This is a genomic window from Arthrobacter sp. 7Tela_A1, assembly GCF_049311065.1.
Classification (GTDB): Bacteria; Actinomycetota; Actinomycetes; order Actinomycetales; family Micrococcaceae; genus Arthrobacter_B.
On sequence record NZ_JAXIOO010000017.1, the window covers coordinates 1 to 56,771 of the forward strand.

The 56,771-nt window shown below is 64.8% G+C and carries 55 protein-coding genes; 22 read left to right on the forward strand and 33 right to left on the reverse strand.

The genetic code is table 11. The annotated features are described in order from the left end of the window. Positions 1–127 precede the first annotated feature (127 nt). From TVB01_RS08965 to TVB01_RS08980, 4 genes are all read right to left on the reverse strand, one after another. Positions 128–475, reverse strand: a complete 348-nt coding sequence (locus tag TVB01_RS08965; protein ID WP_091604785.1) for an RNA polymerase-binding protein RbpA — start codon at positions 473–475, stop codon at positions 128–130. A 215-nt stretch (positions 476–690) separates the two neighbouring features. Beyond that, the gene (locus TVB01_RS08970; RefSeq protein ID WP_422455554.1) at positions 691–1,668 is read right to left on the reverse strand and encodes an SPFH domain-containing protein; all 978 of its coding nucleotides are present in this window, start codon (positions 1,666–1,668) and stop codon (positions 691–693) included. 116 nt (positions 1,669–1,784) lie between these two features. Continuing rightward, positions 1,785–2,297, reverse strand: a complete 513-nt coding sequence (locus tag TVB01_RS08975; protein WP_422455555.1) for an NfeD family protein — start codon at positions 2,295–2,297, stop codon at positions 1,785–1,787. 153 nt (positions 2,298–2,450) lie between these two features. Continuing rightward, positions 2,451–3,290: a methyltransferase domain-containing protein gene (locus TVB01_RS08980; RefSeq protein ID WP_422455556.1), complete on the reverse strand. Its 840-nt coding sequence runs from the start codon at positions 3,288–3,290 to the stop codon at positions 2,451–2,453. Between the two features lie 79 nt (positions 3,291–3,369). On the opposite strand from TVB01_RS08980, the gene TVB01_RS08985 reads away from it, so the two are divergent. Beyond that, positions 3,370–5,451, forward strand: coding sequence for a S9 family peptidase (locus TVB01_RS08985; RefSeq protein ID WP_422455557.1), 2,082 nt, complete (start codon positions 3,370–3,372; stop codon positions 5,449–5,451). A 40-nt stretch (positions 5,452–5,491) separates the two neighbouring features. On the opposite strand, the gene TVB01_RS08990 is transcribed toward TVB01_RS08985, so the two are convergent. Then, the gene (locus TVB01_RS08990; RefSeq protein WP_422455558.1) at positions 5,492–6,133 is read right to left on the reverse strand and encodes a peptide deformylase; all 642 of its coding nucleotides are present in this window, start codon (positions 6,131–6,133) and stop codon (positions 5,492–5,494) included. Positions 6,134–6,282: 149 nt separating this feature from the next. Next, a complete protein-coding gene (locus TVB01_RS08995) occupies positions 6,283–6,585 on the reverse strand; it encodes a DUF4193 domain-containing protein (protein WP_066297758.1) in 303 nt (100 codons plus the stop codon). 1,164 nt (positions 6,586–7,749) lie between these two features. Here TVB01_RS08995 and TVB01_RS09000 point away from each other — a divergent pair. Continuing rightward, positions 7,750–8,535, forward strand: coding sequence for an SDR family oxidoreductase (locus TVB01_RS09000; RefSeq protein WP_422455559.1), 786 nt, complete (start codon positions 7,750–7,752; stop codon positions 8,533–8,535). Positions 8,536–8,631: 96 nt separating this feature from the next. Here TVB01_RS09000 and TVB01_RS09005 read toward each other — a convergent pair whose 3' ends face one another. Further along, on the reverse strand, positions 8,632–9,687 hold the full coding sequence (locus TVB01_RS09005; RefSeq protein ID WP_422455560.1) for an alpha/beta hydrolase: 1,056 nt from the start codon (positions 9,685–9,687) through the stop codon (positions 8,632–8,634). 262 nt (positions 9,688–9,949) lie between these two features. On the opposite strand from TVB01_RS09005, the gene TVB01_RS09010 reads away from it, so the two are divergent. Both TVB01_RS09010 and TVB01_RS09015 read left to right on the forward strand, forming a co-directional pair. Then, complete coding sequence (locus TVB01_RS09010) at positions 9,950–10,096, forward strand: hypothetical protein (RefSeq protein WP_422455561.1); 147 nt, start codon at positions 9,950–9,952, stop codon at positions 10,094–10,096. A gap of 109 nt (positions 10,097–10,205) precedes the next feature. After that, positions 10,206–10,553 (forward strand): UBP-type zinc finger domain-containing protein, encoded by a 348-nt coding sequence (locus TVB01_RS09015; protein WP_422455562.1) that lies wholly within the window; start codon positions 10,206–10,208, stop codon positions 10,551–10,553. Between the two features lie 2 nt (positions 10,554–10,555). Here the strand turns inward: TVB01_RS09015 and TVB01_RS09020 are convergent, their stop codons facing one another. Further along, positions 10,556–11,632, reverse strand: coding sequence for a lysylphosphatidylglycerol synthase transmembrane domain-containing protein (locus TVB01_RS09020; RefSeq protein WP_422455563.1), 1,077 nt, complete (start codon positions 11,630–11,632; stop codon positions 10,556–10,558). 220 nt (positions 11,633–11,852) lie between these two features. Between TVB01_RS09020 and TVB01_RS09025 the strand changes: the two genes are divergently transcribed. From TVB01_RS09025 to TVB01_RS09045, 5 genes are read left to right on the forward strand one after another with little or no spacing between them, the layout of a single operon-like run. After that, positions 11,853–12,947, forward strand: coding sequence for an ABC transporter permease (locus tag TVB01_RS09025; protein ID WP_422455564.1), 1,095 nt, complete (start codon positions 11,853–11,855; stop codon positions 12,945–12,947). Beyond that, entirely contained in the window at positions 12,944–13,645 is a 702-nt protein-coding gene (locus TVB01_RS09030) for an ABC transporter ATP-binding protein (RefSeq protein ID WP_422455565.1), read from the forward strand. The genes TVB01_RS09025 and TVB01_RS09030 overlap by 4 nt, the downstream gene beginning before the upstream one ends. A 24-nt stretch (positions 13,646–13,669) precedes the next feature. Continuing rightward, complete coding sequence (locus TVB01_RS09035) at positions 13,670–14,272, forward strand: TetR/AcrR family transcriptional regulator (RefSeq protein WP_422455566.1); 603 nt, start codon at positions 13,670–13,672, stop codon at positions 14,270–14,272. After that, positions 14,269–14,667, forward strand: a complete 399-nt coding sequence (locus tag TVB01_RS09040; RefSeq protein WP_422455567.1) for a DUF3054 domain-containing protein — start codon at positions 14,269–14,271, stop codon at positions 14,665–14,667. Before TVB01_RS09035 ends, TVB01_RS09040 begins: the two co-directional genes overlap by 4 nt. A gap of 38 nt (positions 14,668–14,705) precedes the next feature. Then, positions 14,706–14,987 (forward strand): Lrp/AsnC family transcriptional regulator, encoded by a 282-nt coding sequence (locus TVB01_RS09045; protein WP_422455568.1) that lies wholly within the window; start codon positions 14,706–14,708, stop codon positions 14,985–14,987. Positions 14,988–15,192: 205 nt separating this feature from the next. Here TVB01_RS09045 and trpD read toward each other — a convergent pair whose 3' ends face one another. Further along, positions 15,193–16,239 (reverse strand): anthranilate phosphoribosyltransferase, encoded by a 1,047-nt coding sequence (trpD, locus tag TVB01_RS09050; RefSeq protein WP_422455569.1) that lies wholly within the window; start codon positions 16,237–16,239, stop codon positions 15,193–15,195. 159 nt (positions 16,240–16,398) lie between these two features. Between trpD and TVB01_RS09055 the strand changes: the two genes are divergently transcribed. The 4 genes from TVB01_RS09055 to TVB01_RS09070 all read left to right on the forward strand — a co-directional run bounded on the left by TVB01_RS09055 (position 16,399) and on the right by TVB01_RS09070 (position 20,713). Further along, positions 16,399–17,037: a cytochrome c oxidase subunit 3 gene (locus TVB01_RS09055; protein WP_422455570.1), complete on the forward strand. Its 639-nt coding sequence runs from the start codon at positions 16,399–16,401 to the stop codon at positions 17,035–17,037. 78 nt (positions 17,038–17,115) lie between these two features. Continuing rightward, a complete protein-coding gene (locus TVB01_RS09060) occupies positions 17,116–17,901 on the forward strand; it encodes a c-type cytochrome (protein WP_227895800.1) in 786 nt (261 codons plus the stop codon). An 89-nt stretch (positions 17,902–17,990) separates the two neighbouring features. After that, positions 17,991–19,016, forward strand: a complete 1,026-nt coding sequence (locus TVB01_RS09065; protein ID WP_422455571.1) for a Rieske 2Fe-2S domain-containing protein — start codon at positions 17,991–17,993, stop codon at positions 19,014–19,016. A gap of 2 nt (positions 19,017–19,018) precedes the next feature. Beyond that, on the forward strand, positions 19,019–20,713 hold the full coding sequence (locus TVB01_RS09070) for a cytochrome b (protein ID WP_422455572.1): 1,695 nt from the start codon (positions 19,019–19,021) through the stop codon (positions 20,711–20,713). Between the two features lie 101 nt (positions 20,714–20,814). On the opposite strand, the gene TVB01_RS09075 is transcribed toward TVB01_RS09070, so the two are convergent. The 7 genes from TVB01_RS09075 to TVB01_RS09105 all read right to left on the reverse strand — a co-directional run bounded on the left by TVB01_RS09075 (position 20,815) and on the right by TVB01_RS09105 (position 27,494). Then, positions 20,815–21,372 carry a hypothetical protein gene (locus tag TVB01_RS09075; protein WP_422455573.1) on the reverse strand — a complete coding sequence of 186 codons (558 nt, stop codon included), beginning with the start codon at positions 21,370–21,372 and terminating at the stop codon, positions 20,815–20,817. A gap of 23 nt (positions 21,373–21,395) precedes the next feature. Then, on the reverse strand, positions 21,396–22,190 hold the full coding sequence (locus tag TVB01_RS09080) for a GntR family transcriptional regulator (RefSeq protein ID WP_422455606.1): 795 nt from the start codon (positions 22,188–22,190) through the stop codon (positions 21,396–21,398). 223 nt (positions 22,191–22,413) lie between these two features. Beyond that, the gene (locus tag TVB01_RS09085) at positions 22,414–22,815 is read right to left on the reverse strand and encodes a cytochrome c oxidase subunit 4 (protein ID WP_422455574.1); all 402 of its coding nucleotides are present in this window, start codon (positions 22,813–22,815) and stop codon (positions 22,414–22,416) included. Continuing rightward, a complete protein-coding gene (ctaD, locus tag TVB01_RS09090; RefSeq protein ID WP_422455575.1) occupies positions 22,812–24,539 on the reverse strand; it encodes a cytochrome c oxidase subunit I in 1,728 nt (575 codons plus the stop codon). The genes TVB01_RS09085 and ctaD overlap by 4 nt, the downstream gene beginning before the upstream one ends. Positions 24,540–24,557: 18 nt before the next feature. Next, positions 24,558–25,403 (reverse strand): cytochrome c oxidase subunit II, encoded by an 846-nt coding sequence (gene coxB, locus TVB01_RS09095; protein WP_227895794.1) that lies wholly within the window; start codon positions 25,401–25,403, stop codon positions 24,558–24,560. A gap of 184 nt (positions 25,404–25,587) precedes the next feature. Beyond that, positions 25,588–25,980: a HesB/IscA family protein gene (locus TVB01_RS09100; RefSeq protein WP_422455576.1), complete on the reverse strand. Its 393-nt coding sequence runs from the start codon at positions 25,978–25,980 to the stop codon at positions 25,588–25,590. Positions 25,981–26,087: 107 nt separating this feature from the next. Then, entirely contained in the window at positions 26,088–27,494 is a 1,407-nt protein-coding gene (locus TVB01_RS09105; RefSeq protein ID WP_422455577.1) for a dipeptidase, read from the reverse strand. A 137-nt stretch (positions 27,495–27,631) separates the two neighbouring features. Here TVB01_RS09105 and TVB01_RS09110 point away from each other — a divergent pair, with 137 nt between their 5' ends. Beyond that, positions 27,632–28,234 carry a DUF3043 domain-containing protein gene (locus TVB01_RS09110; RefSeq protein WP_422455578.1) on the forward strand — a complete coding sequence of 201 codons (603 nt, stop codon included), beginning with the start codon at positions 27,632–27,634 and terminating at the stop codon, positions 28,232–28,234. Between the two features lie 86 nt (positions 28,235–28,320). Here the strand turns inward: TVB01_RS09110 and TVB01_RS09115 are convergent, their stop codons facing one another. Then, on the reverse strand, positions 28,321–29,394 hold the full coding sequence (locus TVB01_RS09115) for a quinone-dependent dihydroorotate dehydrogenase (protein WP_422455579.1): 1,074 nt from the start codon (positions 29,392–29,394) through the stop codon (positions 28,321–28,323). Positions 29,395–29,472: 78 nt separating this feature from the next. Here TVB01_RS09115 and TVB01_RS09120 point away from each other — a divergent pair, with 78 nt between their 5' ends. Further along, on the forward strand, positions 29,473–30,525 hold the full coding sequence (locus TVB01_RS09120) for an alpha/beta hydrolase (RefSeq protein ID WP_422455580.1): 1,053 nt from the start codon (positions 29,473–29,475) through the stop codon (positions 30,523–30,525). Here TVB01_RS09120 and TVB01_RS09125 read toward each other — a convergent pair. The 8 genes from TVB01_RS09125 to TVB01_RS09160 form a co-directional block, all read right to left on the reverse strand. Continuing rightward, entirely contained in the window at positions 30,522–31,322 is an 801-nt protein-coding gene (locus TVB01_RS09125) for an isoprenyl transferase (protein WP_422455581.1), read from the reverse strand. The genes TVB01_RS09120 and TVB01_RS09125 overlap by 4 nt on opposite strands. Positions 31,323–31,324: 2 nt before the next feature. Continuing rightward, entirely contained in the window at positions 31,325–32,077 is a 753-nt protein-coding gene (gene recO / locus TVB01_RS09130) for a DNA repair protein RecO (RefSeq protein WP_422455582.1), read from the reverse strand. Positions 32,078–32,160: 83 nt separating this feature from the next. Further along, entirely contained in the window at positions 32,161–33,912 is a 1,752-nt protein-coding gene (leuA, locus tag TVB01_RS09135) for a 2-isopropylmalate synthase (protein WP_422455583.1), read from the reverse strand. A gap of 179 nt (positions 33,913–34,091) precedes the next feature. Continuing rightward, positions 34,092–35,618 carry an LCP family protein gene (locus TVB01_RS09140; protein ID WP_422455584.1) on the reverse strand — a complete coding sequence of 509 codons (1,527 nt, stop codon included), beginning with the start codon at positions 35,616–35,618 and terminating at the stop codon, positions 34,092–34,094. Between the two features lie 96 nt (positions 35,619–35,714). Further along, on the reverse strand, positions 35,715–36,644 hold the full coding sequence (gene era, locus TVB01_RS09145) for a GTPase Era (protein WP_422455585.1): 930 nt from the start codon (positions 36,642–36,644) through the stop codon (positions 35,715–35,717). After that, positions 36,637–37,947 (reverse strand): hemolysin family protein, encoded by a 1,311-nt coding sequence (locus TVB01_RS09150; protein ID WP_422455607.1) that lies wholly within the window; start codon positions 37,945–37,947, stop codon positions 36,637–36,639. Before TVB01_RS09150 ends, era begins: the two co-directional genes overlap by 8 nt. Before the next feature lie 20 nt (positions 37,948–37,967). After that, positions 37,968–38,441: an rRNA maturation RNase YbeY gene (gene ybeY / locus TVB01_RS09155; protein WP_422455586.1), complete on the reverse strand. Its 474-nt coding sequence runs from the start codon at positions 38,439–38,441 to the stop codon at positions 37,968–37,970. Next, on the reverse strand, positions 38,438–39,475 hold the full coding sequence (locus TVB01_RS09160; protein ID WP_422455587.1) for a PhoH family protein: 1,038 nt from the start codon (positions 39,473–39,475) through the stop codon (positions 38,438–38,440). Before TVB01_RS09160 ends, ybeY begins: the two co-directional genes overlap by 4 nt. 407 nt (positions 39,476–39,882) lie before the next feature. On the opposite strand from TVB01_RS09160, the gene TVB01_RS09165 reads away from it, so the two are divergent. Continuing rightward, positions 39,883–40,794: a GerMN domain-containing protein gene (locus tag TVB01_RS09165; RefSeq protein ID WP_422455588.1), complete on the forward strand. Its 912-nt coding sequence runs from the start codon at positions 39,883–39,885 to the stop codon at positions 40,792–40,794. Positions 40,795–40,825: 31 nt separating this feature from the next. On the opposite strand, the gene TVB01_RS09170 is transcribed toward TVB01_RS09165, so the two are convergent. The 3 genes from TVB01_RS09170 to hrcA form a co-directional block, all read right to left on the reverse strand. Beyond that, a complete protein-coding gene (locus tag TVB01_RS09170) occupies positions 40,826–41,605 on the reverse strand; it encodes a 16S rRNA (uracil(1498)-N(3))-methyltransferase (RefSeq protein WP_422455589.1) in 780 nt (259 codons plus the stop codon). Between the two features lie 17 nt (positions 41,606–41,622). Then, positions 41,623–42,765, reverse strand: a complete 1,143-nt coding sequence (gene dnaJ, locus TVB01_RS09175) for a molecular chaperone DnaJ (protein WP_422455590.1) — start codon at positions 42,763–42,765, stop codon at positions 41,623–41,625. An 87-nt stretch (positions 42,766–42,852) separates the two neighbouring features. Beyond that, a complete protein-coding gene (hrcA, locus tag TVB01_RS09180; protein WP_422455591.1) occupies positions 42,853–43,866 on the reverse strand; it encodes a heat-inducible transcriptional repressor HrcA in 1,014 nt (337 codons plus the stop codon). A gap of 166 nt (positions 43,867–44,032) precedes the next feature. Here hrcA and TVB01_RS09185 point away from each other — a divergent pair, with 166 nt between their 5' ends. Both TVB01_RS09185 and TVB01_RS09190 read left to right on the forward strand, forming a co-directional pair. After that, on the forward strand, positions 44,033–44,875 hold the full coding sequence (locus TVB01_RS09185) for a DUF3097 domain-containing protein (RefSeq protein WP_422455592.1): 843 nt from the start codon (positions 44,033–44,035) through the stop codon (positions 44,873–44,875). A gap of 152 nt (positions 44,876–45,027) precedes the next feature. Continuing rightward, on the forward strand, positions 45,028–45,456 hold the full coding sequence (locus tag TVB01_RS09190; RefSeq protein WP_227895775.1) for a DUF4870 domain-containing protein: 429 nt from the start codon (positions 45,028–45,030) through the stop codon (positions 45,454–45,456). Positions 45,457–45,572: 116 nt separating this feature from the next. Here TVB01_RS09190 and hemW read toward each other — a convergent pair whose 3' ends face one another. Both hemW and lepA read right to left on the reverse strand, forming a co-directional pair. Further along, complete coding sequence (gene hemW, locus TVB01_RS09195; RefSeq protein ID WP_422455593.1) at positions 45,573–46,802, reverse strand: radical SAM family heme chaperone HemW; 1,230 nt, start codon at positions 46,800–46,802, stop codon at positions 45,573–45,575. Next, positions 46,799–48,652, reverse strand: coding sequence for a translation elongation factor 4 (gene lepA / locus TVB01_RS09200; RefSeq protein ID WP_422455594.1), 1,854 nt, complete (start codon positions 48,650–48,652; stop codon positions 46,799–46,801). Before lepA ends, hemW begins: the two co-directional genes overlap by 4 nt. Before the next feature lie 460 nt (positions 48,653–49,112). On the opposite strand from lepA, the gene TVB01_RS09205 reads away from it, so the two are divergent. From TVB01_RS09205 to TVB01_RS09215, 3 genes are all read left to right on the forward strand, one after another. Further along, positions 49,113–49,427, forward strand: coding sequence for a type II toxin-antitoxin system PemK/MazF family toxin (locus TVB01_RS09205; RefSeq protein ID WP_422455595.1), 315 nt, complete (start codon positions 49,113–49,115; stop codon positions 49,425–49,427). A gap of 199 nt (positions 49,428–49,626) precedes the next feature. Continuing rightward, complete coding sequence (gene rpsT / locus TVB01_RS09210) at positions 49,627–49,887, forward strand: 30S ribosomal protein S20 (protein ID WP_227895771.1); 261 nt, start codon at positions 49,627–49,629, stop codon at positions 49,885–49,887. Positions 49,888–50,007: 120 nt separating this feature from the next. Then, positions 50,008–50,991 carry an NAD-dependent epimerase/dehydratase family protein gene (locus TVB01_RS09215; protein ID WP_422455596.1) on the forward strand — a complete coding sequence of 328 codons (984 nt, stop codon included), beginning with the start codon at positions 50,008–50,010 and terminating at the stop codon, positions 50,989–50,991. Positions 50,992–51,028: 37 nt separating this feature from the next. On the opposite strand, the gene TVB01_RS09220 is transcribed toward TVB01_RS09215, so the two are convergent. Both TVB01_RS09220 and holA read right to left on the reverse strand, forming a co-directional pair. Continuing rightward, positions 51,029–51,688 carry a pentapeptide repeat-containing protein gene (locus TVB01_RS09220; protein WP_422455597.1) on the reverse strand — a complete coding sequence of 220 codons (660 nt, stop codon included), beginning with the start codon at positions 51,686–51,688 and terminating at the stop codon, positions 51,029–51,031. A 20-nt stretch (positions 51,689–51,708) separates the two neighbouring features. Beyond that, entirely contained in the window at positions 51,709–52,728 is a 1,020-nt protein-coding gene (gene holA / locus TVB01_RS09225) for a DNA polymerase III subunit delta (RefSeq protein ID WP_422455598.1), read from the reverse strand. Positions 52,729–52,962: 234 nt separating this feature from the next. Between holA and TVB01_RS09230 the strand changes: the two genes are divergently transcribed. After that, on the forward strand, positions 52,963–54,273 hold the full coding sequence (locus tag TVB01_RS09230; protein WP_422455599.1) for a TetR family transcriptional regulator: 1,311 nt from the start codon (positions 52,963–52,965) through the stop codon (positions 54,271–54,273). A gap of 42 nt (positions 54,274–54,315) precedes the next feature. On the opposite strand, the gene TVB01_RS09235 is transcribed toward TVB01_RS09230, so the two are convergent. Beyond that, positions 54,316–56,607 carry a ComEC/Rec2 family competence protein gene (locus tag TVB01_RS09235; protein WP_422455608.1) on the reverse strand — a complete coding sequence of 764 codons (2,292 nt, stop codon included), beginning with the start codon at positions 56,605–56,607 and terminating at the stop codon, positions 54,316–54,318. Positions 56,608–56,771: the final 164 nt, after the last annotated feature.

Consider the following 56,771-nt stretch of genomic DNA (forward strand, 5'->3'; position numbering starts at 1 on the left):
GGGGGGGGGGCGGGGGGGGGGGCCCGGGGGGGCCCCCCCCGGGGGGGGGGCCGCCCCGCCCCCCCGGCCTTTGTACGCCCGGAGCTGGTCCTGCCCGCGTCAATCGGCAGGCAGGGACTCAGGACTGCTAGGAAGCAGCACGCTCCCCGCGGCGTTCGCGCAGCTTGTCCAGACGATCCTGGAGGATGACCTCAAGCTCTTCGATGCTGCGGCGTTCGAGCAGCATGTCCCAGTGCGTACGGACAGGCTTGTCGTTGCTGGTGTCCGGCTTCTCACCGTCGACCAGAAGTGCTTCCTTGCCGGTCTTGGAAACCCAGACCGGAGGAACCTCGGCTTCCGCGGCAAAGGTCACGAACACCCGTTCGCCGTCCTCGCACCGGTATTCGACGCGCTGGCGGGGAGCCGGCTCGACACCGGATTCCGTCTCCATGCTCTGCGCACCCAGTCGCATACCCCGCAGGCTACGATCGCTCATTATCTCTCCCTCAATCAGTTTCGAAGGACCGCTGGGGTCCATCTTTAGTGCTCGCTGCGCCGAAGGGGCAGCCCCCCGTGCTCCGTGCAGCACCAAACGGTTCGTCTGGTAGAACGCCGCAGCCGCAAATCCTGTTCCCGGTAGAGCTGGCTGGCAGCCCGTACCCCGGCAAACAACCAATTATACCGGCAGCCGGGCGGCGGCACGTACCGGCTCTAAGGAGCCTGTTCCCCGGAGCCAACCGGCACGCCGGTACCGGTGCCCGAGGCAGGGCCGGGCGCAGCTACGGGGGAGGAGGGACCGGGCTTCACATCGGGAAGGAAATCTCCCAGTGCCGAACCGACACCCCGCAGTGCTTCGCCCAGCTCGCTCGGAATGATCCACAGCTTGTTGGAGCTTCCCTCTGCCAGCTTCGGCAGGGTCTGCAGGTACTGGTAGGCGAGCAGCTTCTGGTCCGGGTTGCCCTTGTGGATCGCGTCGAAGACCTTCTGGATGGCCTGTGCTTCGCCGTCTGCCCGGAGGATCGCTGCCTTGGCATCGCCCTCAGCCGCCAGGATCGCTGCCTGCCGGCGGCCTTCGGCGGTAAGGATCTGGGACTGCTTGGTACCTTCGGCAGTCAGGATGGTTGCGCGGCGTTCGCGCTCGGCACGCATCTGCTTTTCCATCGAGTCCTGGATGGACAGGGGCGGCTCAATGGCCTTGAGCTCCACCCGGGAGACCCGGATGCCCCAGCGGCCCGTCGCTTCGTCGAGGACGCCGCGCAGCTGGCCGTTGATCCTGTCGCGGGAGGTGAGCGCCTCTTCGAGGTTCAGTCCGCCGACGACGTTTCGCAGCGTGGTGGTGGTGAGCTGCTCGACGGCGTGGATATAGTTCGCGATTTCATACGTTGCTGCCCGGGCGTCCGTGACCTGGAAGTACACGACTGTATCGATGGACACCACGAGGCTGTCCTCGGTGATCACCTGCTGCGGCGGGAAGGAAACGACCTGCTCGCGCAGGTCAAGCAGCGGCAGGAGCCGGTCGACGAACGGAATGAGGATGTTCAGTCCCGGGTTCAGCGTCCTCAGGTACTTGCCGAGCCTTTCCACCACGCCGGCACGTGCCTGGGGGACAATCCGCACGGATTTGACCAGGACAACCAGGACAAAGATGACCAGGACGGCCAAAACGATAAGCACTACGGTGGTTTCCATATTCCCCCTTGAAAGGTGGCCGGCGCCTTGGTGGTCCGGCCTCTGTCTGCCCCCGTTCCAGCGGAGGACTGCGGCCTGCCGGCGGGTGCCGTCGGGCCAAGGATTCAGTTCGGGTGCTACCGGCCGGAAAGACCGTCGCCGCTGCCCGGCTCCACGCTCCTGCCGCGGCCAGGCTTCAGCGGTTCGACCACCGCCGTCGCGCCCTCGATGCGGGTGACGGACACTTCTTCGCCCGCGGGAAGCAGGGATCCATTACCGGACCGAGCGGTCCAGGTGTCACCGGCGAGCTTCACCGTACCGGTGCGTGAGCCCACGGGTTCCAGGGTGACCGCAGCTTCGCCGATCAGGCGTTCAATATTGGACCGGTGCTCCTTGGTGCCCATCTTCAGGTGCTTGAGGCCGATGGGCCGGACGACCACGATCATCAGCAGGGCCACAACGCAGAACAGGACTACCTGAAGGAACAGCGGAGCGGCAAGGACAGCGGCAAGCATCGCGGCGAGTGCGCCGGCGGACAGCATGGCAAAGAAGAGGTCCAGTGTCAGTGTCTCTATGGCGGCAAAACCGAGGAAGAGCACCAGCCAGACAACCCAGCTGTAATTGACGAGCCAATCGAACAGTTCCTGCATGATGCTTCCCTCCAGCTCAGTCCGGTCGGTGTTTGGGCCCCGGGCTGAGAAAGTTTGCTGGTCCTTGGGCACATTCTGCCTGATTTTCCATGCTTAGCCTAGGCGTGCGCGGAGCCCGGGCGCGCCCCGCGGGCGGCGGCCCGCGCCCCCAGGCTAGACGGCGGTGAAACGGGAAACGGAAAAAGCCGCGCTCACGGACAGGGGAAATGACGCTGAATCCAGCGCGTGCTCCAGGCTTGCCCGGTCCAGATGGTGGGCAGAGGGACCCATCAGTGCGGCGTTCAGCGTGTCCGTCCGGCTCAGGTCCATGCTGTACTCGACGCGGCGGGAGGCTTCCGGCGTGAAACCCGGGCCAAGTGCCTGAGCGATGTGCTCGTCTTTCCCTGCGCCGATGTCCAGCAGCCCGGCCACCGCACGGAGTTCACGCAGATGGGACGGCAGGGGAGTGACCACTACCAGCGCCCCGCCGGGGACAAGGACGCGGCGGAACTCCTGCGGGTTCCGGGGTGAAAAGACATTCAGCACAAGATCTGCCGCTCCGTCAGCCAGCGGCAGCGGCCGCCAGACATCCCAGACGAGCGCAAAGCCGGTTGGCAGCGCCCGGGCTGCGCGGCGGAGGGCGTACTTGGAAATATCAAGGGCAACCGTCTCGGAGGCATCCAGTGCCTTTGAGACTTCGGCGAGGTAATACCCGGTGCCGGCACCGGCATCCAGGATGACCGGATTCGCAGCTGCCGTTGCGCCCAGATCTGTCAGCGCCCGAGCCAGGGGGGCGTAGTGTCCGGCGCCCAGGAAATCGACCCTGGCCTGAACCATGCCGGCTGTATCCGCCTGGAACTTGGTTCCGGCCCCTGTCAGGAGATTGAAATACCCCTGCTTCGCGGCGTCGAACCCGTGTCCCTGCGGACAGCCCAGCCGTCGGCGCCCGGCGGCGGCCAGCAGTTCCTCCCCGCAGGAGGGGCAGGCCAGCAGGGGCCTGGATTCGATGGGCATACCTTCCATCCTAGGCGGCCGCGCCTTGCCGGCAGCTCCCGCCAGGAGTGAGCCGGGACACCTTGCTAAGCTCGGGTCCGTGAAACCCAGCGACCTTCCTCTCCTGAATTCCGTATCCGAACCCACCCTCCACCCGGACGCCAGCCGTGCCGTCGTCTCCGTGCAGCGCCCAGACTTTACGGCCGATGCCTACGTGGGCCAGCTGTGGAATATTCCGCTGGACGGCGGAGCACCCTCCCGTCTGACCCGCGGTTTCAGCGACACCGCTCCTCAGTTCTCGCCGGACGGCAGCACACTGGTTTTCCTCCGGTCCCAGGCCGGCGGCCGCCCGCAGCTGTTTGCCATGCCGGCTGCCGGCGGCGAACCCGTGCAGCTGACTGACCGGCTGCTCGGCGTGTCCTGGTTCCGGTTCGCGCCCGATTCCAAGCGCCTGGTCTTCTCTTCCCGGGAACCCGAGCAGGGACGGTACGGAACGGTCGACGGCGTCAGCCCCGGTGCCGAGGACCCGCGCCTGATCACAACCCTGAAGTACCGGATGAACGGGCTGGGATATTCCGGCGACAAACACGCCCAGGCTTTTGTCCTTGATCTTCCCGATCTCGGCGCCGAACCCTTCATCCGTCCGGTGGGGCGGGCCGCAGCGGACAACGCCAGCGCCGCGGACGGGCTTCCCGAGGCGCGGCAGCTCACCCGATACGGGACGGATGTGCAGAACCCTGTCTTCAGCGCGGACGGAACCCGGATCCTCTTCACCGCTGCGCTGCATGAAGGTGCCGATTCGGACCTGGTAACCGACGTCTACGAGGTCAGCGTTGACGGATCAGGGGAGGAGCCGCGCAGGCTTACCAACCTGGCCGGCGGTTCCCGCCTTGGTGCCGGTTACCCGGTTGAAAGCCCGGACGGAGCCTGGCTGTACTACCTGGCGCAGGACCTTTCGGACACCGGACGGGACTTCGTGGCACGGAACACCGCCCTGTACGCCGCCCCGGCCGGCAACGCCGCCGGCGCGGTCCGCCTCACCGATCCCGAAACCGTTGACCTGGCCGGGGGAGCAATCGTTCCTGAGCATGGTTCTGTCCTGGTTTTCAACCTCCACCGCGGGTCAGCCCAGCTGCTTCGTGTTGATGCCGCAGGAACCATCGACACTCTCGTCGCGGGGCCGCACGTCGTCACGGGTGCGGCGTCCGCAGCCGGAACCGTCGTCGTCTCCTTCACGGATCCCGGCACTGCGGGAGACGTAGCGGCCGTGGACAGCGGAGCTCCGGAGAGCATCCGGCTGCTGAGCGACTTCTCTGCCGATTTCCGGGCCTGCGCCGGCGTGCTCGAACTGCGGGAAGAAACGCATCCCTCTGCCGACGGCTATCCGGTCCATGGCTGGGTTGTCCTGCCGGAGGGCGAAGGGCCGCACCCTGTCCTGCTGAATATCCACGGCGGACCGTTCTCGCAGTATGGCTGGGGTCTCTTCGACGAGGCGCAGGCGTACGCTGCGGCGGGGTATGCCGTGGTGATGTGCAACCCGCGCGGTTCCTCAGGATACGGACAGCAGCATGGCCGTTCCATCCGGGCCGCGATGGGCACCCTGGACCTGCAGGACGTGCTGGGATTCCTGGAAGGTGTCCTGGCCGCACACCCGGGCCTCGACGCCGGGCGGCTGGGCGTGATGGGCGGTTCCTACGGCGGGTACCTGACGGCGTGGACCATTGCGCAGGACCACAGGTTCACTTCCGCCATTGTGGAGCGCGGGTTCCTGGATCCGCTGTCCTTCATTGGATCGTCGGACATCGGATGGTTCTTCGCGGAGGCCTACACGGGCTCTGATCCCGAACACGTCCTCACGCAGAGTCCCTTTGCCCAGGTGGACAAGGTCCGCACACCGGTATTGGTCATCCACTCCGAGGAGGACCTGCGCTGCCCGGTGGAACAGGCACAGCGCTACTACACGGCCCTGAAGCTGCGGAATGTCCCCACCGAACTGCTGCTGTTCCCGGGCGAGAACCATGAGCTGTCGCGGACAGGAACACCCTGGCACCGCCGCCAGCGCTTTGAGCACATCCTGCGGTGGTGGGCCAGGTGGCTGCCGACAAGCCAGAACCCGGCGACGGAAGAAGCCGGCGAAGCCGAGAGAGCCGCGGAACGGGTACCGGCACCCCAGGCGCCGTAGGGGAGTCCGCGCGGACTGCTGACGCCCGGCGTACCGGGGGTTAGAACCCCAGGATGCGCCGGGCGTCGTCGATTCCGGGGGCAGCCCACCGCATGAATTCGGAGTTCGAACTCAGTGAGCGGGTCAGGGCCTTGTCCACGTAGACAATGCCGTTGAGGTGGTCTGTTTCGTGCTGGACGATCCGTGCGGACCAGCCATGGAACTCCCGGCGGCGTGCGGTGCCTGCCTCGTCGTCGTAATCCAGCCCCACGGAACGGTGGCGGACGACGACGCCCTGGTAGCCCTCGAAGGAGAGGCAGCCTTCGTAGAAGGCTGCGGTCTGGTCATCCAGGGGCTCGTAGCGCGGATTCATGATCGTAAAGAAGGGCAGCGGTGAGCGTTCGCGCAGCTCCGCCGCCTCGGGTTCGGGGACGTAGTTGTCCTCCAGGACGGCGATGCGCAGCGGAATGCCGATCTGCGGCGCAGCCAGTCCCACCCCGGGCGCATCGTGCATGACACGCCGCATGAGGGCAATCAGTGCAGCCAGTTCATCGTCATTGAGCTGGCCGTCAAACGGCACGGCCGGGCGGCGGAGGGCGGGATGGCCCAACTGGACGATCGGCACCAGCTCGGATTCGAGCATGGGCAGGACAAGTTCGCGGATGGCCGCGGACGACTCCGCTGCGGAAGGTTCGTAGATCACGCGTTAATCCTAGTGGGCGGCCGATGCCGGTGACGGATCCAGCCGTTGTCTGCTCTTGTGCCGCCGGGCATGCTCCGGGCATAAGAAAGGCCTGAGGCATCGCTGCCTCAGGCCGGACTTCTTTGCACGCGGGTGCAGGGGAGCGGCTGCTAGCCTTCGCAGTCCACGCAGTACTTCTCGCCGTTCTTCTCCCGCGCAACCTGTGAACGGTGGCGGACGAGGAAGCAGGACATGCAGGTGAACTCATCAGCCTGGGCGGGAACAACCTTGATCAGCAGTTCCTCACCGGAGAGATCCGCACCCGGCAGGTCGAACCCGTCGATGGCGTCGGACTCCTCGACATCGATAACCGCTGTCATCGCTCCGCCGCGCTGCTGAGCCTTCAGGCCCTCCAGCGAGTCGGTGGGCTGGTCTTCTTCCTTGACGCGCGGGGCATCGTAATCGGTAGCCATGTGTAGTGCTGTACTCCTGAATTTGTGGGGGGTTCGAGCGTAGATCATATAGCTGAAGCAGCCGATCACACCAAACGGCCGCCTGCCGGGTCGAAATGAGGCATCCGGGGAATCCGAAAGGTCAGCGCCCTTCCTGACGAAGGATGCGCCGGCCCTGCGGTCCGGAGGCCCTGGTGGGTCTGCCTGCGGACATTTCCTTGCATTTGCAGGTCGACGCCCGTACAACGACGCTTCCCCCGGAAATGTTCCCGGACGATCAGCGCTGCATTATGTCAACCCGAGCCGGGTGCCGGCGAGGCTCCATGGGGGATTATGTCAACCAAAAATGGAGTGCTCTGCGGGAGCCGGCATGACAAGAAACACGCGAGGACCTTTTACCGTGCGGGACTGCCGGGCCCAGTGTTACGGGGGGCGGGACGGGAGTCCGGCCAACCCGGGCCCAATCGGAGGCCGGAATGGGGCCAGGATGCTGCTTGGTACAAACGACGGCCACCATGTGAGCAAAGCCACTTTCAGGGCCTGTTCCGTAACGCCGATAATCTACATTATGTCAACTAGCGTTGAGACAGGCATCCCCCGCGCTGAGGGAATGCAAGGTCGAGGGACGCACCGGCTGTTCCGTAACTCCCCACCAGCGACCTGCAGCCCTTTCCGCTGCGCTAGTGTCTGGACATGACGCGGACCTCGGAACCCACAGGCAGCAGACGCTGGCTTGCAGCGGCCATCGTTTCCTTGGTGGCGGTCCCCGGCCTGGCCTTCGGGGTCCAGACCGGCACATGCGTTGACTACGTTGCCGAAGCCGCGGCGGAGAGTTTTTGCACGGCCGGGCCCGCCGTCGGCCTAACAGGCGCATGGGCGCTAAGTGCCGCAGCGGTTCTCCTCGCCGCTTATGCTCTTCACCGCGTGTTTCCTCGGAAGCGCTGAGAGGCCCTGCCCGGTGCCACCGTCACTGGCGGCCCTGCAGCGCCGGAACAGTGGCCGTGAAGTCGAAGGATTCCCCTGTCGGAGCCTGCTGCACCGCCGCAGAATCCTGAAGACCTGGATTCCACTTCTGCAGAATCCCCCAAGGTCCGCATCCAGTGCCTCGGCCATATTCAGTGCCGCGTGTATTGCCCGGCCGGAAGACTGTGCGCGGGCCCGCCCGGCGGGCGTAAATTAATAAACATGACACGTACATACATCGTTACGGGATCCGCCTCCGGCATCGGCGCAGCAACCACAGAACTCCTGAAGGAACGCGGCAACACAGTGATCGGCGTCGACCTTCGCAACGCCGACGTCGAGGCGGATCTGAGCACACCCGAGGGCCGGCAGATCGCCGCAGACCGGGCCGTGGAGCTCGCCGGCGGTTCGGTAGACGCCGTGATCGCCTGCGCCGGCATTTCCGCACCCATCCCGCTCACCGTCTCGGTCAACTTCTTCGGCGTCACGGAGTTCCTGGACCGCCTCGCACCGGTAATGGCCGGAAGCGAAGCACCGCGCGCCGTCGTCGTCAGTTCCATGGCGTCCCTGCAGCCCAACTCCCCCGAGCTCGTTGATGCGATGCTTGCCGGGGACGAGGCGCTGGCCCGCCAGATCGGCCAGAAACTCGCTGACCAGGGCCCGCAGATCGGCTACCTGAACTACCCCTCCAGCAAGCGTGCGCTGAGCCGCTGGGTACGCCGGGAGTCGGTCAGCGACCGCTACGCCGGGAACGGCATCCCGCTCAACGCTGTTGCCCCGGGAACAGTCCTCACGGCGATGACGAAGGAACTCCTGGCAACGCCGGAGGGCGTAAAGATGGTGGACGAGAACGTTCCCATGCCCCTGAACGGCCACTCGGAGCCGGTAGTGATTGCGCGGCTGCTGGCCTGGCTCGCCAGCGAAGAAAACTCACACCTGGCCGGACAGACGATCTACTGCGACGGCGGAGCAGACGCGACCCTGCGCGGCGACGACATCTGGGGCTAGGAACACCCGGTCCGGCAGGAACGCCAGCCATAAGGCCGCATTCCTGCCGGACTGGCCGCTGCCTGAGACAACGGCCAGGCAGCGGCCAGGCAACGGCTAGGCCGTAGCCTCCAGGTCGGAGCGGACCGGGACCGAGTGTGCTCCCGTGACGGCATCCAGGAAGTTGAGCGTCTCCGCCAGCGCCATCCGGGCGTCCTTGTACTGGAGCTTGAACTGGTATTCGTGGCCCAGTGCCGGTCTGTGGCCCCGGTCCCAGAATCGCCGCACCACCGGGACGCCGAGTTCTTCCAGCTTCGCCGCCAGCGGCTTGGACTGGTGCTCCGTGAGGTAGTCCGCGTTACCTCCGGAAATGAAGGACGGCGGAAAGTTCTCCCCCACGTGTTCCAGAATGGACATGTGTTCCGCTGCCGGCGTGCTGGCCCAGTCTTTGGAGCCGGTGTAGGCCCACAGGGCCGTCCGGAATCCCCAGCCGAGCGGACCGGTGAGCCGGGACATGGTCTTCAGGTCGTAGACGCCGCAGAACAGCAGCATGCCTCGGAGGTGCTCGGGTGCCGCAGCAGGCTCCAGCCCGGTACGCCGGGCATAGTCCGGGTCGGTGATGATCAGCGCGAGCTGGGCCGCCAGCTGGGCGCCGGCAGAATCTCCGGCAAGCACAATGCGTTCCGGATCCAGGTTGTACTCCGCAGCGTGTTCGCGCAGATAGGCCAGGGCACTGTTAAGTTCAGTGACGGCCTGGGGATAGTTTGCCTCGGGTGAGATCGTGTAGCCGGCACCGACGACGGCGAAGCCGTTCGAGGCGAGAATCTCCAGGTAGGGCGCGATGTTCTCCTTGCATCCGGAGATCCATGCCCCTCCATGAACCCATACAACGACGGGCAGCGGGCCTTCTCCGGCATCTTCCGGCAGGAAGACGTCCAGCGCCGGCCCCCTGGGAGCGCCAATATAAGGAAGGCTCCTGTGCGCCCTCACTGCCCCAGCCGGTACGTGCTTGCGGAGTTTGCGGAGCTGGACTTTGCCTCCGCTGGAGAAAACACCCCGAATGAACAGGGCTGATGGCCGCGGATCTTTTTGGATGACGGTGGCGGCAAGCGTGCCGGCTGTTGCTGCGGCTCCAGCCATGAACCCCGCTGCCGCAAGGGGCAGGATCTTCATTTTTTAAGGTTAGGACCGGCATATGGAGCAGCTCGGGGGTACTCCCCCGCATTGCAGCGGCGCAACGGTTTTCCGGGTGCTGGATTTCATACCGTTCTGTGCCGGGGAGAACAGCTGGATGTGAGCGTCCGGGACTCAAGTGTTCCCTCGGCCACCTGCCCAGGTCGGCAAGCTCATAGCGCCGCAGGTAGCGGCCCGGAGCGGGTCTGGAACAAACTGAAAGCACCATGTCAAGACCCTTGGGGACTAAGGATTCTGAACCATGCGAAAAATCAATGCGGGAAGAAACTGGCTCATCCACCGGGTTCCGGCCGGCCACTTCGGACAGGCCGCGCGCCTGGCACGTCCGGTCCAGTACCTGCTGTTGACCCTGCTGGCCGGTGCTGCCGCCGTGCTGGAGCTTCTCTGACGGGATACGGCCGAACCAAACCGCGGGTACCCTTCTTGCGGCTTCCGGAAGTGGCTAGCGTAGGCACGAGGAACGCAGCCACAGACGTCCCGGCCCAAGGAGCGTAATCATGGAACCCATCCCCGGCATCGCCCCCGGCGTTCCGCCCAGCGGCACCGGATGCGTGGAATGCCTCCAGCAGCAAGGGTGGTGGGTGCATCTGCGCCGCTGCGCCGAGTGCGGGCACATTGGCTGCTGCGACACGTCCCCCGGACAGCATGCGACAGCCCACGCGAGGTCCGCAGGGCATCCGGTCATCCGCAGCTTCGAACCGGGCGAGGACTGGTTCTACAGCTATCTTGACGAGGCAACTTTTCAAGGCCCGGCGCTTGCTCCGCCGCAGGCGCATCCCGCGGGACAGCCGGTTCCAGGTCCTGCAGGCCGGGTGCCTCCGGACTGGCAGAACCTTCTCCACTAGCTTTACCCGGGGAACCGGGGGCGGGCTGTGCCCCGAGGTTCCGTACGATGTGGGGCGCCCGAATGCCGCCGGAGCACACCCACCCGGAGGGACAGCCACGCCAGTCCGCCCACCGGGATGGGCAGCCAGAAGTTGGCGATCCGCCAGGAAAGAACCCCCAGGACGGCGGCCGAGTTGGCGGCGCCGAACCCTACGAGGGTGGGGACGAGAACTCCCTCCACGAGCCCCAGCCCGCCCGGCGTGAGGGGAGCAAGCGCCACGAGATTGGCCAGGCCATAAGCAATAAGCAGCTCCCCCGGATTCAGGGGATGTCCAAAGGCAGCAACGAGTACCCACAGGCAAGCAGCGTCGAAGAGCCAGTAGCAGACTGACAGGAGCAGCGCCTGAACCAGCCGGGCCGGTTCCTGGCGGAACATCCCGGTCTCGGCAGCCATGGTGCGGACGAAGCGTTCCGCCGACTCCGGTTTGACCACCCGTACCCAGGACGCGATCCGCCGGGCGGCACTCACTGCCCCCTCCAGATGCCGGTCCAGTACAGAGAGTGCGGCGCCGCTCAGCAGGAGAAGGACCAGCACGACGGCGCCGGCCGTCACGAAATAATGGTTTGCCCGCACCTGTCCGAGGGAGACCAGCAAGCCCACCGCGAACAGGACGCCCAGGATGAGGTTGGCGCCAACAACCTGGACCATGGCGGCGCTCAGTGCGTCCTGCGGCCGGACGCCGGCCCGGGTGAGCAGCTTGTAGCGCACGGCCGCCGACGTCGTGCCCCCTCCCGGGACAACGTGGTTCACGGCCAGGTCGGCCAGGTCGATCCGGAGCAGAGTGAAATACCCCGGACGGCGGCTCCCGGGCAGGACGGCCCGGGTCAGTGCGCTGTAACAGCACAGGGACGCCGTTTCCAGAGCCGCGGCGGCAGCAAGCAAGACGGGTGAAAGTCCGCTCAGCGCCCGCAGCACGTTGTCCGAGCCGACGAGCTGCGGCAACACAATGTACTCAAAGATCAGCAACAGGACCGCCAGCGCGAAAATCCAGCGCACCGCCCGTGAGCCGCGCAGATATGCGAATACCCTCCGGAGCACGTGCATGTTCCCAGCACAGCAGAGCAGCTATCCGGTAACTAGGGACTCCCCCGGATCACGGGCGGCAGGCATGCAGGAATTGGCATGCGGCTTCTTTCCTGACATGATGTTGGCATGTTACTGACGGCTTGTCAGTAACAAGAATACCCAGACACCCGAGGGGTACCAGATGTTCCTAGCGCTGCGCGAACTGCGTTTTGCACGGTCCAGATTCGGATTAATGGGTGGCGTTATCGCCCTCATCGCCATCCTGATGGTCCTGCTGTCCGGCCTTTCCTCCGGCCTCGTCAATGACGGCGTTTCCGGACTGAAAGGCATGCCGGCGACCCATATTGCGTTCAACCAAGGCACCAAAACCGACAATGCGTTCTCACGCAGCGTTGTCGATCCGTCCCAGGCAGAGGCCTGGAGCACCCAGCCCGGCGTCGAGGAAGTCACCCTGATGGGCTCGGCCATGATGAACGCGGTAACGGATGACGGCACCCAGATAGACCTCTCCCTCTTCGGCATCGACACCGGATCATTCCTGGCGCCTGCAGTCGGCGAAGGCCGCGGGATTGAGGCCGTGAACGAGATTGTCGTCTCCCCCACCACCCAAGACGAAGGAGTCAAGATCGGGTCCGTCGTCACGCTGGACCGGCTCGACGTCGCCCTCACAGTGGTCGGTTACACCGAGGACCAGGCAACTTTCGGCCACGTCGGTATGGCCTACCTTCCACTGGACACCTGGCAGCTGATCGCCAGCGGCCAGTCACAGCCGGGCGAACCGACGGAAGCCGCCATCGCAGCGGTGGACTTCGACACGGCCAGCTCCATCGCCATTAAGGCTGAGAACGGCATGTCGCTGGACCTCGCCGCCGGCGATGAAGCTGCCGGAACGGTCACCTCCACCTTGGAGGGTTCCTTCGACGCCTCCCCGGGTTACACGGCCGAGACACTCACGCTGGAAATGATCCAGGTCTTCCTTTATGCGATCTGTGCCCTCGTCGTCGGCGCGTTCTTCACCGTGTGGACGATCCAGCGCAAGCACGAACTAGCCGTCCTGCGGGCAGTCGGCGCGTCCACCGGCTACCTGCTGCGCGACGGCATTTTCCAGGCTGTCGTTATTCTGGCCCTCTCCACCGCCACTGGGCTGGCGGCAGGCCTCGGAATGGGTGCCTGGATGTCCGGTACCGCGATGCCGTTCGCACTGGAAGCCGGACCCATTTCGATCGCGGCGGCGCTGACCATTCTGATGGGTGTGCTGGGCGCCGCCGCAGCCATCGTCCGCATTTCGAGGGTTGATCCCCTGACTGCCCTTGGAGGACAGCGATGAGTACGCAAACCAGCAATACAGCCCAGACCGTAACCACGCGCGGACTGTGCATCCAGAATGCCAGCCTTGCACTGGGAGACGGTTCCAGCACCGTGCAGGCTCTGGACAACGTCAGCCTCAGCGTCGAACCCGGCGAACTCGTCGCCGTCGTTGGTCCGTCCGGCGCCGGCAAGTCATCACTCCTGGCTGTGGCCGGCGCCCTGGCGACTCCCGACTCCGGCCTCGTCACCGTCAACGGCACCGACCTCAGCAGCCTCAGTAAGGCAGCCAGGGCAACGTTCCGGTTGAAGAACATCGGCTTTGTCTTCCAGTCAGGGAACCTGATTCCGGCACTGAATGCTGCCGAACAGCTGGAGCTGGTGCACCGCATGGCCAAGATGGGCGGCACGTTCAATCCGCACGACCTGCTCGACGCCGTCGGCATGGGCCACAAGCTCAAGAGCCGTCCCGACCAGCTATCCGGCGGTGAGCGCCAGCGCGTGGGAATCGCCCGCGCCCTGGTTTCACAGCCGACGCTGCTGCTCGTGGACGAACCGACTGCGGCGCTGGATCGGAAACGGAGCCAGGATGTAGTGGCGCTGCTGGCGAAGGAAACCCACGAACAGGGCGTTGCTACAGTTATGGTGACCCATGATCACGATGTCCTTCATCACTGCGACCGGGTCGTGGAGATGGTGGACGGCCGGCTGGCCGGCTAAAGAAACCGAGAACAGGAGGGCTCTTTGCCCCGCATTACCGCCCCCACGGTCGCAGAGCACCGTGCGGCACAGCAGAGGGCCCTCCTGGACGCCGCCAAGACGCTTCTCGCGAAAACCGGTGAGGCTCCCAGCATGGCCGAAGTAGCCGCCCTTGCCGGCCTTGCCCGCCCCAGCGCCTACCAGTACTACAAGTCCCGCACGGATCTCCTGAACGCCTTGGTTCTTGATGTCTTTCCCCGGTGGGCGCGCAGGGTCGAAGAAGCCATGGCTGCAGAGGAACTCCCGGCTGACCGGATCCTGGCCTACGTCAAGACCAACATCGCACTGGTCGCCGAGGGCGAGCACGCAGTGGGCAGTGCCCTGGCAGCCGTCGCACCGAGCGAGGAACTGGATACCCAGAGCAACCGCATGCATCAGGCGCTGCTTGATCCCCTGGTCGGTGCCCTGAAGGAAATGGGATCGGCGGACCCGCCAAGCACGGCCGAACTCATTAATGCCATCGTGCACAGCGGGACCAGGCTCCTCGAGTCCGGTAAGTCCCTGCAGGAGGTCCACGAGCTGGTCCGTGAGCTCCTCGGTCCCTTCGTCCGCGAACACGGCGGCAAGGCCGGAGCAGGCGCTCAGTGAGTACCCACCGCTTCTGGCACGCCTTCCTGGCCGCCGACGTCGTCCTCATCGTTGCTTTCGCGGCGCTTGGCCGCGACACACATGCCCATGGGCTGGACCCGGCCGGCGTCGCCGTTACGGCGTCCCCGTTCATCGCGGCCTGCCTGGCGGGCTGGCTGCTGCTGCGGGCGTGGCACCGCCCGTACACCCTGTGGCCCACCGGAATCCTCCTCTGGCTGATCACGGCGGGGGCTGGCCTGGCCATCCGCGCAGTGGCCGGCGGCGGAACGGCACTCAGCTTCCAGCTGGTGACGTTCGGCGTGCTCGGGGCCTTCCTCCTTGTTCCACGGTTCGCTGCGGCGGTCATGCACGGGCGTGCCGGGCGCAATTCCACTAGGCTCGAAGACAGGGCCTGACCCGGCCCGAGCCCTCAGCAGGACACGAAAGGCATGCCATGATCACCGCTTTTGTACTCATCCAGACCGACTCGGCCCGGATCCCCGAGTGCGCAGAGGAAATCTCCGAGCTTGAGGGCATCAGCGAGGTCTACTCCGTGACCGGCGAATGGGACCTCATCGCCGTGGCCCGGGTGCGACGCCACGAGGATCTCGCTGACACCATCGCGAACCGGCTCTCCAAGGTCCAGGGCGTGATTGGGACCACCACCCAGATAGCCTTCCGGGCTTACTCCCAGCACGACCTTGACGCCGCTTTTTCCCTGGGCTTCGACAGCTAGTTAGGCCGGCAAAACAAGCGATTTGCTGCCCCCGGTGGGCCGACGTCGAACTTTTGGGCACCGAACTACAGTGTGATGCGCACCAAAAGACGGGCAGCTGGTGCGATAAAACTAACAAAAGCCAACACAACGGGAGGCGGACCAGCACTGGTCCGCCTCCCGTTTTTTCCGTGATATTTGTGCACTCACCGCGAACACATTTTGACTATTGCGTGACTTCAACCCAGCGATCCAGTGCCCGGCGCGCGCTGCCGGTGTCCACCGACGCTTCAGCACGCTTCAAGCCAGCCGCCAGCCGTTCCATGAGTGTGCCCTCTGCTTTGGTGTCCAGCGCCACCAGCGCAGCAGCGGCGTTGAGCAGCACTGCGTCCCTGACGGGCCCCTTGTCGCCCGCGAGGACACTCCGGACCACGGCAGCGTTGGCCGCAGCGTCCCCGCCGCGCAGGGCGTCAAGGGTCGCCCGGGGGATGCCCAGGTCCATTGGGTCCACTGCTGAGCGCTCCACGGTGCCGTTACGGACCTCCCACACCGTAGAGACACCCGTGGTGGTCAGTTCATCGAGGCCGTCGCCGCCGCGGAAGACCAGTGCCCGGACTCCCCTTGCCGCCAGCACTCCCGCGATCAGGGGTGCCAGCCGTTCATCGGCAACGCCGATCGCCGAGGCGGACGGGCGGGCAGGATTCGTCAGCGGGCCCATGAAGTTGAAGGCCGTGGCCACCCCCATATCGCGGCGGGCGACGGCGGCAAACCGCATCGACGGGTGGAACACCTGCGCGAAGCAAAAGGTGATGCCCGCCTGCACTGCAGCATCCGCGACCCTTTCAACGGGAAGATCGAGCCGGACACCCAGGGCCTCAATCACGTCCGCCGAGCCCGAGGCGGAGGAAGCGGCCCGGTTGCCGTGCTTGACCACCCTCGCTCCGGCACCTGCGCAGACCAGTGCGGCCATCGACGAAATGTTTACGGTGTTATGCCTGTCACCGCCTGTGCCCACGATGTCCAGTGTTTCTCCCGGGATGGCGATAGGCCGGGCGTTTTCGAGCATGGCCTCAACCAGGCCTGTCAGCTCCTGGACGCTCTCCCCCTTTGCCCGCAGCGCCACCAGGAAGCCGGCAATCTGGGCATCTGAGGCGTCTCCGGCCATGATGGTGTTCATGGCCCACCGGGTCTGTTGGGTACTCAGGTCCTCCCCCGCAATGAGTGCGGTAATCAGCGACGGCCAGGTGTGCTCGGAACTCGGAAACGTACTCACACGCCCTAGGTTATCTACGAATCGTAGAAAATGCTGATTTGTTTCCGGAGAGCAACTTCCGCGCCGTTGCTGGGAAGTGAGCGGTTTGGGAACGATCCAGACGCGCCGTTCGTGCAGTTCTGTTGGTGAAAGGGAGAGTTTTACCGCCATAATGTCTATGTGACAACAGCGACCCATGCCCCCAGTACCCCGGCTCACCCCACGCTGAACCGCCCCAATATGGTCTCCGTAGGGACCGTGGTGTGGCTCTCCAGCGAACTCATGTTCTTTGCTGCGCTCTTCGCGATGTACTTCACTCTCCGCTCCACCTCGGGCGAGATGTGGGAGATCGAGACGGCCAAGCTGAACGTGCCTTTCGCGTTTGTGAACACGGTGATCCTTGTTTCCAGCTCCTTTAGCTGCCAGTTCGGTGTCTTTGCCGCCGAGCGGCTCCAGCCCCGCCGTACCGGCGGCTTCTTCCAGATTGCACGATGGGGAATGGTCGAGTGGTTCTTCCTGACCTTCATCCTCGGCGCCATCTTTGTTGCCGTTCAGGCCTACGAATACGCAGAACTCGTGTCCCACGGGATCTCGCTGTCTTCCAACGCGTACGGCTCCTCGTTCTACCTCACCACCGGCTTCCACGGCCTGCACGTTGCCGGCGGCCTGATTGCATTCCTGTTCATCATCGGACGCGCCTACGCCGCGAAGCGGTTCGGCCACTTCGAGGCGACCTCCGCGATCGTGACGTCGTACTACTGGCACTTCGTTGACGTGGTCTGGATTGCCCTCTTCGTCATCATCTACTTCCTGAAGTAGTCCTGCCCTCCACGGGCACCCCAGCAATATCCACGTGGCACGAGCAACCAAAAGACCACATAAGTTAGGAACCACTAAGTGAAGGCACTATCGCAAAGGCGACGTCATCCCCTGGCAGCAGTAGTACTGCTGCTTCTGGGCCTCATCGTTACCGGCGGCATCTACGCAGCTGCTTCCGGGGCGAATGAAGCACAGGCCGCCACCACCTACACTGCAGATGATGTGCAGCAGGGCGAGAAGCTCTTCATTGCCAACTGCGCCACCTGCCACGGCATGGAAGCCAGCGGCACCGAGAACGGTCCCTCCCTCGTAGGCGTTGGCGCAGCCTCCGTCGACTTCCAGGTAGGAACCGGCCGCATGCCCATGGCGATGCAGGGCCCGCAGGCCCAGCAGAAGCCGGCCCAGTTCAACGAAGAACAGACCGCTCAGATGGCCGCCTACGTGGCGTCCCTGGGAGCCGGCCCCGCACTGCCGGAGGAAGAGTACCTCGAGACCACCGGCGACGCTGCTGCCGGCGGCGAACTGTTCCGCGTCAACTGCGCAATGTGCCACAACGCGGCCGGTGCCGGCGGCGCACTGACCCGCGGAAAGTTCGCTCCTGCCCTTGAAGGCGTTTCCGAGAAGCACATCTACGAAGCCATGGTCACAGGCCCGCAGAACATGCCCGTCTTCTCCGACGCCAACCTCTCCCCCGAGGAGAAGCAGGACGTCATCACCTTCCTGAAGAACATCGAAGCCAATGGTTCCCCCGGCGGAGCCGAGCTCGGTTCGCTGGGCCCGGTTTCCGAAGGTCTGTTCATCTGGACCGCAGGCCTTGGCCTCATCATCGCTTTCACCATTTGGTTGACCTCCCGGTCTTCCTAGTCAGTCATCACCGCGCTCACCCCCCGGGGTGACATCACAGTTACACATAGGTCTACTAATGCAGTTTCAAGAGAAGGATGAGGGGGATCATGGGCGACCATAGTCACGGCAGTCCGAACACCTCGGGCACCGTCGCTACGGCTGGCCAGGGCGAAGAAGGGGAATTCCAGAATCCTGGACTTCCCCCGCACCGTCCTCGCCTGGCCGATACGGATCCCCGGGCTGAGAAGCGCTCCGAGAAGCAGGTGGCGATCCTGTTCGCCATCTCGGTACTCGGTACGCTCCTCTTTTTCTACGGGTATTTCTTTGTCCGCCTGGACGAGAGCATCGGCACCCTTCGGGTGCAGAACCTCTTCCTGGGCCTGGGCACCGCATTTGCGATGCTCGGCATCGGCGTCGGAATCGTTCACTGGGCCAAGACGCTCATGCCCGACCACGAGGTCATCGAAGAGCGTCACGAGATCCGTCCCGAAGAGGATCGCGTCATCGCCGAAAAGATGATCGGCGACATCATCGAGGAAACCGGCATCAAGCGCCGTCCGCTGATCCGCAACACCCTCCTGGGTGCTGTGGCACTGGCTCCGCTGCCGGCAATCGTCATGTTCCGCGACCTGGGTCCGCTTCCCGGCAACGTCCTGCGCCACACCATGTGGGACAACGGCGTCCGCCTGACCCGCGACCCCAGCGGCACCCCGATCAAGGCATCCGACGTTACCCTCGGTTCCGCGTTCCACGTGATTCCCGAAGGCCTGAACGACGCCGAGCACAAGCTCGAAGAGAAGGCCAAGGCAGTCGTTCTGCTGATGCGCCTTGATCCTTCCGAGCTGAACCCCTCCCCCGGGCGTGAAGACTGGTCGGTAGACGGCATTGTCGCCTACTCCAAGATCTGCACCCACGTTGGCTGCCCCGTTGCACTCTACGAACAGCACACGCACCACCTGCTGTGCCCGTGCCACCAGTCCACGTTCGACCTGACGCAGGAATGCGCAGTCATCTTCGGACCGGCCGTTCGTCCGCTGCCTCAGCTGCCGATCGCCGTCGACGACGAGGGTTACCTCATCGCCACCAGCGACTTCACTGAACCCGTTGGACCGAGCTACTGGGAGCGTGGCTAACCATGAGTGCTACCTCTGCATCCGGAGCCTACGAGCCGAAGACCAAGCTCGGGCGCATCACCAACTTCGTCGACACCCGCGTCAGCGGATCGATGATGGTCAAGGAGTTCGGCCGCAAGGTCTTTCCTGACCACTGGTCCTTCATGTTCGGTGAAGTGGCGCTCTACAGCTTTGTCATCCTGCTGCTCTCCGGAACGTTCCTGACGTTCTTCTTCGATCCGTCCATGGCGGAGACGCACTATGAGGGCAGCTATGTGCCGCTCAAGGGTGTCGAAATGTCCGTTGCCTACGCGTCGTCGCTGGATATCTCCTTCGACATCCGCGGCGGTCTGTTCATGCGCCAGGTACACCACTGGTCCGCCCTGCTGTTCGTGGCCTCGGTCTCCGTTCACATGCTGCGCGTCTTCTTCACGGGCGCGTTCCGCAAGCCCCGTGAACTGAACTGGGTTGTCGGCGGCGTCCTGCTGATCCTGGCCCTGGCTGCCGGCTTCACCGGTTACTCCCTCCCCGATGACCTGCTCTCCGGCAACGGCCTGCGAATTATCGACGGCGTTATCAAGGCCGTTCCGGTTGTTGGTACCTACATCAGCTTCTTCCTGTTCGGCGGCGAGTTCCCCGGAACTGCCGTGATCGGCCGGCTGTATGTACTGCACATCCTGCTGGTCCCTGCCCTGATCCTGCTGATGATCGCCATCCACCTGTTCATGGTGGTCATCCACAAGCACACCCAGTGGCGCGGCCCGGGACGCACCAACACCAACGTTGTCGGCTTCCCGGTCGGCCCGGTCTACGCTGCCAAGGCCGGCGGATTCTTCTTCATCGTCTTCGGCATCGTCGCGTTCATCTCAGCGGTATTCACGATCAACCCGATCTGGAACTACGGCCCGTATGATCCCTCCCCTGTGTCCGCAGGCACCCAGCCTGACTGGTACATCGGCTGGGTCGACGGCGCACTGCGCCTGATGCCGGGCTGGCTGTTCGGCATGCCGTTCGAGTGGAACATCCCGTTCCCCTGGGGCGTCAACACGCTGTCCCTGAACGTTCTCCTGCCGGCCCTGGTTCCCGCTGGAATCGTCTTCGGCATGCTCTTCGCATGGCCGTGGATCGAAGCCTGGGTCACCAAGGACAAGCGCATCCACAACCTGCTGGACCGTCCCCGCAACGCTCCGACCCGCACCGCCATCGGTGTTGCCGGCGTCATCTTCTACTGCGTTATGTGGGCTGCTGCCAGCTCCGACCTCATCGCCACGCACTTCATGGTGTCGCTGAACGACGTAACCTACTGGCTGCGCTTCCTGTTCTTCTTCGGTCCGGTCATCGGCTTCATCGTGACCCGACGCATCGCCCTGGCGCTGCAGCGCAAGGATCGCGAGATTGTCCTCCACGGTGTGGAAAGCGGCCGAATTGTCCGCCTGCCGCACGGCGAGTACATCGAGGTCCACGAACCGGTGGACGAGTACAAGCGCTACAAGCTCGTTGCGTTCGATTCCCCCGAGGTTATTCCGGCTCAGCCGGATGCCAAGGGCAAGATCAGCCGCAGCGAAAAGCGACGCGGCGCCCTGTCACGGTTCTTCTTCGAAGACCGCGTTGCTCCGGTAACGCCGGCCGAACTCGAGGCAGCTCACCACCATGAGTCGCCTGCCGAGGTTGAGGCACGCGAAGAGGACAGGGCTCCCGAGTCCATCGAGAAGCACTAGCTCCCAGCTGCAAGAAAACCCCCCCGCCCCCCTTGCGCGGGCGGGGGGTTTTCTGTATCCGCCTCAGGTGGGCCGGGCAGCACCAGCCGCCGGCGGTGGCGTCACAGTTCGAAGGGAACCTTGGAGGGCAGCGGATACTTCCTGACGGGATGCTCCAGATCAGCGAACGGAGCTGAGCCAATGCTCAGCTTGGTGAAGTCCAGACGGGATTCCCGGATAACCACCTGGATTCCCCGGACCGCGAGCTTCACGTCGGGGACCAGGCAGAGGATGTTCAGCTTGTAGGGGCCGAATCCGGTCTCTTCGACAGAACCGAGACCGCGCCAGGCGAAATATGTACCGATGGCGATAGATGCCTTGTGCTCCAGGTAGCGGTCGCGTTCCGTTCCGTCCTTGGTTTTCAAGGCATACTGTGCGATGACCCAGTGCTGCTCCTCCTCCGGGATCTCAGCGAAGCCCTCCCCCTCGGCGGCAGCCGCGAAATCCTCGAGCAGCTGCACAGCTTTGCCGGCGTCCACGTTCTCACGAACGGAAACCTTGCCCTCATTCCCGACCCGTCCCTTGGTCACCATGAGCGTACGGTCTTCGGGCTCGTAGACGGCTTCCTTGAAGAGCATCCCGCGGGGCGGGTCCTGCTTGTACATCCTCAGGATCTCCATTCGGCGATCCCTCCATTCTTGGTTTAGGTCGCCTGGTGGCGTCCGGGGTGATAGGTACGTGGAGTCCTGATGCCGGGCCGCTGAAGCGGCACCCAGAGCTTGTAGCGGTCAGCGCGGTAGTAGGACACGGAATAGTCGACCATGGACCGCGAAACATAGGCATGGCGCTGGATCTTCAGCAGCGGCGCACCCAGCTCGACGTTGAGCAGGCGCGCCGTGGACGCTGTCGCGGCAGTAGCTTCAATGGTGTCCTCGCCCCACTCGATGACCATGCCGTACCGCTCACTGAGCACCCGGTAGAGCGATGTGGGAGGCTCCTCCTCGAGCATCCCGGGCACATGCCAGGCGGGAATAAAGTTTTCGTCGACGCTCATCGGTTCGCCGTCTGCCAGCAGCTGCCGCCGGAAGCGCACCACAGGCTGACCGGGTTCGATCTGCAGCTCCCTGGCCACCAAATGCGAGGCGCCAACCTGTTCGAAGGTCAGCACACGGGCATCGGGGACCATACCGCGGCGGTGCATTTCTTCGCTGTAGGAGGTGAGCTTGATCTGCAGGTCCAGCTTCGGCCGGGCCACAAAGGTGCCGACTCCGACGACGCGCTCAAGGACTTCGTCGGCTACGAGGGTATCGATGGCCTGGCGGACCGTCATGCGGGCTACGCCGAAATGCTCCGCCAGCTCGCGCTCCGAGGGCACAGCTGCTCCGGGCGGCGCGTGCTGCTCCACGAAACGGCGGAGGATCTCCTCCAGCTGCCTGTGCTTGGAAACTCCCGACGCCGGATCGATGTTCTCCGGGAAGTCGCGCAGGGCTCGCTCAATCACGGCGGGCCGGGGCAGGCGGAGGTAACGGGCATACGAATGGAACCCTTCAAAAGGAGTGCGGCAGTATCTCTAGGATACCGGCCTCCGCGCCTCCCCCGGGGCCAGTTACGCCTGCCGGCGGGGGTGACCGCTTCCACGGCAGAAGGGGCGGCAACGCACAAAAGGAAGGACCCGCAGTTCCCTGCGGGTCCTTCCTTATGCTTGCGTTCAGGCGGTTAGCCTAGTGCGCGTGGTTACCGCGGCTGTATTCGAAGACCCAGCCAATGAGGGCGACGACGGCGAGGCCGGCACTGATGTACAGCACCCACCAGCCCACTGCCAGGCCGAGGAAACCTCCGGCGCAGGCAGTTGCCAACACCAGGGGCCACCAGCTCCAGGGGCTGAAGAAGCCCTGTTCGCCGGATCCTTCATGGATTTCCGCGTCGAGACGGTCCTCCGGGCGCATGCCAATCCGGCGTGCGGTGAAGGCCAGGTAGTAGCCGATCATGAGGGACATGCCGGCCGTCAGGAAGAGGGCCAGGAATCCTACCGGTTCCATCCAGTCCACAAGGTAGCCGTAGACAACGCCAACCACTGCGAAGAACGGCGCCATCAGCAGGAAGAGATTGGACTCGATTTTCACTTGGCGGCCTCCTTGCGGTCAGCGGAACCGTACACCTTGCCCGGTGCAGACTCGTTGGTCACGGTCTGCTGGAGTTCGGGGTGGTGCAGGTCCAGAGCCGGACGCTCCGAGCGGATGCGCGGCAGCGAGGTGAAGTTGTGGCGCGGCGGCGGGCAGGACGTAGCCCACTCGAGCGAGGCACCGAAGCCCCAGGGGTCATCAACTTCGACCTTCTTGCCATGGCGCCAGGTCACGTACACGTTCCAGAAGAACGGGATCAGTGAAGCACCCAGGACGAAGGAGGCGATCGTGGAGAACTGGTTCATCACGGTGAAGTTGTCTTCCACCAGGTAGTCCGCGTAACGGCGGGGCATGCCGATGACGCCCAGCCAGTGCTGGATCATGAACGTGCCGTGGAAGCCCAGGAACAGCAGCCAGAAGTGGATTTTGCCGAGGCGCTCGTTGAGCATCTTGCCGGTCCACTTGGGCCACCAGAAGTAGAATCCGGCGAACATTGCGAACACGACGGTTCCGAAGACCACGTAGTGGAAGTGCGCAACCACGAAGTAGGTGTCCGAGACGTGGAAGTCCAGCGGCGGGGCGGACAGGATGATGCCGGTCAGGCCGCCGAAGAGGAAGGTGATCAGGAAGCCGATGCTCCAGAGCATCGGGGTTTCAAAGGTGATCGATCCGCGCCACATGGTGCCGATCCAGTTGAAGAACTTCACACCGGTTGGAACTGCGATCAGCATGGTCATGAAGGCGAAGAACGGCAGCATGACAGCGCCGGTCACGTACATGTGGTGTGCCCACACGGTGACGGACAGGGCAGCAATGGCGATCGTTGCGTAGACCAGGCCCTTGTAGCCGAAGATCGGCTTGCGGCTGAAGACCGGGAAGATCTCCGAGACGATACCGAAGAACGGCAGGGCGATGATGTACACCTCGGGATGGCCGAAGAACCAGAACAGGTGCTGCCAGAGGACGGCACCGCCGTTCTCCGGATCGAAGATGTGGGCACCGAAGCGGCGGTCTGCACCGAGCGCAAAGAGAGCTGCTGCCAGCGGCGGGAAGGCCATCAGGACCAGGATGCCGGTAACCAGCGTGTTCCAGGTGAAGATCGGCATGCGCCACATGGTCATGCCCGGGGCACGCATGCAGATGATCGTCGTAATGAAGTTCACGGCGCCGAGAATGGTGCCGAAGCCCGAGAGTGCAAGGCCGAAGACCCAGAGGTCACCGCCGACACCTGGCGAGAACGTTGTGTTCGACAACGGCGCATAAGCGAACCAGCCAAAGGACGCGGCGCCCTGCGGGGTGATGAAGCCGGAGACGGCAATGATGCTGCCGAACAGGAAGAACCAGAAGGCCAGTGCGTTCAGCCGCGGGAAGGCGACGTCGGGCGCACCGATCTGGAGGGGCATGATCACGTTCGCGAAGCCCGAGAAGAGCGGCGTGGCGAACATCAGGAGCATCACAGTGCCGTGCATGGTGAACAGCTGGTTGTACTGTTCCTTGGTCTGCAGGATCTGCATACCGGGTTCAAACAGCTCGGCCCGGATGACCAGGGCCATCACGCCGCCAAGGCAGAAGAAAATGAATGACGCAATCAGGTACATGTACCCGATGGTCTTGTGGTCAGTGGAGGTGATCCAATTGACGACGATGCGTCCCTTGGAGACGGGCACGACGCGCGGGGCGACCCGTGTGCCTGATTCCTCCGAAGTGTATTCCAGGGTAGTCATAGCTTTCCTCCTACCTCCTTACTTCGTCGGATTCAGGTTGGTGTTGCGGTCGTATTCCGCGCCCAGCTGGCCATCGTTGAGCGTTGCAACGTAGGCCTCGTACTCGGCCTCGGAGACGACCTTCACGTTGAAGAGCATTTCGGAGTGGTACTCGCCGCAGAGTTCAGCGCACTTACCTTCGAAGGTGCCTTCCTGCTGCGGGGTGAGGGTGATGTAGTTGGTGCGGCCGGGGATCATGTCCCGCTTCTGCAGGAACGCAGGCACCCAGAACGAGTGGATGACGTCGCGGGCGTTCAACTGCAGTTCAACAGACTTGTTGACCGGAAGGTACAGGGTCGGGAACTCGTCCTGGGACTTTTCCTCGCCGTCCAGGTTCACCTGGACACCGCTGTAGTACTTGTCTTCCTTGACATAGTTGAAGTCCCACGCCCACTGCTTGCCCCGGACGTCGACAATGACATCGGGATCATCTACACGGGCGTCAAGGGCGCGGATATCGCGGTCGGTGAAGAAGAAGAGCACCAGAACCATGAACAGCGGAATAGCCGTGTAGAAGATTTCCAGCGGCAGGTTGTAGCTGAGCTGGCGCGGGTAGCCGGTCTCATTCTTGCGCCGGCGGTAAGCGATGATGCACCAGAGGATCAGACCCCAGGTGAGGATGCCCACTGCCAGCGCTGCGATCCATGAATTGACCCAGAGGTCCATGATGCGGCCGGTGTGATTGGTCGTGTCGCGTTCCGTGGGCAACCAGCCCTTTTGGACATCTGACGAACAACCCGATAAAAACAACGCGCCGGCCGACGTTACGGCTGAGATCTTTAAGATCCTGGCGCGTCGGCTGCTGGTTCGGTCCTGCGAACTCACAGACGGCCCTTCCTCTTGTTACGTGCAAGTGCGGCACAGCGGACAGAAAAATCCCCCAGCTGCGCACGATAGTTTTACTACTACGTGTAGAGCTTACCCTGCACGCGGTGCTGTCCAGTGACAGACCGCACCGCGTGCCGGTCAAAAAGCGCTCTGTTACGGCCCGGAAGCCGTGCCTTTCAACCTAGTGGAATGAGTCTCCACAGGCACAGGAGCCGCCGGCATTTGGATTGTCGATGGTGAAACCCTGCTTGGAAATCGTGTCTTCGAAGTCGATGGAAGCTCCCGCGAGATACGGAACGCTCATCTTGTCGACGATGACCTCGACGCCGTCGAAGTCGCGTACTGCGTCCCCCTCCAGCACGCGCTCATCGAAGTAGAGCTGGTAGATCAGGCCCGAGCAGCCTCCGGGCTGGACGGCGACGCGCAGTCTGAGGTCCGTGCGTCCCTCCTGCTCGAGGAGGGAGCGGACCTTACCGGCAGCTACATCCGACAGCATCACGTCGTGGGTGGGCAGTTCTTCGGCGGCTTCGGTTCCGGCCAGGCCGGCGGCGTTCTCACTCGTGGAAGTGCTCATTGCTTCTCTCTTTCCATCCGGGCTACCCCTCCGGCCGCACTGCGGCTGCCTGAAGAGGTGCCAGTTCACTCAATGGTACGTCGGCGCACCCCTGCTTAGGTAACAGGCTAGGGGGTTCCGGGCATTCCCAGACGTGCCAGGACAAGGGCTTCGGCGAGGATTGCCTTTTCGAAGTCGCCGAGGTCCAGGGACTCGTTCGCGGAGTGTGCCCGCGAGTCGGGGTCTTCTACGCCCGTGACCAGGATCTGGGCGGACGGAAAGACCTCCACGAGGTCGGCAATGAACGGTATGGAACCGCCGACTCCCATTTCGACGGGAGCTGTTCCCCAGGCCTTTTCGAGGGCCCAGAGCGCAGTCTGCGCGGCAGGTGCGGACGTGTCTGTTGCGAAGGCGTTGCCCCGCTCCCCCGGCGTGAAGACAACCTCGGCACCGAAGGGGCGGTTGGCGTCCAGATGGCGGGCAACAGCCTCCTCGGCAGCTGCGGGATCCTGTCCCGGTGCGAGCCGGAGGCTGAACTTGGCGCGGGCCGCGGGCTGGATCGTGTTCGAAGACATGGCAACGGACGGCACGTCAATACCGATGATTGACAGGGCAGGCTTGGTCCACAGCCGGGACGCGATGGACCCGCTGCCGGCAAGCTGCACGGAATCGAGCACAGAGGAGTCTTCGCGGAAGTCCTGCTCCGGGTAGTCCACCTGCGCCTCGTCGAACCCGACCAGGCCTTCGATCGCAAGGTTGCCCTGGCTGTCATGGAAGGTGCTGATCAGCCGTGCGAGCAGCGTCGGGGCATCCAGCACCGGGCCGCCGAACATCCCCGAGTGCACGGCGTGTGCCAGGACCCGCACTTCGAAGGTGCCGTCCACCAGGCCGCGCAGGCTGGTGGTCAGCGCCGGCGTCCCCACCTTCCAGTTTCCGGAATCTGCAACCACGATCACGTCCGCCTTCAGCAGCTCCCTGTGGGTCTCAAGGAAAGTGCGGAACGTCGGAGAACCCGCTTCTTCCTCCCCTTCAATGAAGAACGTGATCCCGACGCCGGAGTCTGCACCGAGCACCTCATCCAAGGCGCGCAGCGCGCCGATATGGACCATGATGCCGGCCTTGTCATCCGCCGCCCCCCGCCCATACAACCGGCCGTTGCGTTCGGTCGCCGTGAACGGCTCGGTTTCCCAAAGCTGCGCATCTCCGGGCGGCTGGACGTCATGGTGGGCGTACAGGAGCACCGTCGGCATGCCCTCCTTCGCCGGCCTGCGGGCGACGACGGCGGGGCCGCCAGGCTTGCCGTCGTTGTCCACGCGCAGGATCTGCACTTCGTCCAGGCCTGCGCCGCGGAGCAGGGCAGCCACTGCCTCGGCTGAACGGTCCAGGTTGGCGACGTCGAAGGAATCCCAGGCGATGCCGGGAATGGCCACCAGGTCCTTGAGGTCTTGCAGGGTTCGGGGGAAACCCGCCGACACGCTGGCGCGCAGGGCGGCTTCTTCCGGCAGGCTGCCGGCAGTTTCGGAAGTCGTTGTCATAGCCCAAACCCTACAACTGCGGCCGGCAGACCTGCAGCGTGCGGTGCTGGCGCCCGTCCCCCGGAGCCTGCAAGGCGGCACGCTTCACAACCTGCCGCACGCGAACAGCAGAGCCGGGCTTCGGGTATCCTTGATGAGTGTTCGGACGAAAGAAAGAAGCGCCCACCGCGCAGGAAACTGTGGACCACGCATCCTCGGCCCAAGCGGAAGAGGCGCGCAAGGCTGCCCAGGCAGGCAAAGGGGCACCGACGCCCCGGCGGAAGGACCAGGAAGCCGCCCGCCGGCGCCCTCTGGTTCCCAACGACCGCAAGGCTGCCCGTGAAGCCAACCGTGCCGCTATGCGCGAAGAGCGTCTGAAAACCCGCGCAGCACTCGATACCGGTGACGAGCGCTACCTTCCCCTGCGGGACAAGGGGCCGAACCGCCGCTTTGTCCGCGACGTCATTGACGCCCGCTGGAATGTCGGCGAATTCGTCATGATCGCCGCCGCCGTATTCGTGGTGGCAAGCTTCATCCGGAACCTCACCGTGCAGAGCTTCATCCTCATGGCCTTCTGGGCGCTGATCGTCCTGGTGATCATCGACAGCTTCCGGATCCGCATGGTTCTCCGCCGCAAGCTCACCGACAAGTTCGGCGCCCCGAACCAGGGCGACGTCTGGTACGGCATTTCCCGCGCGCTCCAGCTGCGGCGGTTCCGCCTGCCCAAGCCCCAGGTCCGCCGTGGAGACAAGGTTTCCTAGTTCTCGGCTGACTTAAAGACTGAAAAGGGAGGGACCCTCGGGTCCCTCCCTTTTCAGTCTTTAAGATCCCCGGCAGGGAAGGTGCCCTACCGGCGGCGCTGTAGTTTCTGCAGCCGGCGGTTGATTCGAGCAGCCCAGAACGGACCCTCGTAGAGGAAGGCCGTATAGCCCTGGACCAGGTTCGCTCCGGCGTCAAGGCGCTGCTGGACGTCGTCCCCGGTCTCGACACCTCCGACGGAGATGATCACCGGCCCCTCGCCGAGGGCAGCACGCAGCCGGCGCAGCACTTCGAGGGAACGCTCCTTCAGCGGTGCGCCGCTCAGTCCGCCGACCCCCGCGGCAATCACGGTCTCCGGGTCAGTCACCAGCCCTGAACGCTGCACCGTGGTGTTGGTGGCGACCACGCCGTCCAGTTTCAGGTCGAGTGCCAGGCGGGCGACGTCGTCGATGTCTTCATCGGTGAGATCCGGTGCGATCTTCACGAGCAGCGGAACATGGCGGCCCGCAGTTTCGTCCGCCGTTTCACCGACGGCCTGCAGCAGCGGCCGCAGCGAATCGATGTCCTGGAGCTGACGCAGTCCTGGCGTGTTGGGCGAACTGACGTTGACCACCAGGTAGTCGGCATCGGCGGCAAGCAGCCGGGTGCTGGCCAGGTAATCTTCGACGGCGTCGGCGAGGCCGACCTTCTTCGTCTTGCCGATGTTCACTCCCACGATCGGCCGGTTCCGGCCCCAGCGGCGGTACAAGCCGTCGACGGCCTTCCTGACCCGCGGGGCCACGGCAGCGGCGCCGTCGTTGTTGAAGCCCATGCGGTTGATGACTGCACGGTCCTCGACCAGGCGGAAGAGCCGGGGCTTGGCGTTGCCCGGCTGGGCCTGGGCGGTGACGGTTCCAACCTCCACGTGGCCGAACCCGAGGTTGGTCAGTGCGACAACGGCCGACGCTTCCTTGTCGAAGCCGGCGGCCAGGCCAAACGGCGACGGGAAGGTGAGTCCCAGCGCTTCGGTGGCGAGTTCCGGGGCTGGCCGCATGACTGCACGCATCAGCGGTGCCGCCGGTGTGCAGGCGACCGCACGGATCGCTTCGTAACCGATCTTGTGGGCTTTTTCGGGATCCATTCCGGAAAACACGATCCGGAAGAACGTGGGGTAGACGCGCATACTTTAATGCTTCCACCCCACGGGTCCGCTGCCAAATCCCGGCCCGGATAAGGCACGATGTTCGCGTATTCTCGATACATGGGGCAAAACTGGCAGCCGGACACTCTCGGCGACGGATACCGTTACTTGACCTTGGACCTCGGTGCCGACGAGGAAGGTCCGCTCCAGGCCACCTTGGTTTCCTACACTCCCGCGCCGCCCCCTCCTCCGTCGTTCCTGGGCCGCGTCCGCGAAGCCGTTTCCCGCTTCCGCGTTCCCGTGGAGCCGGAGGCAGTCCACGCTGTGGTTTACATCCACGGATGGGCGGACTATTTTTTCCAAACCGAACTCGCCGCGTTCTGGGCGGAGCGCGGCGTCGCGTTCTACGCCCTGGACCTGCGCAAGTATGGACGAAGCCTGCGGCCGGGCCAGTCCGAGGGCTTCGTCACGGACCTTACCGACTACGACGCCGATATCGAGGCAGCGCTGGCGGCCGTCACGTTGGATGTCCGTGCGGCGCGCGGAGCTGACACACCTGTCCGGATTTCCCTCATGGCACATTCCACCGGCGGCCTGGTGGCCTCGCTGTGGGCGAACCGGAACCCGGGCCGGCTCGAAGCCCTGATGCTGAACAGTCCCTGGCTGGAACTGCGCGGAAGCTCACTGGCACGCAATGCCGCTGCGGGACTCCTGGAGCCGCTGGCCCGGACACGGCCGAAGGCGCGCCTGAAGATCCCCGAGCTCGACTACTACTGGCGAAGCCTCAGCGCCGACGCTGACGGTGAGTGGGACCTGCATCCCCAGTGGAAGCCGCCGGGCAGCTGGCCCATTCGCGCGGGCTGGGTCTCCGCGGTCCTCGCGGGACATGCACAGGTTGCCCGGGGCCTGGACATCAATGTTCCGATCCTGCTCATGGCTTCGGCGCGCTCCACCATCGGCACCACCTGGAACCCGTCGATGATGACGTCCGACAGTGTGCTTGACGTAAATCTCATGGTGCAGCGGGGCCTCCTGCTGGGGCCGGCGGTGACGGTTCTCCGCTTCGACGGCGCCCTCCATGACGTGCTGCTGTCCGCGAAGCCGGTCCGGCAGCAGGTCTACGCCGCGTTGGACCAATGGGCTGCGGCCTACCTGTTGCCGCAGGGGGCCTAACTGCCCGCAGCGGCCTGGTCCACCGCTCCCCCGTACCGGCGGTCGCGCCGGGCGTAGATCTCCACGGCTTCCCACAAGGTGCGCCGGTCGACGTCGGGCCAGAGGGTGTCCATGAAGACCATCTCCGCGTAGGCCGACTGCCACAGCATGAAGTTGGAGAGACGCTGCTCTCCCGAGGTGCGCAGGAAGAGGTCGACGTCGGGCAGGTCCGGTTCATCCAGGTAGCGCTGGATCGTCTTCTCTGAGATGCTGCCGGGCCGGAGCCTGCCGTCCTTCACGTCCTGGGCAATCGCGCTGACGGCGTCGGTAATCTCCGCGCGCCCGCCGTAGTTGACGCACATGTTCAGCGTGCAGGTGGAGTTGGCTTTTGTCTGTTCTTCGGCGGTTTCCAGCTCCCGGATAACGCTCTGCCACAACCGCGGACGCCTCCCCGACCAGCGGATGCGCACTCCCCACTCGTCCAGCTGGTCGCGCTGGCGGCGCAGTACGTCCCGGCTGAAGTTCATCAGGAAGCGGACCTCTTCGGGGGAACGTTTCCAGTTTTCCGTCGAGAACGCATAGACCGAAACGTGTTTAATGCCAATTTCGACGGCACCGGCCATCACGTCCAGCAGTGCAGCTTCACCGGCCCGGTGGCCTTCAGTGCGCGGCAGTCCGCGCTGGTTCGCCCAGCGCCCGTTGCCGTCCATGACGATTGCTACGTGGGCAGGGACGAGCTCCCGCGGAAGCTGCGGGGGAACCGCACCGGAGGGATGCGGCCAGGGCGCAGCGGCCGGACTCTTGCGGGAAGACCTCAAAGCTATACACGCTCCACATGTTGAAGGGATTTCACGACGCGTTCCAGGTGCCACTGCAGGTAGCTCGCTACCAGCCCGGCCGATTCACGCCTTGGTTGTGGTCCTGCTGCATCCGCCGACTCCCAGTCTCCGGTGAGCAGCGCAGACAACAGCGCCATGGTTTCGGCCGACGGCGAGGCCGAGCCGGGCGGCCGGCAGGCCGGGCAGACTGCTCCGCCCAGCGGCGCCGAGAACGCTGTATGCGGACCCGCTGCCCCGCAGCGGGAACAGTCCGTGAAACTCGGTGCCCAGCCGGCAGTGGACAAAGCCCGCAGCAGGTAGGAGTCCAGAATGAGCTCCGGGGCGTGCGCTCCCCTGCCCAGTGCTGCCATCGCGCCGATCACCAGGTGATAGTGGGCGTTGGCTGATTCGCCGTCGACGTCCGTGAGCCGCTCCGCGGTCTCGGCGATGGCGGCCGCTGCCGTGTAACGCGCGTAGTCGGCTGCGATTCCGGCACCGTAGGCACCCTTGGTCTGGGCCTGGGTCACGATGTCCAAGCTCCGCCCGTGGGACAGCTGCAGGTCCACCACCATGAAGGGCTCAAGCCGCGCGCCAAACTTGCTCGAGGTCCGGCGGACACCCTTGGCGACGGCCCGGACCTGGCCGTGGTTACGGGTCAGCAGGATCACGATCCGGTCCGCTTCACCCAGTTTGTGGGTGCGCAGTACGACGGCTTCGTCCCGGTAGGTCCGCGAAGCGAACGATTTGGTGGCCACTTCCCTATTTTCCCACGCACAGGCGCGCCCGGCTGCAGCTGCGCCCGGGCGCGCCCTTTACGTGCGGTGTCCGGGGAATGGAGCTAGGAGCCTGCGCTGTCGCGGATCGCCCGGTTGACCGCAGAGATGACTGCCTTCAGGGCAGAAAGCGTGGTGTTGGAATCGATGCCGACACCCCACAGCACGCGCTCACCGACGGCCAGCTCAACATAGGCCGCAGCCATGGCGTTGCCGCTGGCAGACAGGGCGTGCTCACTGTAGTCGAGCAGGCGCACGTCCACGCCGTCCTGGCTGAGGATTTGCAGGAGCGCATCGATCGGACCAGTACCCGAGGCAACCCGGCGCTGGGGCACACCGCCGCCGGCGCGAAGGCTGGCGGTGAGCAGGAACGAACCGTTCTCAGCGGTATCGGCAGTGACGGAGGTGAGTGCGTAGTGGCCCCAGGCCTCGCCGTCGGAATCAGGGGTGGTGGGCAGGTACTCATCCTGGAACACACGCCAGAGCTCGGCACCGGTGACTTCGCCGCCGACTGTGTCGGTGCGGCGCTGGATGACACCGGAGAACTCGATCTGCGCCCGGCGCGGCAGGTCCAGGTTGTGCTCGTTCTTGAGCAGGTAGGCCACGCCGCCCTTGCCGGACTGGGAGTTTACGCGGATCACGGCCTCGTAGCTGCGGCCAATATCCTTGGGGTCGATGGGCAGGTAGGGGACGCCCCACTGCAGCTCGTCAACAGACTTGCCGGCCGCTGCGGCTTCCTTCTCCATGGACTCAAAGCCCTTCTTGATGGCGTCCTGGTGGGAGCCGGAGAAGGCAGTGAAGACCAGGTCTCCACCGTAGGGCGAGCGTTCCGGAACGGGCAGCTGGTTGCAGTACTCAACTGTGCGCCGGATCTCATCCATGTTGGAGAAATCAATCTGCGGGTCGATTCCCTGGCTGAACATATTCATGCCCAGGGTGATCAGGTCGACGTTGCCGGTGCGTTCGCCGTTCCCGAAGAGGCAGCCTTCGATCCGGTCGGCGCCTGCCAGGTAGCCCAGTTCTGCCGCGGCTACTCCGGTGCCACGGTCATTGTGCGGGTGAAGGGAAAGGATGATGGATTCGCGGTTGGCGAGGTTGCGGTGCATCCACTCGATGGAATCCGCGTAAACGTTCGGCGTCGCCATCTCCACCGTCGCGGGGAGATTGAGGATCATCTGCCGGTCGGGGGACGCTTCCAGCACTTCGGCGACGGCGTTCGAAATCCGCAGCGCGAAGTCCAGTTCAGTCCCGGTGTAGGACTCAGGCGAGTACTCGTACGTAACGTCGATGCCGCGCAGCTGCTCTTCGTACTTCTTGCAGAGCCGTGCACCGCTGAGCGCGATGTCAACAATGCCGTCCTGGTCGGTATTGAAGACGACCTTGCGCTGCAGCACGGAGGTCGAGTTATAGAGATGGACAATGGCCCGGTCGGCACCTTCGAGCGCCTCGTAGGTCCGCTCGATGAGGTGTTCGCGGGACTGGGTCAGGACCTGGATGGTGACGTCATCGGGGATCCGGTCGCCTTCGATCAGCTGGCGCACGAAGTCAAAGTCGAGCTGGGACGCGGACGGGAAACCGACCTCGATTTCCTTGTAGCCCATGTTCACCAGCAGGTCGAACATCTTGTGCTTGCGCTCGGGCGTCATGGGGTCGATCAGCGCCTGGTTGCCGTCGCGGAGATCAACTGCGCACCAGCGCGGAGCCTTGGTGATGGCCTTGTTCGGCCAGGTGCGGTCCGGAAGATCCACGACAATCTGGTCCTGGAAAGGAACGTACTTGTGGATCGGCATACCGGAGGGCTGCTGTGCGTTTCGCATAATGTCTGGGGTGGCCTTTTCTTTGGAGAGCTTCAGAAATGGTGGCCGGGCAACACAAACTCCGCAGCGAGGGTTCGGCCTAAACAGTTGTTTGTGTGGCCTCGCCGCGGCAGCTAAGAAGGAGGATCTCTGCGCGCACGTGCCCAGACTAACACGGAGGCGCCGGGCCTACTGAAAGCTCAGTAACCGAAGGCGCTCTGGCACGTAACCTGCGCCGCCGTCTGTCCCGTGAGTCCGCCAAGGTCGCCGGTCTCCTCCATGGAGGTACCGTCAGTGAAGTCCGCACCCACCTGCACGACGACGCCGCTCACCACCGAGCTGAGGGCCACCTGGGAAGCGGGAATGTTCAGCTCTGCGGCCACCTGGCTGGCCATTTCCTCGTAGCCGTAGGCGTAGAAGATCTGGGTTCCGGGCGTCGTGGCCTGGGCGAGCCCGCCGGCCACAGCCTGGGTGAATCCCTCGCTCAGCAGGAAACGAGCGAGCTCAGCGTCGCGGCCCGTGGGCTCGCCGCTGATGCCGTCCAGGAAGGTCACCGGAATGGTTGCCGGGTCAATGGCTGGTGTTTCCGGGGACTGCTCGGCCGTGGGGGTGCCTGGAGCCGCCGTTTCTGAAGCGGGAGCCTCAGGCTCTTCCCCGCCGGTGACCGACTGGTCCGAGACGAGCCTCTCAAAGAGCGGCTCTGCCGCCGCCTCGTCGAGTACCAGGCGGTTGGGGTCCAGCTCGTAGGGAACCACCGGCGCGGTCACGAAGGCTACATTGCCGAGGTCGACGTCCTTGAGGCGGCCGGCCAGGGCAATCAGGGTTGAAATATCGGTCAGTCCCTCGTCGACGGTGAGGTTCTTCGTCACCGTCTCGGCGATCGAGTAGAGCCGGGGAAGGTTGTTCAGCGTGCCTTCACCCTGCACCTTCCGGACCATGGAGGCCAGGAAGCTCTGCTGTGCCTTAATGCGGCCCTCATCGCCGCCGTCGCCGAAGCCGTGGCGTGTCCGGAGGAAGGCGAGGGCTTGATCGCCCTGGATGCTGGACACGCCGGCCGGGATGTTCAGGCCGGACAGCGGGTCGTCCACGGGCTGGTTGACGCACACCTCGACCCCGCCGAGGGTGTTGGAGAGTTCCTTCACGGCATCGAAGTCCGCCATCATGAAGTGATCGACGTTCAGGCCGGTGAGTTCGTTGATCGCGGCGACCGTGCAGCCGGGGCCGCCGTTGCCGAGGGCGCCGTTGAGCTGCCCCAGGGCCATTTCCTGGTACTGCATCCCGGACTCCGGATCCGTGCACGCCGGGAGCGGCACCAGCAGATCACGGGGGAAGCTGACGACGGTGACATGGGAACGGTCCGCAGCCATGTTCACCAGCATCATGACGTCCGAGTTGTTGGAGTCCTGACCCTCACGGTTGTCAGTTCCGAGGACAAGGATCTGCAGGGCATCCTTGTTGGTGTCCGCCGGGAACTGATCCTGGTCCTGTCCGATGTTCAGCGGCTTGGTGTCGAAATTGCTCTGCAGCCGCATGAGCTGGATACCCGCGAACGCCAGGCCGGACACCAGAGTGAGGGAAAGCAGCACCGCGAGGGTGGCCAGGACAGGGTGGCCGCCCCTGGCGGTGCGGCTGCCGAGGTGGCGGCTGCCGGGAACGGCCTGCCGCCTGCTGCGGTTTCCCGAGGGCGCGGAGGGATGAGGACCTGTTGCGGCACGGCGTGCTGTCATGGCCGGTCCCTCCCACGGATCAGTTGAATTCGGGCAAGCGAAAATGGATGAAAAAAGTGTACGGGGCGCTCCTGTGAAGAAGCTGGCGTGGTGCTGCTAGAAGCCCAACTTGACCAGCTGCTTGGGATCACGCTGCCAGTCCTTGGCGATCTTGACGTGCAGATCCAGGTAAACCCTGGTTCCCAGCAGTGCTTCGATGCCGCGGCGGGCGTTCGTTCCAACCTCGCGCAGGCGTGCTCCGCCCCGCCCAATGATAATCGCTTTCTGCGAAGACCGTTCAACGTAGAGATTCACGCGCACGTCGAGAAGGGGGTTTTCCTCGCTGCGGCCCTCACGCGGAACGATTTCCTCAACGACGACTGCCAGCGAGTGGGGAAGTTCATCCCGGACCCCTTCAAGGGCCGCTTCGCGGACCAGTTCCGCCACCATGACGGCCTCGGGCTCGTCAGTGAGTTCGCCGTCGGGGTACAACGGAGGCGAGGCGGGCATGTGGGAGGCCAGCACGTCTGCCACCGTGTCTACCTGGAAGCCGTCAGCTGCGGAAACCGGCACCACATCGGCCCAGCCTGCCTCGCCGAGGACTTCGTTGCCCAGGGCCGTGACGGACATGAGCTGTTTGGCCAGGGCTGCACGGTCAACGAGGTCCGTCTTAGTAACCAGGGCGATGACGGGCTTTCCCTTGAGCACTGCCAGCTGGTTGGCGATGTAGCGGTCGCCGGGGCCTACTGCTTCGTTGGCGGGAAGGCAGAAGCCAATCGCATCAACTTCAGCGAGCGTGTCAGCCACGAGGTCGTTGAGCCGCTGGCCCAGCAGCGTGCGCGGCCGGTGGAGCCCGGGGGTGTCCACCAGGATCAGCTGTGAATCCTCGCGGTGCACGATTCCCCGGATGGTGTGGCGGGTCGTCTGCGGCTTGGCCGAGGTGATCGCCACCTTTTGCCCCACCAGGGCGTTGGTCAGGGTGGATTTGCCGGCGTTGGGCCGTCCTACCAGGGAGACGAATCCGGCGCGGAAAGTTGGCTCAGTCATTTCGGGGTACCAGTTCTGTTGATTTCGTTCCGGCCGGATGCTTCTCCGGCGTCGAGTTCTCGGGCTGCTGCCCGTCCGGCTGCTTCCAGGCGAGGATGTGGGAAACCCGGTTCCTGCGGCCTTCCAGGCGCTCGGCGTGAAGGACGATTCCTTCGACGACTACTTCGCTGCCGACGATCGGCACGCGGCCGAGCGCCTTCGCCAAGAGCCCGCCTACGGTGTCGACCTCATCGTCTTCCAGGTCGGTTTCAAAGAGCTCACCGAGGTCGTCGATGCCTGCCTTGGAACTGATCCGGAACTTGCCCCCGCCCAGGTTTTCGATTTCGGGGCGTTCGGAGTCGTATTCGTCCACGATTTCGCCGACGATCTCTTCAATCAGGTCCTCAAGCGTCACCAGCCCCGCCGTTCCGCCATACTCGTCGATGACGATCGCCACATGGGTGGATTCGCGCTGGAGTTCCTGGAGCAGCTCACCCACTGCCTTGGATTCGGGCACGTACCGTACGGAGCGGCAAAGTCCGTCGACCGGCTGGGAGGAGGCCTCGGGCGCGCGGCCGTGCAGCTGGGCCGCCACATCCTTCAGGTAGAGGATCCCGATGATCTGGTCTGCACTGTCCTCGATGACCGGCACCCGGGAGTAGCCGGACCGCAGGAACAGCGACATCGCCTGCCGGAGGGTGGAACCGGAGTCAATGCAGACCATGTCGGTGCGGGGCACCATCACGGACCGGACCTTGGTGTCGCCGAGTTCGAAGACAGAGTGGATCAGTTCCGCCTCATTGTTCTCGATCATGTCGGCCTCGGAGGCGCGGTCCAGCAGTTCCCGGAACTCCTCTTCCGTGAAAAAGGCAGCGTCCGGTCCCTGAGTGCCCGGAGCCACTGCGGAACCGATCTTCACCAGCCAGCCCGGTATGGGTCCCAGAATGATGCGCAGCACGCTGACCAGCCCTGCAGTCAGCACCACGACGCCGGTAACGTGCCTGCGGCCGATCTGGCGGGGAGAAACACCTACCAGCACGAACCCGACGCCGGCCATGGTCACGGTTGCCAGGAGACCTGCGAGCCAGAGATTGTTCACCATCAGCTGGAAGGCCATGGCGACCGACACCGCCGTCGCCATTTCAAACCAAACGCGCCAGAACCGCAGGGCGTGCATGTGGGCTACCGGCGCCTTGAGGATACGCTGCAGCGGCTTCCCCGCCCTGCCGGTCAGGAGGGTCTCGGCTTCGTGCCGGGGAAGGTAGCCGTAGGCGGCTTCGGCGGCGGTGAGGAGTCCGGCCAGGACCGTAAAGCCTATGGCCATCACCAGCAGCACGCCTACGCTCAACTGCGTGTCTCCTTGGGGGCGTCCTTGCCCAGGTAGCCGGAAAGGAGCTGCCGCTGGAGGCCGAACATTTCGGCTTCCTCTTCGGGTTCAGCGTGGTCGTACCCCAGCAGGTGCAGGACACCGTGCGTGGTCAGCAGCGCAAGCTCATCGTCAGTGCTGTGGCCGGCTGTCTCCGCCTGGCGGGCGGCGACCTGCGGGCAGAGGACGATGTCGCCCAGCACGCCTGCGGGAGTCGGCCGTCCGGGGGAACCGGGGCGCAGCTCATCCATGGGGAAAGAGAGGACATCGGTGGGACCGGGCAGGTCCATCCATTCGATGTGCAGCTTCTCGATGGCGTCTTCGTCCACCAGGATGATGGACAGCTCGGCCTCGGGATGCACATACAAGGCATCCAGCAGGTAGCGGCCCAGCGCCGCGAGTGCTTCCTCGTCCGCTTCCAGGGCAGACTCGTTGTTTACTTCAATGCTCATTGCTTCTTCTCCTGGCCCGCGCTGCGGGAAGCTGTGCGGGAACGGCGTTCCTCGTCCCATTCACCGTAGGCCGTGACGATGTCGCTGACCAGGCGGTGCCGGACCACGTCCGTGGCGGTCAGCTGCGAGAACTGCACGTCGTCGATCCCGTCCAGGATTTCATGGACGATCCTCAGCCCGGAGACGGTGCTGCCCGGAAGGTCCACCTGGGTGACGTCACCAGTGACAACCATCTTGGAGCCGAAGCCCAGGCGGGTCAGGAACATCTTCATCTGTTCCGGCGTCGTGTTCTGAGCTTCATCCAGGATGATGAAGGCGTCGTTGAGGGTGCGGCCGCGCATGTAGGCCAGCGGCGCCACTTCAATGGTGCCGGCGGCCATGAGGCGGGGGATGGACTCGGGATCCATCATGTCGTGCAGGGCGTCATAGAGGGGCCGCAGGTAGGGGTCGATCTTGTCGTTCAGGGTCCCCGGGAGAAAGCCAAGCCGCTCCCCCGCTTCGACGGCCGGGCGCGTGAGGATGATCCGGTTGACCTCCTTTTGCTGCAGCGCCTGTACGGCCTTTGCCATCGCCAGGTAGGTCTTGCCCGTGCCCGCCGGACCAATCCCGAAAACCACGGTATTGCGGTCGATCGCGTCAACGTAGTTCTTCTGGTTCAGCGTCTTGGGCCGGATCGTCCGCCCGCGGGTGGAAAGGATGTTCTGCGTCAGAACCTCGGCGGGACGTTCAGCGGTCTGGTCCCTGAGCATGGTGATGAGCTGTTCCAGCACCTGCGGCGTGACGCGGGTCTGGTGGCGCGCGAGGACCCTGACCTCATTCACCAGGCGGACAGTCCGGTCGACGGCCTGCGCAGGGCCCGAGACAGAGAGTTCGTTGCCCCGGACGTGGAGGTTGACCTCGGGGAAGGCGGACTCGATGACTTTCAAAGCCTCGTCATTCGCGCCCAGAGACTGGACCATATGCTCCGTGGAGTCAAAGACAATCGTCTGCTGGTCCTCGTGGATGGTGCCGATTCCTGCTGAAGATTCGGTCATATATACGGCCCCTCGGCCTCTCATCGCCCCTTATCAGGTCATCTTGGTCTAAAGCTGCACAACGGAATATTTGGCCCGGTGAACTCCCGGAGCAATTCCGCGCGCACAGCTCATTTAATCTTACTTGATCTGCGCCACGCCGTGCCGCCATGGAAGCAGGAGTCTAGCCGCAACAGGTACGGGAGGGGTCCGTGACGCGGGTTACGCGGTTTGTCTCGGCTTTGCATCGGCTCGGTCTCAATCAGGTTTCAGTCCCATCCCAGAACAGTTAAGTCACCGTTTTCGGGCCGCGGGCTGTGCCAAGCTTGGGGTCGTGCTGCGGCCGGATCCCCGCTCCGGACGCTCCCCCACATGCACCGCCCGGTCCCCGGACTGCGGGCACTGAGCAACGGAAGGCAGGGACAGCTATGGCAAGACAACGGCGGACCCGCATCCGAATCCTCCTCCTCGCAGCCTCAGTTCCGTTCTTCCTGCCCGGCTGCGGCGTCGTCGCCGAGCTGCCTACTACCTCGATGCCCGAATCGTTCAGCAAATCATCTGCGTCTGAAGGGCTGCCCATGGCGGTTTCGGCTCCCGCGGAGGCAACGGCCTCGAAAGTTGTCATGCCGGTCTACTGGCTGGCCCAGAACGAATCCGACATCCAGCTGTACCGGGAGTTCCTGCCGTCTGAAAACACGGGCGACCCGATTGGCGAAGCAGTACAGGCCATGACGGCGCAGGTTCCGCACGACAGCGACTACTTCACGCCCTGGCAGCCGGCGTCTGAGGTGACCGCCTCGATTTCGACCAAGAACGTCATCACGGTGGACATTACCTCCGACGCCTTCAAGGCCTCGCTCGACGCCGGCATGGCCCACCGGGCCGTTCAGCAGCTGGTGTACACCGCTACCGCCGCTGCGGCCAACGCCGGACTCACGACGGCGGGGCACAACACCAGCGTGGTTGTCCTGGTGGACGGCAAGGCAGGCTACCAGGCCTTCGGCCACGAGCTGCTGGCAAAACCCCTCGAACGCGACAAGAAGCTGCCCGCACCCATTTGGATCATCGACCCCCAGGAAGGCGACGGCGTCGAAACCTCCGTGACCGTCAGCGGTTCCGCCGTAGTCCGGGAGGAGAAACTTTCCTGGAGCGCCGAGCCGATCGTGAAGGGACGTCCGGATACGTCAGCCGCCACCACGGGCAGCGTGGCACTCGATGCCGCCACCGGTGAAACGGCACTATTCAGTGTGACCATCAAACTGGAACCGGGCGAATACAACCTGCGGGTCTTCCATGGCGATGGAGCCAACGAAGATTCGAAGCGTATTACTGTCTACTGACGCGGAGGACGCCCGGGCTGACTCGGGAGCTTTAGGACCAGCGGCCCAGCACGTGGTTCAGCAGCACCAGTGCTGCCGGGCCGGCGCTTGACGAGCGCAGCACGTGCGGCCCAAGGCGCACCGTGAGGGCACCGGCTGCACGCAGGGACTCCAGCTCCGCGGGAGAGATCCCGCCCTCGGGACCCACCACGACGGCAATCGAAATCCGGTCCCCCGCTGCACGGTCCTGCCCCTGGATCTCCAGTGACCCCACCGCGTCAACCAGTCCGGTGTCCGCATCTTCGTGAAGGACGAGCACAAGGTCCATGCCTGCCAGCCGCTGCGGAAGTGTCTTGGTATCAGCGACGCCCAGGACGACGGGCAGCCGGGAACGTCGGGACTGCTTGGCCGCGGACGTGACGACCGATTGCCACTTCGCCTGTCCCTTCGCTGCCTTCTCGGCGCGCCACCGCACAATGCTGCGCTCTGACTGCCAGGGAATGACGGCGTCGACCCCCAGCTCCGTAGCTGCCTCAATGGCCTGCTCATCCCGGTCCCCCTTGGCCAGGGCCTGGACCAGGATGAATTCGTGGACCGGGGCGGGCTCGGACTGGACTTCGCTGACCTCGATCTCCAGCAGGGCAGGCTCAGCGGAGCGGACAGTTCCGCGCAGCCGGATCCCGGCGCCGTCGACAATGTCAACGTCCTCGCCCGGAGCCAGCCGCTTCACCGAAACAGCGTGCCGGGCCTCCGGGCCGGTCAGCGCGAACACGCCTCCCGGCGCCGCCGCTGCCACCTGTTCGGGGTCGCCGAAAAAGATCGGGTTGGTCATGAAGTGCCAGCCGGCGGCTAGTGGTTGCCGAGGCGGTCTCGGAGCTTGGCGAAGACCCCCGGGCTGCTGGTGCCGCCGACGCGGCCTTCGGCGAACTGTTCGCCGCGAAGTTCAGCGAGCCGGCGGAGGAGTTCTTCCTGCTCGGCGTCGAGCTTCTGCGGCGTCTCGACCTGGACGTGGACCAACAGGTCCCCGCGGCCGTAACCGCGCAGGTGGGTGACGCCCAGGCCCTTGAGAGTGGTCACTTCGCCGGACTGGGTGCCCGGTTTGATGCTGATTTCCCGCGCTCCGTCGAACGTTTCCATGGTGATGACCGTGCCCAGGGCTGCCGCGGTCATGGGGACGGTCAGCGTTGCATGCAGGTCGTCGCCTTCCCGGACGAACACCGGATCGGCGTTGACGCGGATTTCCACGTAGAGGTCACCCTGGGGTCCGCCGGCAGTGCCGGCCTCTCCCTGGCCGCTGAGCTGGATGCGGGTGCCGGTGGCGACGCCGGCGGGGACCTTGATCGTCAGCGTGCGGCGGCTGCGGACCCGGCCCTCTCCGGCACACTCGTGGCACGGATCGGGAATGATGGTGCCGAACCCCTGGCAGGAACCGCAGGGAGCGGTGGTCATGACCTGGCCGAGGATGGAGCGGACGGCGCGCTGGACCTGCCCCGTGCCGTGGCAGATGTCGCAGGTGCGCGGTGAGGTACCGGGCTGGCAGCACGAGCCCTCGCAGGTGGGGCAGAGGACAGCGGTCTCGACGTCGATCTTCTTGTTGGTGCCGAAAACGGCGTCCTTCAGGTCGATGCGGACGTTGATGAGCGCGTCCTGGCCGCGGCGGGTACGCGAAGCCGGTCCCCGGCCGCCACCGGCGCCGGCGCCTCCGCCGAAGAACGTGTCGAAGATGTCCTGGAAGCCGAATCCCTGGCCGCTGAAGCCGCCGCCGAAACCGTTGTCGGTGCCGTTCTCCTGGCCGGTGGTGTCATAGACCCGCCGCTTCTGCGGGTCGGAGAGGACCTCGTAGGCGTGGGACACTGCCTTGAACTCGTCAGCGGCTCCGGGTGCGGTGTTGACGTCGGGATGCAGCTTGCGGGCAAGCTTGCGGTACGCCTTTTTGATTTCCTCGCCGGTGGCATCCCGGCTGACGCCGAGTACCTGGTAGTGATCACTCACTCGTGCACATCGCTTCCTGTGTTGCGTACCCCGTCAAGGGGCGGTTTATGTCTTTTCGACGGCGCCCGGAGGGGCTGCCGCTCCGGGTCACTCGTTCAGGACCCGGGAAAGGTAGCGGGCGACGGCGCGGACCGCAGCCATGGTATTGGGGTAGTCCATTCGGGTGGGACCAAGGATTCCTACCATAGCGGACGCGTCCGGGCCGTACCCAGTGGCCACCACCGAGGCCTCGGAGAGGGAGCCGTAGGGGTTCTCCGAACCGATGCGGACGGAGACACCTCTGGCGTCCTGCTCCATCTCTGAAAGCAGGCGAAGCATGACCACCTGTTCTTCAAGTGCTTCAAGGATCGGTCCGATGGTCAACGGGAAGTCTCCGGTGGCACGCGCCAGGTTCGCCGTTCCTGCCATGACCATCTTGTCCTCGCGGTTGATGCCCGCAAGCTGTTCCAGGCAGCGGCCGAGCGCCCCCGCGGTGCCGCGCAGCTGTACCGGCACCGTCGCGAGGCAGTCCGCGAGGTGGCTGGTGATGCGCGTTAGGTTGGTTCCCGACAGTCCCTGCAGGAAGTGCTGCCGGAGTTCGTGCAGGGCCGGCTCGGTGACCGGGGACGGAACGGTGATGACCCGCTGCTCAACCCGGCCCGTGGTGGAAATCAGGACAACCAGCACCTGTGCCGGTGCCAGCAGGACGAACTCGATATGCCGCACCTTGGCATTGCCCAGATGCGGATACTGGACGACGGCGACCTGGTTGGTGAGCTGGGCCAGCAGGCGCACCGTCCGGTCCAGGACGTCATCAATGTCCTCGGCACCCTCCAGAAGGTTCTGGATGGCACGGCGTTCGGCACTCGACAGCGGCTTCAGGTCCGAGAGCTGGTCAACGAAGAGCCGGTACCCCTTGTCGGTAGGGATACGTCCGGCAGAGGTATGCGGGGCAACAATCAGGCCCTCTTCTTCGAGGACCGCCATGTCGTTGCGGATAGTAGCGGAGGAGACACCGAGCCGGTGCCGCTCCACCAGGGCCTTGGAACCGACAGGTTCGCGGGAATGGACGTAATCTTCAACAATGGCCCGGAGCACCTCGAGCCGGCGTGGTTCACTCATGGTTTTCCCTCCCTTGTTGAAGTTCCTGCGGCACGTTTACGCCGATTAGCACTCGGCATACTCAAGTGCTAAGTCTAATACGTTCCGATGCCGTTGTTAGCATTGAATCTCCCGTGCCTGCGAGACCGCCGGCGCTTTGACCCGTGTCCAGGAACGAGGAAACCCCGTGCCGAACTTTGAATGGGGACCGAGGGATATCTCTGCCCCGGTCCGGAAAGCACTTCGGCAGGTCGGCGCCGAGAAGGGCCTTGTGCTGGAGGATGTCCAAACCGGCTGGGTAGGCGCCGTCCTGCGAACGGAAAAGTCCGGGGGCCTGCACCTCATGGTCCTTGAAGACGCCCGGGGACGCACCAAATCCTTTGAACTGGGCTTCGGCTTCCTCCTCGAAGGCGAACCCGTGGAGGTGGTTCCGGCAGTAAGGTCCTCCGCCCCGGCAGTGCAGCGCACCGCGTCCGGTTCGGTCGCCGTAGCGAACCAGCGGGCCCGCACCGCGCGGGCCAGCCGCATCTGGGTGGAAGGAAAGCACGACGCCGAGCTGGTGGAGAAGGTCTGGGGCGATGATCTGCGTGTTGAAGGCATCGTCGTCGAACCCCTCCACGGCGTGGACGACCTGGCTGCGGCGGTTCGGGATTTCTCCCCCGGGCCCGGACGGCGGCTGGGAATCCTGGTGGACCACCTGGTGCCGGGGTCCAAGGAATCCAGGATCGCAGCCGCAGCGATGGCCGTTCCCGGCGCAGCAGAGAACGTCCTGATCGTTGGCCACCCCTACGTGGACGTCTGGCAGGCGATCAAGCCCCACGTCATCGGACTGCAGGCCTGGCCCGTGGTCCCGCGTTCCGAAGACTGGAAGACCGGCATCCTGAAGGGACTCGGCTGGCCGCACCGTGACCACACCGACGTCGCCATGGGCTGGAAGAAACTCCTGGGTGCCGTGCGGACCTACGCGGACCTGGAACCAACCCTCCTGGGGCGGGTCGAAGAGGTCATCGACTTCCTCACCGTGCCCTAGCCCGGCAGGCCTTGCCGGCGCCGTCCCCCGGCTGCGGCGCCCCGCCGCGGCTGTGTTTGCCTGGACACGCCGCCGGACCCAGTACCCTTGATGAACAACAGGTACCCGTGGGTGCGAACCCTGCGTCATCTGAGAGTTAAAGGAATGCAACTGTGTCCAACACACGCCAGAACCATCCGCAGCGACCGGAAAACCACGGTTCACCAGCGCGCCCGGACTACCAGGGTGCACCCGCCAACGCCCTTCCGCTGACTGCTTCCGAAGACCGCCAGTGGGCAACACTGTCCCATTTCGGCGGCATCCTGGGCTTTGTGCCGTCCCTCATCATTTACCTGGTCTTCCGCGACCGCGGCCCGTTCACCGCACAGGAATCCAAGGAGGCACTGAACTTCACCCTGCCTCCCACCATCCTGGCGCTGGTCGCCTGGCTGCTGTCCTTCATCCCCGTTGTGGGCGGCTTTTTCGCGGTCTTTAATGCCCTGATCTGGATTGCCGTCGCCGTGGCTTCTGTTATTGCCGGCATCGAATGCAACCGCGGGCGGCCGTACCGCTACCGCTTCAACCTGCGCCGGATCCGCTGACGCATTCAGCGCCTCCGGCCGCCGCCGAAAGACACGCTGCACTAAGAGACCCGCCATACCAAGAGACCCGCCATCCCTTCAGGGAACGGCGGGTCTCTTGTGTTGAGCGGGCTACACTAAGGCAGCAGGCGGCGCACGACGGCGTCCGCCAGCAGGCGTCCCTTCAGCGTCAGCAGGACGGTTCCGGCCATGGCGGCCCGGGGATCAACCAAACCATCGGCAATGAGTCCGGCCACCGCAAGGCGGCCCTCCGGGCGCAGCCGGTCACGGGAAATTCCTTCGGCAAGCCGGGCTCGAAGCATGACGTCTTCGAGGTAACGGGTGTCTGCGTCCAGGGTTTCGCGGCCGACTGCCGGGGATTCCCCCGCCGCGATCCGGCCTGCATAGGCAGTGGGGTGCTTGGCATTCCACCAGCGGATGCCGCCGACGTGCGAGTGCGCACCGGGACCGACGCCCCACCAGTCATCGCTGCGCCAGTACGCCATGTTGTGCCGGCATTCATCCGACGGTGTCCGTGCCCAGTTGCTGACCTCGTACCAGCCGAGTCCGGCTGCTCCGAAAAGTTCATCGGCCAGCAGGTATTTGTCCGCGTGGTCGTCGTCGTCGATGGGCGGAACTTCGCCGCGCCGGATCCGTGCCGCCAGCTTGGTGCCGTCTTCAATGATCAGGGCGTAGGCGGAAATATGGTCCGGTTCGTAGCCAAGCGCTTCCTCAACGGAGTACTTCCAGTCCGCCAGGGACTCCCCCGGTGTGCCGTAGATCAGGTCCACGCTCACCTTGAGGCCGGCGTCGCGCGCCCATTTCACGGCCTGCGGCACCCGCGAGGGCGTGTGTGTCCGGTCCAGGACCGCCAGCACATGCGGAACAGCCGACTGCATGCCGAAGGACACGCGGGTGAAGCCGGCGTCAGCGAGCAGCTGCAGTGATTCCGGTGTGACTGAATCCGGGTTGGCTTCGGTGGTCACCTCGGCGCCCGGGGCCAGGCCCCACTGTTCGACGGCGGTGCCGAGGATGGCTGCGAGGTCTTCGGCCGGCAGCAGCGTCGGTGTTCCTCCGCCGAAGAAGACCGTTTCGACCGGGCGGTGCGGAACGCCGGAAGCCCTCAGGGCGCCGGCGGCGAAACGCACTTCCTGCTGCGCCGTCGCCGCGTACTCAACCTGCGAGGCACCCCCGCCAAGTTCCGTGGCCGTGTAGGTGTTGAAATCGCAGTAGCCGCAGCGGACGGCGCAGAACGGGATATGGACGTAGAGGCCGAACCGGCGCCCGGCTGCCTCCGTGGCAGCCTGGGCCGGCAGGATACCGTCCTTTGGCGCGGGATCCCCGAGGGGCAGTGCGCTGGGAGTCACTTCTTGGTTTTGTCCTTGGACTCGTCGGAGGACAGCGCGGCGACGAAGGCTTCCTGGGGAACCTCGACCCGGCCCACCATCTTCATGCGCTTCTTGCCTTCCTTCTGCTTTTCCAGCAGCTTGCGCTTACGGCTGATGTCGCCGCCGTAGCACTTGGCAAGCACGTCCTTGCGGATAGCGCGGATGGATTCGCGGGCGATGATGCGGGAACCAATGGCAGCCTGGATCGGCACCTCGAACTGCTGCCTCGGGATCAGCTCGCGGAGCTTTCCGGTCATCATGACACCGTAGGAGTAGGCCTTGTCCTTGTGGGTGATGGAGCTGAAAGCATCCACCTGCTCGCCCTGGAGCAGGATGTCCACCTTGACCAGGTCGGCCACCTGTTCGCCGTCGGCCTTCCAGTCCAGCGAAGCGTAACCGCGGGTCTTGGACTTCAAGACGTCGAAGAAGTCGAAAACAATCTCGGCCAGCGGCAGGCGGTACCGGATTTCCACCCGGTCCTCGGAGAGGTAATCCATGCCGCCCAGGACTCCGCGGCGGGTCTGGCACAGCTCCATGATGGCGCCGACAAATTCGCTCGGAGCAAGGATCGTGGCGGAGACCATCGGCTCGCGGACCTCTTTGATCTTGCCTTCCGGGTACTCGCTCGGATTGGTCACGGTGACCACCTTGTTGTCCTCGAGCGTCACCTCGTATTCCACGTTCGGTGCGGTGGAGATCAGGTCCAGGTTGTACTCACGCTCGAGCCGCTCACGGGTGATTTCCAGGTGCAGCAGGCCCAGGAAGCCCACCCGGAAACCGAAGCCCAGCGCCGCCGAGGTCTCGGGTTCGTAGACGAGCGCGGCGTCGTTAAGCATCAGTTTTTCCAGCGCATCGCGCAGCACCGGGTAATCCGCGCCGTCGATCGGGTAGAGCCCGGAGAACACCATGGGTTTGGCATCGGCGTAACCGGGCAGTGATTCGGCTGCCGGTTTGGCGAGGTTGGTGACAGTGTCGCCGACCTTGGACAGGCGCACGTCCTTCACACCGGTAATGAGGTAACCGACTTCGCCGACGCCCAGGCCCTTGGAGGGGGTGGGTTCGGGCGAGCTGACACCGATTTCCAGGAGCTCGTGGCTCGCACGGGTGGACATCATCTGCACGCGCTCGCGCGGCGAGAGCTTGCCGTCGACCACGCGAACGTACGTGACCACGCCCCGGTAGGTGTCGTAGACCGAGTCGAAGATCATGGCGCGTGCCGGTGCGTTGGGGTCGCCGACCGGTGCAGGAATGTCACGGACAATCTGGTCCAGCAGGGCTTCAACGCCGACGCCGGTCTTGCCGGAAACCTTCAGCACGTCCGCCGGATCGCCGCCGATCAGGTGTGCCAGCTCCTCGGCGTACTTCTCCGGCTGCGCTGCCGGGAGGTCGATCTTGTTGAGGACGGGGATGATGGTGAGGTCGTTCTCCATCGCCAGGTAGAGGTTGGCCAGCGTCTGGGCCTCGATGCCCTGGGCGGCGTCGACCAGGAGCACTGCACCCTCGCAGGCTGCCAGCGACCGTGATACCTCGTAGGTGAAGTCCACATGGCCCGGGGTGTCGATCATGTTCAGGGCGTAGGACTTGTCATCCAGTTCCCACGGCATCCGCACAGCCTGGGACTTGATGGTGATCCCGCGTTCGCGTTCGATGTCCATGCGGTCCAGGTACTGCGCCTTCATGTCGCGCTGCTGGACCACGCCGGTGAGCTGGAGCATGCGGTCAGCCAGGGTGGACTTGCCATGGTCGATGTGGGCGATGATGCAGAAGTTCCTGATGATCGCCGGATCCGTCGCGGCAGGCACCGGTGAGAAGCGGGCCAGAGGTGACACTGTGGCGGTTCCTTTACTGTTTGCGCCGGCTGTCCGTTTACACCCGCGCTGCAGCTGTTGTGCTGCCCGGAGGGCGGGTTGTCCTGGACCTTGCGCAGGGATTGTTCGAAAGTGGATTCGTTTCTAAGTTAACAGTCTCCCACGTTTGCCCTGCCGGTCCCGAACTCCGGCACAGGCTGTGAAGCCTAAGATGCAGGCATGGCTTTTTCCTCCCGAAACCTCCTCGGACTCGCCCGCATGGCACTGAGGGCAGCACGGCATCTTTCCCCCGGTCCGGGGGGGGCGCGCCCCCGCCCCCCCCCCAAGCCCCCCCCCCCCCCCCCCCCCGCCCCACGCCCGGCGCGCGCCGGCATCGGCACCTGCCTCCCCCCGCGCCGCCCGGAGCTGGTCCGGCGATTACCAGGGCCCGCTCTCCCCCGTCTACGACCCGCACCCGGACGGCAGGCCAGATCCCGGTGAGGTGGTCTGGGCCTGGGTCCCGTACGAAGACGATCCCAGCCAGGGCAAGGACCGCCCGGTGCTTCTCATCGGCCGGCACGGGCAGAGACTGCTGGCGCTGATGATGACCACGCGGGACCGCAACAACTCAAGGGAGACTGACCCGGACTACCTCGACATCGGATCCGGGCCATGGGACAGCCGGGGCCGTCCCAGCGAAGTGAAGCTGGACCGGGTCCTGCAACTGGACCCCGCAGCCATCCGGCGGCAGGGCGCCGTCGTCGACCGTGCCGTGTTCGGAAAAGTGGCTGCACGCCTGGCCGCGCGGCGCCGATAGTCTTCCTCCGTCCGGAGCCGGGCTGCTGCGCGGATCACGCATCCGCGCCAAAGTTCTGCTAACATTTATTGCTGTGTGTCCGCGCAGGTCGACGGGCACTTCAGGCCGGGCGCCATTACGGTATCCCCACGCCGCTCAGTCAATGTCTGGTCTGAAATTCCCTCACCGACCAAGTCCGCAATACAAAGAGAGTTTATAAGTGGCCAATATTAAGTCCCAGAAGAAGCGCATCCTCACCAACGAGAAGGCGCGCCAGCGCAACAACTCGGTGAAGTCCGAGCTGAAGACGCTGATCCGCAACGTGGATACCGCTGTCACCGCTGCTGACAAGGATGCCGCTCAGGCAGCACTCCAGGCTGCTACCCGCAAGCTGGACAAGGCTGTCAGCAAGGGCGTTATCCACAAGAACAACGCGGCTAACCGCAAGTCGGCCATCTCCAAGAAGGTCAACGCGCTCTAAGCGGTGAATTCTTAGTCTTACCAGTCTGGGGGGGGCGGCCGGGGGGGGCGGCCCCCCCAGACTGCTTTAACGCCCCTTAGCCGCCTCCCCCTGTCACTCCCGCGGTGCTTTACTGGCTCCATGCGCAGAGTACTGATTCTCGGAGGGACAGCCTGGCTGGGCCGGGAAATCGCCCGGCAGTTACTGGACCGGGGCGACGCCGTAACGTGCCTCGCCCGCGGCTCCTCAGGCACGCCGCCCGCCGGGGCTGACTTCATTGCGGCCGACCGGCTGCTGCCGGACGGTTACGCGGAGGTGGAAGGCCAGCCCTGGGACGAAGTGATCGAACTCGCGTACGAGACCACCCTGGTCGCCGGCGCCTTGAGGGCACTCGGCCCGACGGCGGCCCACTGGACGCTCATATCCTCCGTCTCTGTCTACGCTGACGATTCGGTTCCCGGCGCGGATGAGTCTGCGGCCCTGGTGGAGTCTTTCGGGGCCGAAGACTATGCCCAGGCAAAAGCAGCAGCGGAGCGTCTCAGTTCCCAGGACCTCGGGGACCGGCTGTTGATCATCCGGCCCGGGCTCCTTGCCGGAGCGGGAGATACGAGCGACCGCTTTGGCTACTGGCCGGCCCGTTTCGCGCTGGCCGGCAGCGGACCGGTCCTGGTGCCGGGGCTCGATGAATTACCGGTGCAGGTCCTGGAGGCCAGTGATCTGGCGTCCTGGCTGGCAGTTGCGGGGGTCCGCGGACTCACCGGGGTATTCAACGCCACCGGAGACAGCCACCCGCTCCGCGAAGTCCTGGAGCTCGCTGCCGACGTTGCAGGCTTCAGCGGCGAAATGATCAGCGCCCCGGAGGCGTGGCTGCTGGACAGGAACGTGCGGTACTGGTCGGGACCGAGGTCGCTGCCGCTGTGGCTGCCCGCGGCCGACGCCGGCTTTGCCCTGCGCAGCAACACTGCGTTCCACGCTGAGGGCGGCGAGCCGGCGCAGCTCAGCCACACACTGGAGAGGGTCCTGCAGGACGAGAGGGAGCGTGGACTGGACCGGCCCCGCAGATCCGGGCTCAGCCGAACCGAAGAGCTGGACCTGCTGGGGATGCTGGCCGCGGAGCACAGCTGAAACCCCGGCGGCCGGTTACTTCGGCTCTACGCCGGCGTTAGCCCTCCACCCTGATCCCCAGATGGCCGGCAAGCATGGCCGCCATGTCTTGGAGCTGCAGCGCACTGAGTGTTGCTCCGCGGAGGAACCCGACGCCGGAGATCCCGCGGATCACTGCCCCTCGCAGGTCGACGTGTTCAAGGGTTGCCTGGTCCAGCACCAGGGTGTCGATCCTGCTGCCTTCAAACGAGGCACGGGTAAGTTTGGCGCCGCTGAGATCGAGTTCTCCAATGACGCAGTCGCTAAAGGACACGTCCCTGAGCACCGATCCGCGCAGGTTCAGGAAATCGAGTTTGCTGCCGGAAATTCGGACGGAATTCCACTGCGAGGAGAAGGCCTCGGCGGAGCCTATGCGGGAGCCGTCAATGGCGGCGTCGCGAAGAATCAGGCCGGGCGCGGTGAGGACGGGAGCGTTGAACCGCTCGAGCCTGGTATCCAGGAACCGGGCGTTCCGCAGGCTGGCCTCGTGGGCGTAGATGCTGACCAGCTCACACTCACTGAAGGAGATGCCGTCAAGGTCGCGTCCGCTGAGGTCGCCGCCGGTATAGCTCTCGCCGTCGTAACGCCTGTGGGGCCGGAGCTCCTCTGGATCGCCCGCCTCCAGCGCGGGAAGGGTGATGCGGCCAATTCGCGGAGAGGAAAGCGCTTTCCCAGCCATGGTGTCCTTCGTTATCCGCGCTATCGGCCGGAGGCAGCCAGGGCAATGACGGTGACGGCACGCTCGACGGCGTACACCGGGTCACGTCCGGCCCCTTTGACCTGGGCATCGGCTTCAGCCAGCACCTGGACGGCCTTGATGAGGGACTCGGAGGAGAACCGCTGGGCGTCGCGCCTGGCCTGGTCCACCTGCCAGGGCGCCATGCCCAGGTCCTTGGCGAGCGAGGCCGAGGAACCGCGGAGGTCCGCGACCCTGGCAACACCGCGGACCTTCATGGCCAGTGCCGCCACCAGCGGAACGGGATCCACGCCCGTGGCCAGGGCATGGCGCAGCATGGACAGGGCTGCGCCTGCGCGCCCGGCGAGGGCGGCGTCGGCAACCTTGAACGCCGTAGCTTCAACCCGGCCGCCGTAGTACTTTTCGACCGTCTCTTCGGTGATCTCTCCGGGTGCATCGTTTATGAGCTGCTGGCAGGCGGCCGCAAGCTCGGAAAGGCTGGAACCGACGGCGCTGACCAGGGCCCGCACGGCGCCGGCGTCGATTCGCCGCTTGGCTGTGCGGAATTCCTGAGTGACAAAGTCGGCCTTGTCCGAATCCTTCTTGAACGGCTGGCAGTCGATGACCGGGGCTTTGGCCGTTTTGACGGCGTCGAGCAGCTTTTTGCCGCGGTTGCCGCCGGAGTGGTGGAGCACCAAGACGGTGTCCGGCGCGGGATCCCGAAGGTAGGCCAGCGTGTCATTGAGGAATTCCTCGCTCATGTGGGCGAGGTTGCCGGCTTCGATGAGCTTGGCTTCGCCAAAAAGTGAAGGGCTGGCGATCAGCGTCAATTCCCCGGCAGTGTAGGCGGCGGCGTCGACCCGGATGACCTCGGTGTCGGGTGCAGTGCTGCGCTGCTGCAGGCGGATGTTCTCCATGGCCCGTCCGGCCAGGTATTCCTCCGGTCCGGTGAGCAGGACAACCGGTGCAGGAGCAGCCTGCCGCCAGGAGACTGTCCCCGCCGCCGGCTTCGCGGAAGACTTCTTCGGTACGGCCGGATTCACGGATTTTGCTCCTGCGCATGGATGGGATCGATCACCCCTTACATTGCCACGGTGGACCCCTCCCGCCAACTTCCGCCGTCGTCGTTTTTGCCACATCGGGTGCAGGGACGGCGCGCCGTCCCTGCAGGCTGACCACACAAGCAGAAAGCCACGACGGCGCGGGCAGTCAAGTTTGTATGCAACGGCGCCTGCCGCTAATGTTGCGGAGGCATACGCCTGGAGGAGAGTGATTTCGTGGCCGCAGTTGAGGGTACCCCCTCCCGCCGCAAGGCCTCCCGCCGGCAGCCGCCTTCTGTCGTTGCGCGTGCCGCCGTGAGCGCAGCGCTGGAACACGGCTATGAGCATGTGACAGTGGAAATGATCTGTTCCCTGGCTGATATTTCCCGGAGCACGTTCTTCAACCATTTCCCTTCCCGCGACGCAGCAATAATCGGCAAGCCACTGACTGTCCCCGGACCCGAGGTGACGCACCCGATTCTCTCCGGGTACCCGGATGACCTGGTCCGGGGGCTGCTGGAGATGCAGGTCCCAGGCCTTGTCCACCGGACAGCCGATGCCGATGTCCTGCGAGACCGTACGCGGCTGATCACCGAACAGCCGGCAGCCATGAGCCAGTATTCCACCGGGCTCATCTCCGTCCAGAACAACCTCACGGAGGCCGTCGAAGGCTGGCTTCGTGCCAATCCGCAGCATTCCCGGCTTCCCGGCAGGCCCCGGACTGAAGCGGTCCTTGCGGTCACGGCAGCCTACGCGGCACTCTATGCCGCCTCGAAGTGGTGGAGCATTCCGCTGCGTGACCTTCCTGAGCCAATGTCTGCCTGCCTCTCCGCTGCCGATGCCCTGCGGGTCGTCGTTGGAGCGAATGACCCCTCGCGCCCTAAAAGCGTCCCCTGCGTTCCGGTGCCCGAAGTCGCGGACTGTTCTGCCCGCGCACCCGGGCTGCGGGAACGAAAGCGCCGTGACACTGAAAACCGCATTGAACTTGCCGCAGTCCGCGGGGCCCTGGAGCGCGGCTTCGCGGCCGTCACGGTGGATGAGATCTGCGAAGAGGCAGTGATTTCGCGGAGCACGTTCTTCAACTATTTCCCTTCCCGGGATGCCGCGATCGTTGGCAGGCCGTTGGAAGTGCTGCCGCAGGAGGCCGCTGACGCAGTCCTTTCCAGCCACGGCAGGGACACCGCAGCGGGTGCATTCGCACTGATTTTTGGTTCGCTGGGGCCCACCGACACCGAGGTTGCCCGGCTGCGGGCAGAGCTGTCCCGCAAACAGCCCGCGGCCCGTGATGCCGGAACCACAACGCTGGTTGATGCCGGCACGCAGATCATGGCAACCATCCGGGACTGGCTTGCCGCCAACCCGCAGTACTCGAGCATCAACGGCGGCCCGGCCTATGAAGCGTCCCTGGCGTCCAACGCAGCGTACGCCGCGATTTCCGTCGTGGAAGACGGATGGCTGGGCGCCGCTGCCGATGTGCAGGCCAGCTCGAAGGTTTTCACCGCAGCCATGACCGACCTGCGGACCATCCTGTCCGGGCAGCCTGCGTGAGCCAGGCCGGCAGCCAGGCCACCCGGGTACCTAGCCGGAACGTCAGTATCCAGAGCCCAGCTCACTGACCAGCAGTTTGCCGTCCTCAAGGTGCAGGAAGAAACTGCCCAGCAGATCCGTGCGGGCTATCCGGGCGCCCGCCAGCTCAAGGTTCTTCAGCGTTTCCGGGGCGGGATGGCCGTAGGTGTTCTCCCTCCCCACAGAGATGAGCGCCAGCAATGGCCTCAGTTCGGCCGGTAACACCGGGCCGGAGTTGCGTGCTCCGTGGTGCGCCACCTTGAGCACATGCACGGGTTCGGTTCTCAGTTCCGGACTGGTCCGCAGCATCTGCCGGGCAGCGTCTTCTTCAAGATCACCGGTAAAGAGCAGGTTGATTCCAGCAGCCCTGACCATAAGGACAGCGCTGGCATCGTTTTCGGTGAGTTCGGCCGGGCTTCCGGCTCCACCCCCTCCTGAACCGCCTGCAGGCGGCCAGAGCACATTCCAGCTCACTTCTCCGTGCTCGCCGCGCCCGCCCTTGGCCAGGCGGAGGGGACGGACACCGAACTCGCCGGCAAGTTCCGCGATTTCTGCCGGCAGACCGGGTTCTGCTGACGAGAAGGCCAGCGATTTCACGTCCCTGCCATCGTCCTCGGCCGCTGCTGCTCCGGCGTAGTGGTCGGCGTGGGCATGTGTAATGACCAGCAGCTCAATGGTCCGGATATCCAGTCTGTCCAAACACGCGTCCAGCGCCGGAGGGTCCGGCCCGGCGTCTATCACCAGTGCCGAGTGCTGCCCCGTTCGGACCGCCAGCGCATCTCCCTGTCCCACATCACATGCCGCAGCAATCCACTCCCGACGTGCGGTATCGGGTTGGGAGAAACGGAGCACCGACATGGCCAGAACCGCGGTGAGGACGATCCCTGCCAGTACCGCTCCGAACCGGAGGGCCAGCCGGGACCTTCGGGCGCCGGAAACTTTCCTCGCGGAACCGCTGCCCGGACGCTCTTCCCGGTGGCTGGACGCGGATTTGCCAACCGGGTCCTGCCGCGCGCGGCCCAGCCGTATGACGCAGAACGTGAGCAGTGCCGCTGCCCCCGCCATAGCTGCCGCACCGGCGGGACCGGGCAGCCAGGGAAGCAGCGCCCCTGGACTCCCGGCAAAGAAACGTGCAACCGCCGCAACCCATCCCGCTCCCGCACCAGCTGTCCACACCAGCGGCAGCGCCAGCCCGGGAAGGAGGTAAGCAACAACGACTGCGGCCATACCCAGGACCGTGACCAGCGGGACTGCGGGCGCCGCAGCCATATTGGCCGGCAGTGAGTAGACCGGCACCTGCGGCTGCAGCAGCACGAGCACCGGGGCACACGCGACTTGCGCCGCCAGCGGGATCGCGGCGAGCACCGCAACCGGGTGTGGCAGGAAGCGTCCCAAGGCTGCGGAGAAAACCGGTCCGAGAAGGATCAGTCCGGCGGTCGCGCAGACGGAGAGGATGAAGGCATAGCTGCCGCTAAGCCACGGATCCACCGCCAGCAGGATGGCGGCGCACAAACAGAGCAGCGAGGCCGGCATTCTTCCGCGTCCGCTGAGCACCGCGGCCGTTCCAATGGTTCCCATAACGGCTGCCCTGAGCACGCTGGCATCAGGGCGGACGATGAGGACAAACGCTGTTAGTGCGCCCAGCCCTGCAGCCGCTGCCCAGAATCTGGGCAGTTTCAGCATTCGAGCCAGCAGGAACACAAACGCGAGCAGATAACTGCAGTTGGCACCTGAGACGGCCGTGAGGTGAGTGAGCCCGGTGTCCTTCATGGCAGCAGCCAGGTCCTCTGGGAGGGCGCTTCTGTCCCCCAGCACCATGCCCGGCAGCAGTCCGGCGGCATCTGTTTCACCGAGGCGTGCCGCGTGCGTGGCAAAGTCGGTGCGCAGGCCGGAAGCAACTCCGAAGAGCCCGTGGGCTGGTGATACGTCAGGAGCCTGCCCCGCCCGCAGGACAGCGGCAGCCCGGTCTCCGGGACGCGCCGCCTGCAGCGGGCCCGAGGTGGTGAACGTGTCGCCGAGCCGAATCCCGGCGTAAGCGTCGCCGCCAATGACCAGGACGGGTGCCGCTGCGCCCGATTTCGTTCCGGCCCGGGTGAAACTCAACAGCATTCCCTCCACGAGATAGCGTGGTTTTCCGCTGAAGCGGTCGGGGGTGCCGGCCCGTGCATCGGAAAGCGCCCGGAACTCTCCGGAGATCACCGCTTCCCGGTCAATGGCATCGCCTACGGGTCCTGCCGTCCGTTCGATCAGGCTGGTCGCGGCGCTCATGGAGACCAGAACTGCCACGGCAACGGGAGGCAGCAGCATCGGCAGCATCCTCACTCCCCTGCTCCTGCGAGGTTCTTTCCCTGTGGCAGCGGCCGCATGCCGCGCGTGGAGAGCGGCAGCGGTCACCACCAGCAGCAGCGTCCCCGCTGCGACCACGGCGGGGAGAAGGAAAGATGCAGGTAACCGGATCGACACCGCTGCAGCCACCCACG

What these genes read in the sequence shown, in the direction of transcription:
- TVB01_RS09005 (WP_422455560.1), bottom strand. Translation starts at nt 9,687, where the DNA reads ATGAAGATCCTGCCCCTTGCGGCAGCGGGGTTCATGGCTGGAGCCGCA.
- TVB01_RS08970 (WP_422455554.1), bottom strand. Translation starts at nt 1,668, where the DNA reads ATGGAAACCACCGTAGTGCTTATCGTTTTGGCCGTCCTGGTCATCTTT.
- TVB01_RS09025 (WP_422455564.1), top strand. Translation starts at nt 11,853, where the DNA reads ATGGGTGGCGTTATCGCCCTCATCGCCATCCTGATGGTCCTGCTGTCC.
- TVB01_RS09115 (WP_422455579.1), bottom strand. Translation starts at nt 29,394, where the DNA reads ATGCGCGTCTACCCCACGTTCTTCCGGATCGTGTTTTCCGGAATGGAT.
- hrcA (WP_422455591.1), bottom strand. Translation starts at nt 43,866, where the DNA reads ATGAGTGAACCACGCCGGCTCGAGGTGCTCCGGGCCATTGTTGAAGAT.
- TVB01_RS09000 (WP_422455559.1), top strand. Translation starts at nt 7,750, where the DNA reads ATGACACGTACATACATCGTTACGGGATCCGCCTCCGGCATCGGCGCA.
- TVB01_RS08980 (WP_422455556.1), bottom strand. Translation starts at nt 3,290, where the DNA reads ATGCCCATCGAATCCAGGCCCCTGCTGGCCTGCCCCTCCTGCGGGGAG.
- TVB01_RS09160 (WP_422455587.1), bottom strand. Translation starts at nt 39,475, where the DNA reads ATGACCGAATCTTCAGCAGGAATCGGCACCATCCACGAGGACCAGCAG.
- TVB01_RS09010 (WP_422455561.1), top strand. Translation starts at nt 9,950, where the DNA reads ATGCGAAAAATCAATGCGGGAAGAAACTGGCTCATCCACCGGGTTCCG.
- TVB01_RS09070 (WP_422455572.1), top strand. Translation starts at nt 19,019, where the DNA reads ATGAGTGCTACCTCTGCATCCGGAGCCTACGAGCCGAAGACCAAGCTC.
- TVB01_RS09065 (WP_422455571.1), top strand. Translation starts at nt 17,991, where the DNA reads ATGGGCGACCATAGTCACGGCAGTCCGAACACCTCGGGCACCGTCGCT.
- TVB01_RS09075 (WP_422455573.1), bottom strand. Translation starts at nt 21,372, where the DNA reads ATGGAGATCCTGAGGATGTACAAGCAGGACCCGCCCCGCGGGATGCTC.
- TVB01_RS09220 (WP_422455597.1), bottom strand. Translation starts at nt 51,688, where the DNA reads ATGGCTGGGAAAGCGCTTTCCTCTCCGCGAATTGGCCGCATCACCCTT.
- TVB01_RS09030 (WP_422455565.1), top strand. Translation starts at nt 12,944, where the DNA reads ATGAGTACGCAAACCAGCAATACAGCCCAGACCGTAACCACGCGCGGA.
- TVB01_RS09150 (WP_422455607.1), bottom strand. Translation starts at nt 37,947, where the DNA reads ATGGCCATAGGCTTTACGGTCCTGGCCGGACTCCTCACCGCCGCCGAA.
- TVB01_RS09215 (WP_422455596.1), top strand. Translation starts at nt 50,008, where the DNA reads ATGCGCAGAGTACTGATTCTCGGAGGGACAGCCTGGCTGGGCCGGGAA.
- TVB01_RS09045 (WP_422455568.1), top strand. Translation starts at nt 14,706, where the DNA reads ATGATCACCGCTTTTGTACTCATCCAGACCGACTCGGCCCGGATCCCC.
- TVB01_RS09015 (WP_422455562.1), top strand. Translation starts at nt 10,206, where the DNA reads ATGGAACCCATCCCCGGCATCGCCCCCGGCGTTCCGCCCAGCGGCACC.
- TVB01_RS09170 (WP_422455589.1), bottom strand. Translation starts at nt 41,605, where the DNA reads ATGACCAACCCGATCTTTTTCGGCGACCCCGAACAGGTGGCAGCGGCG.
- TVB01_RS09140 (WP_422455584.1), bottom strand. Translation starts at nt 35,618, where the DNA reads ATGACAGCACGCCGTGCCGCAACAGGTCCTCATCCCTCCGCGCCCTCG.
- TVB01_RS08965 (WP_091604785.1), bottom strand. Translation starts at nt 475, where the DNA reads ATGAGCGATCGTAGCCTGCGGGGTATGCGACTGGGTGCGCAGAGCATG.
- TVB01_RS09235 (WP_422455608.1), bottom strand. Translation starts at nt 56,607, where the DNA reads ATGCTGCCGATGCTGCTGCCTCCCGTTGCCGTGGCAGTTCTGGTCTCC.
- TVB01_RS09100 (WP_422455576.1), bottom strand. Translation starts at nt 25,980, where the DNA reads ATGAGCACTTCCACGAGTGAGAACGCCGCCGGCCTGGCCGGAACCGAA.
- TVB01_RS08975 (WP_422455555.1), bottom strand. Translation starts at nt 2,297, where the DNA reads ATGCAGGAACTGTTCGATTGGCTCGTCAATTACAGCTGGGTTGTCTGG.
- TVB01_RS09120 (WP_422455580.1), top strand. Translation starts at nt 29,473, where the DNA reads ATGGGGCAAAACTGGCAGCCGGACACTCTCGGCGACGGATACCGTTAC.
- TVB01_RS09165 (WP_422455588.1), top strand. Translation starts at nt 39,883, where the DNA reads ATGGCAAGACAACGGCGGACCCGCATCCGAATCCTCCTCCTCGCAGCC.
- era (WP_422455585.1), bottom strand. Translation starts at nt 36,644, where the DNA reads ATGACTGAGCCAACTTTCCGCGCCGGATTCGTCTCCCTGGTAGGACGG.
- TVB01_RS08995 (WP_066297758.1), bottom strand. Translation starts at nt 6,585, where the DNA reads ATGGCTACCGATTACGATGCCCCGCGCGTCAAGGAAGAAGACCAGCCC.
- ybeY (WP_422455586.1), bottom strand. Translation starts at nt 38,441, where the DNA reads ATGAGCATTGAAGTAAACAACGAGTCTGCCCTGGAAGCGGACGAGGAA.
- ctaD (WP_422455575.1), bottom strand. Translation starts at nt 24,539, where the DNA reads ATGACTACCCTGGAATACACTTCGGAGGAATCAGGCACACGGGTCGCC.
- TVB01_RS09105 (WP_422455577.1), bottom strand. Translation starts at nt 27,494, where the DNA reads ATGACAACGACTTCCGAAACTGCCGGCAGCCTGCCGGAAGAAGCCGCC.
- leuA (WP_422455583.1), bottom strand. Translation starts at nt 33,912, where the DNA reads ATGCGAAACGCACAGCAGCCCTCCGGTATGCCGATCCACAAGTACGTT.